Source organism: Candidatus Brachybacter algidus, assembly GCF_016707225.1.
Taxonomy (GTDB): Bacteria; Bacteroidota; Bacteroidia; order Chitinophagales; family Saprospiraceae; genus Parvibacillus; species Parvibacillus algidus.
In genome coordinates, this window is record NZ_JADJID010000005.1 from 57672 (window position 1) to 115342 (window position 57671).

Below are 57671 nucleotides of genomic sequence, written 5' to 3' on the forward strand. Positions count from 1 at the left end.
GCACTTACGGTAGGATCAGAAGTAAAAGGTGGTTAAATACCATTGTCATTCTTTCACGTTATTTAATTGCGTTTGCTTTTATTCCTTCAGGACTTAAAAAAATCATGGGTTTAAGATTTACACAAATCGGAATAGATAATCCAATAGGTTTCTTTTTTGAAGGTCTTTTTCAATCAGGCATTTATTGGAATTTTATTGGTTGGGCTCAAGTAGTTGCAGCTTTTTTATTAATGACACAGCGCTTTGCAACTCTTGGAACTCTATTCTTCTTCTTCATCATTTCTAATATATGGGTTATTACCATATCACTTCATTTTACAGGTACTTGGATAATTACTTCACTCCTGTTATTTGCTATTATAATGATGTTATTGTGGGATTTTAATAAACTTAAATTCATTTTTTATTTTGACAATTATTCTGTTGAAGTAAAAGATTTAAATTATCCAACATACAATCGCATTTGGATCATCTCAGGTTTTATATTATTTGTATTGAGTGTAATCGGATCATTATTATTGGAAAGGCAAGAGTATGGTACGCCAATATTCTTCTATATATGGTTTGCGAGTATTATTTTAACAGTTGTGTTGGCAATTTATCTTAATAGAAAGGGAATGAAAACAACTATATTTTAAATTTTCATAATTCAAGTTTGAGAAACTTAGAAATAGATACCGACTGTCATTTCGAACAGCGGGAGGAAACACAAACTTCTCAAAAGCCCCAAAATAAATAGAAGGATTGATTTTACAATTTTGCCCTGATGGAGTAGTCCAGTAAATTAGGTTGTCTTTTTTTCGAAATTTTGTACTTTTAATATTGACCCAATTTGAGTTTAAATTATGATATTCTTTGCTCAGAGGATTATTCTAGGGAATATGAATGTGCCCAATTTGGGCAATAATTGCGCATATACATCTATTTTCAGGGCAGAACGTTTACATTATAGTATGTTCATATTGAATCAATGTATGAGTTTATTAAATTGAAAAATCAAAAAAGTAATTTATGAATCAAAAAATTATTATTGTAGCAGGTGGTACCGGTAATCTAGGAGGTAGAATAGTAAAGGCTTTACTTAATAGAGGGGCTGAAGTCAGGGTCTTAGTTCGTCCAAGCAGCAACCAAAAAAAAATAAGTTATTTGGAGCAACTAGGTGCGAAAGTAATGGTTGTGGATATGTCTAATGAACAAGATATTTCTTCGGCATGTGTAGGTGCAAATTGTGTAATCTCTGCTTTGGCAGGCTTGCGAGATGTGGTTATTGATGCACAAAAAATTTTATTGAACGGAGCAGTTTTAGCAGGTGTTCCTAGATTTATTCCTTCAGATTATTCATTGGACTTTACAAAATTTAATGATGGAGAAAACCGTAACTTAGATTTAAGAAGAGAGTTTCATAAATATCTGGACTCCGTCGCCATCTCCTCAACAACAATTTTTTGTGGCGCATTCATGGATATGCTCACAAATGAAATCCCTATGATAATCTCCAAAAGGAAATTAGTACTTTATTGGGGCAATGCGGATCATAAAATGGGATTTACTACTTTAGACGATACAGCAATGTTTACTGCTAATGTGGCTCTTGACGAAAATACATCACGTTATTTAAATATTGCAGGTGATCAAATTAGCCCAAGAGAAATCACAGATGTGATGAGTAGTTTATCAGGCCAAAAATTTCGCATGATCAGGACTGGAGGTCTTGGATTGCTGAGTTTAATTATAAGAATTACTAAAATTATGTCACCCGGGAAAACTGATCTTTATCCTGCCTGGCAGGGAATGCAATACATGAGAAACATGATGGATAAAAGAGCTAATATAAAATCCATTGACAACAATATGTATCCAGACATGAATTGGACAAAAGTTAAGGATTTACTTTCCAATCATTATCTTAATTCAAATTAAAATTAGATTTGGATTTAGTAATTGAGTAATCTTTATTAAAGTGAAAGTTGGCGAAATATTTCTAAAATAATCAGAATTTAACAAATAAAGTCACTTGCCGAATATCATGGAATAGTTGAGATCGGGTATAATTAAAAGTATAGCAATTAATTCCGATTAGTTTATTACTGAACATTTTGATTAAAGCTTTCAAGCACTCAGATGTTACGGTATGTCGGTATTCGAAATCTCTCCTCACCAAATTGATATAAATCACTTTCTATTCTACTCTATTTGAGAGTGATGGCATTGTCACATTGGTCGCAATCAATATTTAGGAAAAAATATTTTTGCAAGAAGTAAAATTTATTTTCTCATTTTTGTCCCTTATTTTTAACAAGAGTACAAATGGCAAAGAAGGCGGCGATCAGCTTTATCTTTATAACATTGCTTATTGATGTGACAGGTCTGGGTATAATTATACCTGTCTTGCCAAAGTTAATTGAAGAATTGACCGGAGGAAGTATAAGTGATGCCAGTGCCATTGGAGGATGGCTAACTGCTACTTATGCTGCGTTGCAGTTTCTTTTTTCACCAATATTAGGCGGGTTAAGCGATAGGTATGGCCGGAGACCAGTGTTATTGATCTCATTATTTGGATTTGCATTGGATTATTTATTTCTTTCATATGCTCCGACTATTAGTTGGTTGTTTGTAGGGAGAGCTATTGCCGGTATATCAGGGGCAAGTTTTACTACTGCATCTGCCTATATCGCAGATATTAGCAATGACAAAAATCGTGCACAGAATTTTGGAATGATCGGAGCTGCCTTTGGACTAGGCTTTATCATTGGTCCTGTAATAGGGGGGCTTTTAGGTTCTATGGGGTCCAGAGTACCTTTTATGTTTGCTGCAGGTCTTAGCTTTTTGAATTGGATGTATGGTTATTTTGTACTTCCTGAATCCTTACCTGCTGATCAGCGGAGAAAATTTGACTGGAAGACTACTATTCCTGGACGCTCTTTATTGAAAATAAGAAATTATCCTGCTATAGGTGGTTTAGCTATTTCCTTTTTTCTGATAAGTCTTGCTTCACATGCAGTTCAAACAAACTGGAGTTTCTTTACAATTGAAAAATTTGGTTGGTCAGAAAAGATGATCGGCATTTCACTTGGTGTGGTTGGTCTTTTAGTTGCCTTGGTACAAGGCCTTCTGATCAGATATACAAGTCCTTTGCTTGGCAATAAAAAAAGTATATTTTTCGGTTTATTGTTTTATTCATTGGGGCTTTTTCTATTTGCTTTTGCCAATCAGGGCTGGATGATGTTTGTATTCCTGATACCTTATTGTTTGGGTGGGATCGCCGGTCCTGCGCTTCAATCTATTATCTCTTCAAGTGTTCACAACAATGAGCAAGGTGAATTGCAAGGATCCTTGACTAGTTTGATCAGTTTAACATCCATATTAGGTCCGCCTTTAATGACTGGTTTATTCGCTTATTTTACACGCCCGTCCGCTCCTGTGCATTTCTCCGGCGTGTCATTTTTACTGGGTGGTATTTTAATGTTGTTAAGTGCATTTTGTGCTTATTTAGCACTGAAAACTAAAGGCGTAAGTGTGATTTAAGTTCTACATTGTTAATAATTAATATATTACTGAGTAGGTGTTTTAATTATTACTTGTGGTTATAGTTTTCCAAATTTTCATTTAAATTAATTGACCTTTTCAGCGTCTTTTTCAATAGTTCTGAAGGTGAGATTGACCCTAGGTCCAAAATTTTTCTTAGTAGGAGGAAGTCGATGCAGCCAATTTTCTTGTGTATCACCTTTCATTATTAGCAGGCTGCCATGTTCAAGAACACGCGAGATTACTTCCTTTGTCCTTTTGTTCTTGAATGCAAATTTCCTTTCAGCTCCAAAACTTAGTGAAGCAATAGCCCCCTTTTTTTTCAAATCTTTTTCACCATCACTGTGCCATGCCATTCCTTCTTCTCCAGAGTGATAAAGGTTTAGTAGGCAAGAATTAAATGTTTCTCCGGTTAAATTTTCTGTTAACTCCTTTAATTCTATCAATTCGGATGTCCAGATTAATCCTGTTTTTTTAATATTGGAATAGGTATATTCGAATGGTTTATCTGCATACCAAGCTACTTTTCGCTTTGTGATGATGTGTTTGCCAAAGATCACAGCTTCATCGTTTTTCCATTTAATATTTTCTAATAGAATTTTGAAATAGTGATCGGACTTAGACAATGACATGATATGTCCAAAATAATGGACTTCTCCGCCATATGGTAAAAGGTTGATTGAAGGATCAGGGCTGAGATTGAACATGTCCATGGTATATGTATTATTTGAATTATAACTAAAGTTTTGAGAGAAAGTTGGTAGTGAGGAGGTGAGGAGGTGAGAGGGTGAGAAAGTGAAAAAGTGAGGAGGGGAGGAGGACCTTCCATATCGAAAACAGTTAACAAATGTCAGATTCTTCTAGTGTCTGGAATCTAGCATCTAAAACAAAAAGCCCCGCCCGGTTCGTTTACCGGAGCGGGGCTCATCCCAAAAACAGTATATTGCCTAATTCTTAAGTCTGATCATCTTTCTCATCTCAGTGCCATATTTAGTGCTTACTTCATAATAAAGTACACCGTTAGCATTGATCATGTTTGCGTTGATCAGGATCTCATTTGATCCTTTAGCGTATTGTTTAGTAGTTTGATAGATTGTTCTACCATTGATGTCGTAGATCTTAAGTGTTACGTCAAGATTTTCTGGAAGTGTAACTCCGATGCGTGTTTCATCAGAGAATGGATTTGGTCTGTTTTGGAAAACAGTAACTCCTTCATTTGAACTTCCGTTGAACTTCATGTCTACTTTGTATTCTGATTCATCTGAACCGTATGCAGTTGCTTTTAAGTCTTGTGCATCTACGCTTAGTGCTTCACTCACCTTGATATCTTTGTTAGATATGATAGTGAAAGTAAGAGCACCTTCTGTAGAAGAAACACCATCATTGTTCCATGATAATTTAGCTTTAGAATCTGAAACCAGATTGAAATTATCAGTACCAAAGTTTAGATCATTGCTTTCAATGTTTTTGATAGCAACACCTTGTGCAGCGTTTACAGCCATTTGGAAACCTTCAATAGAAGCGAAATCGCTTACTTTGAAAGTAACTTGTGTCGCTATGCCCGCAGGTATAATTTGATCATCTGCAGTGAATGAAAGGGTTTTAAGGTCTCTCACTTCGATATCATTATCACCGTTAAGGCTCAATGTAACGTTGTTGTTGACATCACCCAATTTCATACCGAAGAAGTCAAGATCATTCATAGTAGCATTTGGTACTACTGAGATTTGCTCAGGGAATGCAGATGCGAATGGATTAGCAGGATTAGCAAATTGGAATGCTTTGTCCACGAATCTCCAGCTTTGTCCACTAGGGAATTGCTCATCTTTTCCAAGGATCAATCTTCTCATCGCTACGATATCCGCAACAGTAAGTTTATTATCCATAGTTACATCAGCTGCAATGATTTTATAAGGTCCATCCAAAGCCTTTTTGTTAAGGAGGTGGTTTTGGATCTTGATAATATCACCTGTTTCTACTCCGTTAAGAGGATCTCTATCACTTTGTGGTTTGATCACATAGCTGCTACCTGCATTGATTGAATTGAATTTGTATGTTCCTTCATTCGTAGTGTTTGTGTTACCTGCGCCGCTTACTGCAACTTTAGGAATACCTTCAGATTTTTCTGTTACAATTTTACCTGCTACGAATGTCGTGATGTTGCCATCGCATACATTGTTATTATCTTGGATAATTACTGTAACTACTACATAATCCTGGTTGCCATAGATATCTGTTACCCAGAATTCTATTGAAGCCGGAGGATTGTTTCCGATATCATCACAATCGAATGTTACGATATTGTCATTGACATCTGAGCTGAATGAATATTGTAGAGGACCACCGCAGTTAGCGAAAGAACCTGCATCAAAGAAAATAGCTGGAAGTGTGATTGTACCAGTTGATGGCATGATCTCTGTTACTAAATGATGAGCAACCGGAGTTGGTTTCTTCCTGTTTATAACAGTTACAATTAAGCAAGATTCTCCCACATTACCGCAAAGATCAGTTGCATAGAAACATACTCTGTGAACACCTAGTGGATATAGACCGGAAGCATTATTGCCCTGACCTACTGCATCCCAGGTAGGAGTGCCGCTTGTAGAATAGTTATAATCTATTTTATAGTTATATTTCAATTGATTCGTCGGAGTGCAATCATCAGTAGCACTATTAGATACTGAAACCAATTCCTGGAAGCAATCTGTATCTTCAGATACAGCTAGTATATCAGCAATAGGTGCGAATACCGGAGCAACAGTATTTCTAACTTTAATTATTGATGTGAAGTGAACTGCTGTTTCAAGCGCAGCCTCTAATCCATAAGTAGAAGCATAACACCAATCGATGATAGTCCAGTATCTTATGATTTTGAAACAAGCATCAGGAAGGCCATAGTATACTTCGTCTCTGTGGTTATAAGCCAGGTTGAAGCAGGTTGTTACCTGGTCAAGTAGGAATATAGGACGTTGTGCATCAGGTAGATCATCAGGATCAAGATTATCCACTACGCATGGACCATCAATAATCATTGTATCATTTGGAGCATCAAAGTATTCCTTATACAAGTATAATGGATTTTTATAGATGTGTATCACTTGTGTTTTTGTCACTTTGTTACCAAAAGGATCGGTAGCTGTAAACGTACGAGTAATAGTACCTGATCCACAATCAGTAAAGTCAGTATCTACTTCTTCCGTGATTACTACATTACAATTGTCAGTAGCAACACCATCAAGGTATCCTACATAATAATTTCCTTGTACATCAGTGTAAATCGTATCAGTTCTTCTTGGAGTACCATCAGTATATACATAACCAAATGTAAATCCTAAATCTTCAGGGTTGTATGCGTATTCGCAAGGTACCCACATATCAGGTGGTATAGTTAAAATAGGATTTGTTTTATCCTGAATTTTAATAGATACCATACACTCACTAACATTTCCTGATTGATCATATACAAACAATCTTATCTGAATAGGATTATTCGCGATATCACAGCAATAGAAATCAATATAATCTTGTTGGTCTGTCTGTTTATCATCATCACCGTTACAATCTGCCACCATTCTAGCAACTTTGAAAGTCACCGGACCGCAATTATCCCATGATCCATTGTCAAATGAAGCAGCTGGTACTCTTACATAGTTGCTGCCATTAGGTATACTTGCTACAGTATTTTCAATACAAATAGCATTCGGTGCAACTGCATCAGCTACAGTGATTTGTAAAGTATCTATAGTGTTATTGATACAACCATCATTTACTGAGTAAATAATATTATGTACACCCACTGGTAATTTTACAGTGAATCCACCATTTTGAGTTTTAAATCCACCTGGATATGAAACATTCCATTTTAGAGTTGTCTGGCAATTATCAGTTGCTACAGCAGGAGGGATTAATACATTAGCAAAACAATCGAAATTGTTAGTATTTACAGTAAAGTCATTTGGTATAGTTAATACAGGAGGTACTGTATCCAATATAAAAATGATCTGAAGATGATTATCTTCATAATCAGTGCCACAATACCATTCCGTAACAGTCCAGCTACGTATTACTTTAACCATACATCCAAGATCAATGATTTGATCCGTATAACTTGTGAATAGTCCGCAAACATTCATTAAGTTGTTAGGGAATAAAGGAACTTCGGCATCACCTATAGTAGGTACACCAGTTACAGTGCTACTTGGATGGCCATTTGCATCTTTTGCATAAGCTTGATCACAATAAACAGTATCAGTAGCAGGATAGTCAATTGAATCAAGGTTTGGTCTTTCGATAACAATAGTATCTGTGCAAGTATCACTCGCATTTCCTACTGCGTCAGTAGCATAGTATGTTCTGAATATTCTTCTAAGATATCCTTCATTTTCTTCAGTACATGGAAGCTCCACAGTTGTCATAGACAAGATGTGAGGAGTCACTGGACCTGAACAGTCAAATGGATTGATATTAGCAAAATTCACATCTGCATAACATGGAATAGTATCTGATCCGCAGAAGATCTCCGGAGCAAGTTTATCCTCGAATGTATGCCAGTTCCAGCAAGAATTGCCGGTAGAGATACTTACATATTCTAATACATAAGTTTTACCAATCAATGAATAAGGTACGTTTGCAGGAGACAAACCATCAGCAATAATAAAGCTGTTAGTTGCTGTTTCCAAAATCGGACCTGTCATTGTAGCTTTAAGGTTAATAGTGTAAAGACCACCACAACCGATTAAGGAAGCTGCTTGAACAACCATTGGAAGCGTTATTAAGGCTTCGCAATCTGCATCAACTGAGATATTACTTGATGTACATGCTGGAGAGCACTGTGCATTCAAGTTGTTGTTAAATAAGAAAAGACACAAAACAAAGAATAATCCTACCGCAGGATTAAAATTCATTTTGCTCTTCAAACGATCTGTAAAATTCGTTTTTTTCATGAGACACTTAGTTTAAGTTTTTAGAATTAAGAATTAAAATATTGTGCATGCGCACGCCCAGCGTTCTGGAGCCGCAATACTGTAGTTTCTTATTACAAAAGTCTGTCCCTGAGGTATATCGCTATACACTCAGAATTATATGCTAGATGTTCATGAAAACATATGAGGGTTCAGGTCAATGCTTTGCAGAAAAACTGACATACAAAAATTTGCTCTGAAAATATTTAACTTTCAGGCAGGTCTATTCTAAAACTAAGGTTGGAAATTGTACAAAAAGAGCGTTTGAAAATTATCCGCTTGTAGGAGCAAAATAATATTCAATTTTATCGCAAGAACTAATTATAAAAGTGTGTAGGTTTGGTTCGGTTCGGTTCGAGTTAATTAGTTTTTTTTCTCGCAGATTATTTAACGTATTTCTTTTAATACATGGTACAAATATATCATGTGAATTTAGATCTCACACATACCTATGTGGTAGTATATTTTAAATTATATAAAAAACATAATTATATATCATTGATAATCAATAAAAAAGGGAGTAAAAATTAATTTACTCCCTTTAAAAAATGGTCTTAATTCAAAAAACTACAGTGTCAAAATCATTTTTTTCGTATCTGTGAACACATCTGATTCAAATTTATATATATAAATTCCAGAACCATTTATGTCTGTTGATTTAACTTCTATTGTATTTAATCCCTTTTCAAACATGCCTTTTTTGACAAAAACAGTTCTTCCGGTTGCATCGAATATTGTAAGTTTACCCTGTGTCGATTCTGTTAGTAACACATTGATATTCGTTTTATTGCTGAAAGGATTTGGAGAGTTCTGTAATAACTTACCAGAAGCGGATTTGTCACTTTCCCAACTTCCAACAGCCAGCATTACGATATTCTTAGTAATTCCTTTTACATCATATGCTTCAGCTTGTATTCTGCCCTCTGTTATGGATATATCATCCATCAAGTTGCCCTTATTCAATTTTTTAAATGTGATAACACCAATTTCTTTACCTGATCTACCTAGTTCATCGTCCCAGCTAAAAGCCATTGTTCCTGGATTATTTTGATCTACATTGTAATTTTCATCTGTGAATCCTTCTAAATTGCCGTTTTCGAAAGAGACAAACTCCAGAGCACTATTGTCAAAATTAAGTTCAAACTGGAATCCTCTCAAATCCTTTAGTTGATCAGATGATAATTTTACTTTAACATAATCATCTTTGCTTTCTGCTAAGGATGTATATATGATAACAGGTTGATTTCTTGTATCGAGCTCTCCGGATGCGATTTCATCCATTGCACTATTGTTCACATCTCCGAGCTTAAGAGCTACAAAATTTACAATGGGCTTCATACCTAAGACATTTTGAAGTGTTCTTTCGAATACCTTTGGCTGATTAAATGGATTCTTTTTATTAGGGAAATGGTACCCCTTATCAGCAAATCTCCATGATTCATCAGATGAGAATTTATCAGTCTTACCCAGGATCAATTTTCTAATCTCTATTAGGTCTCTTACACTTACTGCGTTGTCTGCATTTACATCAGCTGACAATAATTTATAGGGCGAATCAAGGGATTTCCTTCCTAGAATATGATCTCTGATTGCAATCGCATCTGCAGTATTGACCCCTTTCAATGCCGGCCCACTTTTCCTTGCATTTACTTGTAGATCTGCTCCAGGTATCACATCATAGATCTCATAGTCCCCTGAGGCGCCAGATTTGGTTAAATAATGTTTATCGCCATCTGCAATGATCTCAACATCAACTAACGGCCTTCCACCTTCATCTGCCAAGTTTCCAACTATGCCCATCAAGTTATTGCAATTCGTATTTTGGCCTACTGGCACCAAGACATTTAAATCTACAATACATGAAGTAGATAAACCTGACTTATCAAATACCCATACCTTAACATCAGGGATACTTAAATCCTGAGGACTTCCGGTGCATACCAGATAAATAATACTGTCACTTAAGTCCAAAGAATCAAAGGTGAAATAGATATCAAAATAGTTGCAATTGTCAAATGCTTCATAAGGAATGTATGAGAAATCTGATGCATATACTGTATCCAATCCCGATTCATTTATGAAGACATCAAGACTATCCGGACATGGCCATGTTGGTGGAAAAGAATCAACTACCTGAACATATAGTGAAAAATTATTACCATTTCCGCATATATCTTCTACGTAATAATTGATCTTAACAGTGCCCAGTGTAAAAAATCCCGATGCATCTAATGAGTTATTGTCTATTGCTCCCGGATAATCATTAGTAGCTATCGCCAAAGGAGAGCAATCAGATATAATCAAGTTGCTTAGATCTACCATTTTCTTACAATCATCCAACGTTAATGGAGAAAGTATCGTGTCACCATCATTGTAATTAGTGATCTGAGGCCCCATATTATCAATTATATCTATATGCTGAAGAAATGTAAATACTCCATTTTGTGTATTAGGTACATAGTTGCAACTATCTATTACAGTCCAAAGCCTATCAATGGCTGAACAGGCATCAATATCCAACGGATCTGATGGTGTATCAGTGTAACTCACTGAAGACATAGTACATCCATCTCCAACATTTATCACAGGGAAACTGCCTAAAGAGTCGGGGTCTATACTGCCACTGCATTCAATAGTGATCGGGCTGTCCGGCCATTCTATATTAGCTTCTGTCAATGGAGTAGTCCCCATGACATTTATATTAAAGCTGCATTGGTCAGTTCTGCCATCATTTGTTAAAATACTATATGTAACAGTCAAAATTGAATTGCCACATACACTTACATTTCCTGTGATCAAAGTGTCCAGATCGTAGGTACCACAAACATTCATTATGGTAGGTGCAGGTAAATTATTTGGATTAAATTCCATCATACATGACACATCAAAACCAGGAGGGCATATCAATAGATCATTGCTTTCATATTCCACTGTGACAGTAGTTACACCTATAGTTGTAAGACCACATGAATTGGTAGCAGTAAAAGTAACAAGTGTCACCCCAAATGGATAAATCCCGTCTGCATTTGCACCGCCATTATTAAAGCTATTAGTGATAACGATCGGCTGACCACAACCTGTGGCGGTGGCTAAGGCAAGATCGACCTGAGCTGTACAATTATTGATATTAGTTGGCTCTATCGTTACATTTGGTGGTACTATAAGATTCGGTGCTGTAGCCCCAGTGACTGTAATGTTCTGAAGATGAACGAACTTTCCATCAGTTCCTCCGGAAAGTAAGAAAATACAAGAATCAATCACTGTATATTGTTTGACATATACAGCGCATCCATCCCCATTGATCGTCGTGTCTACATTGGCTGAAAAAATATCAATTTCATTGCAGAATTCTCCTAAAAGTATTGGATATCCTGTGACGCTTGTATCATTTATATTAGGATTGCAACCAGCCATATCCAGATCAGCAGGCCATATAATGTCTCCTTCATCCAATGCGTTTGGATTGGTTACATTAAATGTTTTAGTGCAGGACGCTGAGTTGCCTCCAGCATCTGTAGCTGTGTAAACAATGTCAATTGTACCTTCATTATTACAGTCCAACACAGAGTTTACCAACCATGTGATCACAGGATCACCGCAATTGTCCGTGGCAGTTGGTAGATAATTCTCAGGATTGAGGGTATCGGTTTGGAAACATGTAAGTTCGATGTCTACATCAGCACCACAATTAATCTGAGGAAACTCTTTGTCTTGCACTGTTACAGTAAATGAGCAAGTAGTGCAGTTACCATATTGGTCGCACACTTTAAAATCAAGTGTATTAACTTGACCGACTTCATCACATGTATATGTTACACAATTTGTGTATGAATTATCGGTTGACTTTTTAATGGAAATAGTTAATGGACCTGCGCAATTGTCAGAATAATCAAAGCCCAGGCTATCGGCACATACGATGCCTGTCTCCGTATTTCCTAGCCCGACATTTATATTATGGCAAGTAAGGTATGGAGCTTGTTGATCTTCGACAGTCACATTATAAGTGCAGGTAGACGAATTGTTGCATCCATCATTTGCTCTGACTTCAATGATATGCTCACCGATGAGGAGCGAAGTAGAGGTGTTAAATACCAGTAATCCATCCACACGGAATGAAAATGTTACATTATTGCTGCAATTATCTGTAGCTATCACAGCCGGAAAAGAATAATTGGCTACACATAGATCCTGAGTGAGACCGATTGTAGTATCTGCAGGACAAAAAATAATAGGAGCTGTAGTATCAATGGACATGATGAATTGAGTATCACGTGCACTAGGAGTATTATTACATTCATCCATTACTGTCCAGATTCTTCTAATTTTGAATCTACCCGGACAGCCCATTGGAATTGTTTTATCCACTTTACCAAACCAAGTATAACAGACGCCTCTCAAAGGATATCCCATCCAGGTCGGTTCACCTGTGACGGAAGTATCCTGGCTAAATTCACTGCAACTCATCGTAGTATCGTTAGGAAATACGATCTCATCTAATACTGGTCGCAAGAACCTTACGGTATCCTGGCAGGTAGCTGAATTGCCTGAAGCGTCAGTGGCTTTGTAGGTTCTGACTATTTCAAAGGTATAAGGAGATGGACAAGTATAGTTTTTTTCTGTATGACTTAGAATAGTCACGGTGGGCGGATTGGTGCAATTGTCTGTAACAGTCACCAATTCGGTATATGGAGGCTGTATACTATATATTTCTATACCGCATGGCAATTCTTTAGTAGCACATTCAAACGTTGGTGGCATTTTATCTTCCACAAAGAATTGTGTAGAACAAGTCTGGTCAGCGATAGGATCATAAATAACTGCTGTGAGAAAATGCCCCACATCATCACAATCAATAATCGGCGCCGGCCTTCCAACAATGGATAATTGTAGGGATGCAAAGTTAATATATGTAGGAGTAACAAAATATCCAGGCGTGATCTGGGACGTGCCGCTTTGGCTAATTGAAATGTTCACCCCTGCCAGGCAATTCAAAGCAGCCGCCTGTTCTGTGGCTGAAATAGTAATAACAGGAAGTTCTTCCTGTTGCTTTTTAGACTGAGGTAATTCGCTGGAGGTGTTCTGTATAAACAGGACGCCCATTAAAGCCACCCAAACTAAATCAAAGACCATGAACCTGTCAATCGCTTTGCCTTTTCTTTGTAAAAACTTCATAATTCTAACTGTAGTTTACTTAAATGAATAATGACCTATTCTGCAAGTGAAAAAGGCCAAAGGATAATACTTTACTACCCTTTGGACAAGAAACCTTATTACAAAATATATCATACCGGTAAAGTCCGGGATTGAATACTGTTTTTGGGAAAACGCTTATTCTTACTTTTTAATAGTAGCCGGCCACGAATGACCGGCTTCACGGTTCTATTAAAAAATTATTCTTAGATATTAGAAAATATACTTAATTATATATCTCTAATTATTCATTCTTTAGATATGACAAAATTATGTAATATGTTTGAGCTCACAATACCACCGAATAATTAAATATTAAATAATTTTATAATATATAATGAAATAATGGATATGAAGTTGATTCGCCGGATGCCTTGGTGCAGCATGGTTTAATTCATAAAAATAAGCCCTAAAGGAGGATTCTCAAGAATGGAATTGCTACCTGGCAAAATAGTTGTATTAAATAAAAATGTAATATAATAAGGTAAATTCAATACTTGTTGGGTAGAAAAAATAGATATTGAATGATTTACCCGCTGCAAATTATGGTCTATCCGCCTCAGACTTTCCAAACTCCATATTTGGATCCTTATGCATCTGTATCACCATTTTTCCTCCTTTCATAATATCACTGTGCGTAATATAGGACTTCAGGTAAGGCTGATTATTAAACGTGATCCCTCTGATATATTTATCTTTCGGATCTTTTCTCAAGACATGTATTTCGAATATCTTACCATTTGGCAGATGTAGTTTAAGATCTTCCATTCTTGGGCTTCCGATGACATATACACCATTCCCGGGATGCACCTGGTAGAATCCCATAGCAGACATCACATACCAAGCGCTCATCTGACCCGCATCTTCATTACCACATAATCCATCAGGTTGGGAAGTATACATACTATCCATCAATGTTCTCGTCATGGACGCTGTCTTCCATTGCTCACCTGCGAAATTATACAAATAGGGTATATGATGATTTGGTTCATTGCCCTGCGCATATTGACCGATTAATCCCGAAATATCCGGACTGGCTTCTTCCCCCATCGATCCACTTGCATTAAATAAGGAGTCAAGTTTATTTGTAAAATATTTGTCACCTCCCATAAGTTTGATCAAACCATGCACATCCTGAGGCACGAGCCACGTGTATTGCCAGCCGTTGCCTTCACAATAATCATTCTCTCGATGTTTGGCTTCGAATGGACTAAATGGAGCACGGAATTGTCCATTCGCCAACTTTCCACGCATAAATTTTGTATTAGAATCAAAATATAATTTATACAATTTCGCTCTTTTATCATAGTATGCAGCATCCTCTGTCTTGCCCATAGATTTCGCCATCAAAGCAATACAAGCATCATCGATGGCATATTCCAATGCTTTGGCGACTGATTCATTGACAGAATCGGCTGGAATGAATGCTAATTTCTGAATGTATTGAATGCCGTTAATCTTTTGCATAGCAGACTGCTTCACTGCTTCATAAGCCAGATTCGCATCAAATCCTCTATGCCCTTTCATATAAGCATCCACGACCACAGGCACTGCACTATATCCGACCATCGTATTAGTTTCATTCCCGGACAAATGCCACACCGGCAGCTTACCTTGTTGCTTATATATATTAAGCATAGAATTAATAATGTCATCGATCCTTCCGGACTGAGTGATCGTCAATAAAGGATGCAAGGCGCGATAAGTATCCCAAAGTGAAAATAGAGTATAATTAGGTTTGCCATCGCCGGAATATACTTTCTGATCGCTGCCTCGATACTGGCCATTGACATCATCATACGTTGAAGGGAAAAATAAGCATGATATAATGCTGTATAAAATATAGTCTTCAGATCACGTGATGCATCGTATTCTACGGTGGACAATTCCTTGTTCCAGGCATCAGAAGCATTAGTTTTTACTTTGTCAAAATTCCAGCCGGGTACTTCTGTTTGCATATTTAGCAAAGCATTCTCTGAACTGACTGCCGAAATTCCAACTTTAACCATCACAACTTCTTCTTTTTGCAATGCAAATTTTATAATTGCTCTTGCACGAACAGTTGTTAGTTTACTTCCATCGATTGAAATTGAGTCATCATATAATTGAAAAGATTGCAGCCTTTGTGATAGTTTAATTGCAAAATAAACTTGTTGGTTTTTAGCCCAACCTTTCGACTGTCTATATCCAGTGATGATGGAATCATTTACCACTTCAATATGAGTTTCGACAGGACTATCACCCTGTACCGAAAGCGAGATCCAGGACGATATGTGAATTGTTATTTTCAACAAAAGTATATCGATGCATACCCACTCTTTTAGTAGTAGTCAAGTCAACTTTAACGTTATAATCTTTTAAGAAAACACTGTAAAATCCGGGCTTGCAGATCTCCTGATTATGAGAAAAGAAGATCCATATCCGTCCGATAATTCATCTTTATTTGCTGGTTTAACTTTAACTTTTCCGGTAGCAGGCAGCAGTAAAATATCATTCCAATCGCCGATGCCGGTGCCACTCAGATGCGTGTGTGAATCCAAGAATTTCCTTACTCGCATAATTATAACCACTACACCAGTCCCATCCTTTGTCTATGTTCACCGGCCCTAATTGAACACCTCCAAACGGAACATTGGCGCCCAGAAAGACGTGGCCATGGTTAGCAGTGCCGATGAATGGATTGACAAAATCTATAGCTGACTTGTTGGTTTTCTGGGAAATAACAGTGCTTGGAAATAGGGTTAATACCGCCAATGAGTTGAGAAGTATAATTTTTAAAATGCGATTCATGATTATGTTTCTAGTTTTTATTCTTACACAATAGTAGAGAATTCATTTCAAATAATTGAGTAGATAATTTAAGAGTCGTTTTTTTATATTGATCGAAGCTCATATATACTTCGAAAATATGCTGAATTCTTAAAGATCAGTCTGAAAAGATATGCAACTCAAGGGAGAATCTTAAATTTTCACACATTAACATATATAATTTTACGAAATATGATATTTTTAAAAATTAAATTAAATGCATAATTATTTTACATTTATTTACTATTATTTATTTTCTATTCGATTATTTTTGAAAACATAATAAACATTAAAATACATTTTGATGTCAGTGAGGCCAACTTAATTACATGTAAAGAAAATTTTACATTTGGTTCAGTTAATAATGTCTAATTTGTGTTCATTATCAAAAAGGGATATTAAGTACATCCAGATTTGGAATATAATAATGAATAACATTTTAACAATAACTCTTAACCCATAAAATAATTAACTTTTTACATTGATCTTAGCATGATTTTTAAATCACCTAATACACACACCACATATTTTACACTGAATTAGTTCAACTCTTTTGAACATTGATTTTTACGCGTCTATACTGATAGGTCGATGATGTATTGTTGGTGATCGGAACTGAATGGTTGTGCTTAACCTCCTTTGTGTATTTTTAAATTCAAAAAATTAAAATAAGAAAATGTTAAATCTTAATTTTGCAATTATTATTATCTATAATTCAAATACGGCTCACGCTATTTCTCCATACTTGGAATCTCAATGTGGAACTACCTGTGGACAGGCTCAATTAATCTATAATTATGGAGAATAAAGTTTATAGTTGGACTCCTGTTGAAGCACCTTCTGTTCCAAGTACAGTTGATTGGTCGGGAACCTTGTATTTTAAAGTGATAAATCATTCAACTGGGGCGGTAGTTCTAAATCATTACAAAACAATAAATTTATTAAATGTAGTAGTAACATCAGTAGCTGGAGGAGGCAAACAGAGCGTTTTAGACATTTCAAGCGCAATCTTTCCAGTTGCAACAAATGGGGTTTTTAACGCTGCTCCTGGGCAGTACGATTTAATTTATTATTTATATGTGAAGCTTGAGAATTTACCATATTCATCAGGTTACAAATATATAGGGAGTAATAGTGTACCCTTAACAATTGATGCAAATGGGACTTCATTTCCAAAAGAAGTGACACAATCTCAAGTACAAAATACCAATACGCCAACAAGTTTAAAGGTAGATGGTTTTACCCTTGATCCTTCATCTACGACCCCAGTATATTCATGTAAATCTTTTGGCCATTTAGAATTGATTTTTCAAATATTACAGAATGCAGAACCTACACGATTAAAGTCGATTATGCTGATGTTACTGCATTAGGATGTGGGGCTTCTCCAACTTATACTTCTGGACTAACTTATAATCTGAATGCAGTATATTCTGGAGGAATAATGCAAAATTATGTTGAACTTCCCAACTTCAACACTAACACTCCGATAATAAATTCTGGAAATAATGGTAAAACATTTAAACTAAAAATAACAATTAGTAATACAGGGTAGCATACTGCTCTGCAGCTATAATTTACCGGTGTATAAGTGTTTCTGGTGCTGCTGCATCCACAAATCTAGAAATTGTAAATGGCGGGTATACAGCTCCGACAACCATAATTGGGTCAGCTCCATTGTTGACTTATTCATCTGTAAATTTTAATGCGGCTAGGAATGCCACTTATGCAGTATCTCAATTTAACATTTCTTTGGAAGCATCTAAAACAACTTCTGGACCTTGGGTAACAGTATACCCGGAGCATACGCTACGCCACTTTCAGGAGGTATTCCAGATGTGCAAATAAATAGACTTCCTGCACCAGCTAATGCCACTTTGATTCATATCCTGGTCTTTCGATACCCACTTTTACCTCTTGGCCTCTTGTTTGGGGGGATTAATCACGGATACATTTATTACAGACTTACTGTTTCGGTGCAAAATAATTGTAATACTGCAGCTTCTCAATTTTCATATTTTAAGCTAAACCTATCAAATCCATTAACAAAAGAATTAGGTGACCTTTTGGATATTTCTAATGAAAAACCTGGAAACTTTTATGAATGAAAATATTGTAAGTAATATAAATGAAGCATTTAGTGAAGAATTGACCAATAAAATTGAAAATTATCCTAACCCTTTAAGAATGAATTAACCTTCACTCATTTAGGCGAAAAGTCGGTAATTTTAATTTACGATCTTAATCAAAAGATAGTTGGTAATTTTGAATCGAATTCAGATAACTATACGTTTAATACAAGTAATTGGATGAGTTCAGTATATTTCTACCAAATTAGAGAAATGATGGAACTGTTTCTGTAGGGAAAATAATTAAAATGGAATAATGATCAACCATTCATTATATAGAACTAACAAGTGCCATCATTTATGGCACTTGTTTATTATTATTATTTTTATTATTATAATATTTACTCAAAAATCATTTACTCAGGCGATCGGTCGTGTTGGTGGGGATTATTAATTCAGATGGAAAGGTAGATACTATTGGTACCGGAACTCAACCTCAATTTGCGTATGAGTTGTGTGAAGGTGCATGTTTTCAAGTAATTAGCCTAGATTTTACATTAGATCCAACTCAAGCAATATTGGAAGACACAATAATTTGGGAGTTTCAAACCGGGTTACCTAAAATCAGCATGGAAAATTCTCCATCCATCTGTTTTCCTATAATAACAACATTAGAAATTGTAACATTACACAGATTTGTAACAAATTTCCCATCAGGTCAGCCTTCCTTCAAATCATGGTATACAGAAACTTTCTATTTGATTGTAGAAAAATGTCCACCAGAAGCATTTTTCATCCAAGACAAGGAAATTGTTTGCCAAAATAATTTTGTTCAATTTTCAGATTCATCTTTTAGGCATCCTGATGAGTGGGAGTGGAAATTTGAAGGCGGCAAACCTTCTTTTTGGTCAGGCAGGAATCCTCCATGCATTGAGTATAATATTCCAGGTATATACCAGGTGTCATTATCGGTAAAAAACGATCAAGGAATTGATACTTTAATTAAATATAACACTATTGAAGTGTTCAAAGCTCCAATAAAACAGGATGGAATTGAAACTCATTTTGTAGGAATGTACGGTAGAGATACATTAATTAATTCATGTGTGAAAGGAGATATTTATAAATGGAAACCTTCAGAAGGCCTTTCATGTGATGATTGTGAACAACCTATTTTGAGATTTGGAGCAATTAAACAATATCTCTGTATAGTTTCTGTCGAAAATGGAGTGTGCTCTGACAGCTGCATTGTAAATATTAGAACAGAGATGGAACTACCTAAAATTTTCTTCCCTAATGTAATCAGCCCAAATTATGATGGCATTAATGACATCTTTGAAGGCAGTTGGTCAAACGCCGAAATCCAGGAGTTACACATTTATGATCGGTGGGGGGGCGTAAAATACAGTTCGAATTCAAATTTTACATGGGACGCCACATATAAAGGACAAGAAGTTGATAATGGAGTGTATGTTTATTATGTAGTTTATAAAAATAACTTTACTGGAAGTAAGGAAGTTAAATCTGGAAGTGTTACAGTAGCAAAATGAGTGAATTTTAATTAGTGCTTTTCCTTTCGTGAACTTCCAAAACGAAATATTATTGATGCTTACTATTATAAATCAAGACTTTACTGTGAGAACTAAATACAATGGATTATATACATCTAAATCCCATCCAAGCAGGGTTAACTTATAATATACATAATGAATCAATATAATCAATGGAAAAAATTTGATCATTTTCATTAATTTTTAGTATTATATTCGTTAAATGGACTATTTTTGAAGAATATGAACTAGGGGAAGCAGGGTCAGAATTTTTTTAAAACAGTGGAAAAATAAAAACTTAATTAATATAGGTACTTGTTTTGATTGGGACATTTTTACTAACCAATATGATATGAAAATTGGAAATATAATATTAAGATTATATTATGCTCTTGGAATTTCTAGTTTACTTTTTATAGTAAACAACTATGGTCAGCCAGTTATTATTACTTTCAATGTAGTCTTAGGAATAGCAATGTTTGCAGCTTTGCTGTTTGTTATTATGTTAATTGAAAATATTTTTCAGAAAGATGTTCAAAGTAAATAGTTATAGATAACATTGGAAATCATTTCTAAACGGTTTGTATTGGCCTGACCCCCTAAATACTGGATAGTTATTTTAGAAATTAAGTTTCTTCTTCAATATCAAAGTTGAAATTTTTATTTTCTATTATTATAGTTTCTCATAAATGAATAAGCAAAAAAAAATGCTCCCCAATATTTCATTGAAGAGACATGCTATTTTTTATTTCGCAGAATAATTAATCCACTACAACCATACCACTTGCCATAAACCTGATCTCTGTCTTAGGTTCTGTGATGGCATCGATCTCATCTTGAGATTTCTTCGCGTCTTCAGCATAATGCTTCAGTTCTTCCACAGAAGTAGTCGTTAGTTTGGCCTCTCCTTCCAATACGACATTTTTACCTATTGCAGCGACAGGAACGAAGAATGCATAATCCTTCATTTTACAAATGCAGTAGTATTATCATCCACAGCAAGTTCGATCCAGCATCCTTTTGCCGAACAAACATCCAGCACCTTTGCTTTTACTTTAGTTTGAATGACAGGTTCTTTTTCAAGTTTGGCGAGGAAGTTGAGCAATATCCATTGCACCCTTAGATTTAGGTTTTTTTACCATAATAATCACCCACCTTTGCATCTCCGGCAGGAGGCTGAGCAAAAGTAACGATGGCAAATAGCGTAAATAGTGAAAAACAATATTGATTTTAACATAATATATTTTTAATGGCGAAGATATAATTTTATTGGTTTTAAACAATATCTTGACAAATACAAAATAAGAGAATATAACTGCCGAAGAACGATTTTCCCCTCGTTTGAGGGGCCAAGGGGGAGAAAAATCCAGAGTTATTTAGATTATGTTTTGCTAGTTGTTAAAATCATTAGATTATGGCGTCTATCAACACCACGGCTGTCGCCACCCCCCGCCTATTCAAGCGGGCAAGCATCTGCCAGAGGGGAAGTTGCGACTTTATTTCTTCTTTCTAGAACATTTAGATATACAGATCTAAACATATATCAATTAAATTGAAGTGAATGAATATGACCTCAAAAGGGGAAAATGTTCCAACTGCACTTCTACCAATGCTGAAACAAAAAAAACCCGGCAATATACCGGGGCTTTAAAAGCTTGTCTGCTTAAAAAATCTTGTAATAGAAAAGGTTCTTGTCCAAAACACAGTGACAAAATCCACTGCTGTCGATATGAAAAATTAAATTATCTTCCTTGTAGATGATTCTATACCGGAAAACTAACTATAAAAATAAAATAATCAACGCTATAGTCACTACCATCCAGAGCCTGACATCTTTTTACATACTGTTTTACTTCTTTTGTAACTGACATGTTTCTTGTTTATAAAAACGATTAATAATAATCGGCTCGTAAAAATATAAGGGACTTTCTACTACCTTATACTAGCAAATATGATACCACAACAATTAATCGTAATATCTTCCTGAAGCCACTGCCTGACTATTTTATGTTAAAAGTTTCTATATGGGATTTCTATCATATTATAGTTAAATTATATGTTTGTGTATTTATAACTAAATCGCTGTTTTTTCGTTATACTTTCTTTCGCTTTCAAAAGCCCTATTTCAACACAGTTTTAAGCTATATGCATATGGTCATCAGATACACATTTAAGTTATTTTTAGTTCTGTCTTTCATTGGTTTTCAACAAATCGTCTCTTCAGCACAATCCAAACAACTTTCTTCGGAACTATCACTGATGGGAAACCGGAGAAACACTTATAGGTGCCAAGGTTGAAATCATAGATGCCAACAAAGCTACTGTGACTAATGAATATGGATTTTATTCTATAACAATTCCTGCTACTGATACAATCATCCTATCGGCTTCCTACATCGGCATGGAGACTTTCTACCAGCGACTTCCAGGCATGAATGATACCAAATGGAACATCGAACTCATGCCAGGCACTACTACGCTTGATGAAGTCATCATCGTGGCTGACCAACTCCGCGATAAAATGAGTTCTACCCAAATGAGTATGGAGCAGATCTCTGCTAAAACAAGTAAAAGTCCTGCCTGCTTTGTTTGGTGAAGTGGACATCATCAAGACGCTTCAATTAAAAGCAGGAGTTTCATCCGGCTCTGAAGGTAGCACAGGTCTTTATGTCCGAGGTGGTGCAGGTGACCAGAACCTTATCATGCTTGGTGAAGCCAACGTGTATAACGCCAATCACCTTTTGGTTTCTTCAGTACCTTCAATTCTGATGCTATTAAGGATGTGCGTCTCTTTAAAGGTGGATTTCCTGCCCAATACGGTGGTAGATTGTCTTCTGTGATAGATGTCCGCATGAAAGACGGCAATAATAAAAAGTTAAGCCGGATCAGGCGGCATAGGGCTTATCACCTCAAGATTAACACTGGAAGGCCCAACAGGTGAAAATACCAGTTTTGTAGTTTCCGGAAGAAGGACATACGTAGACCTTATTACCAATGCAATAAATAAAAGTCAGGAAGATAAGCCTGACTTCAATAAGATACCGGGTTACAATTTTTATGATCTCAATGCTAAAATAAATACCAAGTTGGGTGAGAAAGACCGTATTTATTTAAGTGGATATTTTGGTAAAGACCAGTTCGCCCTAAAGGATAGCACGCTTGATCTTGGTTTTAGCTGGGGAAATGCCACTTTAACAGCACGTTGGAATCACATCTTCAACAATAAACTATTCGCCAATACGTCCTTCATATTTTCAGATTATAACTACGATATTTCTAATGAGATCAGTGGTTTTAGTTTTTCCTCGGTTCTAAGATCAGAAACTATGCCGGAAAATGGACTTTTCTTATAACCCAAATTAAAACATTCCATTAAGATGGGTATATCTACGACCTATTATGATTTTACTGTAGGAAGGTTGAAGGCAGGCTCGGATGATGGATCCATTTCATTTAGTTCGGGCATAGACAGAACCGGCATGGAGTATGGGTTGTATGTATCTGATGAATTTGAGATTATAAAAACCTTAAAGCTAATGCAGGCCTTCGTTTATCAGGATGGACGAGCAACAACTATTTCGATGGAGGCATTGAACCAAGACTGGCACTTTTATATGAAGTCAATCCTAGATGGTCTATAAAAGGAGGTTATGCCAGAATGAAACAATACGTCCACTTAATATCCAATTCCGGCATATCACTACCTACTGATGTGTGGTATCCCTCTACAGATGCTGTTCATCCACAACGATCTGATCAGGTTTCAGCAGGATTTAGTTACCTGATAGCTAAGGGGCTCTTACTGACCAATGAATATTATTATAAATGGTTGAAAAATCAGGTTGATTTCAGAGATGGTGCCAATTTATTCCTGAATGATGAGATCGAAAGGGAATTTGAATTCGGAAAAGGATACGCATACGGGACTGAAGTGAGTCTCGAGAAAGACTTTGGCAAACTATCAGGATGGATCGCCTATACTTTGGCATTTGTCAAGCGAGGAGGCTTCCTGGCATTATGGACGGTAGATATTTCTCACCAAGATATGACCGAAGGAATGATATTAAAGTGGTCGCTACCTATAAATTCAACAGAAGATGGACCGCCTCAGCTACATGGGTATATGGATCAGGCGATCTGGCGTGGCTCCCTGGGGGAAGAGCTTTATTTCAGGATATAAAAGGCGGATCGATTGATCCTGTCACGCCTATTTATGGAGACCGAAACACGTTCAAGACTTCCTGCTTATCATCGCGGAGATATTAGTGTAATTTATTATATGTTTCGAAATGGGGAGAAAGTAATTTATCCTTGAGTATCTACAATGTCTATGATAGAAGAAACTCCTTACTTCCTAACTCTTGAAACAGAATTTAAAACAGTAAAACAGGGTGAAGTCGAAGTAAAGATCCCTGAAAAGATCAATGCGAGACAAGTTTCTTTGTTTCCAATACTTCCTTCTATCACCTGGAATTTTAATTTCTAAAAGAAATAGTAATGAAAAATCTAATTATATTTTGCCTGTCTCTAATGACACTAGTTTCTTGCAATCTTAGTAAAGAAGTAGACATAAATCTAACAGTCTATGGTTCGCAGCCTGTGGTAGGAATGTTACCTTATCCCGGTGAACGATATCAACTCTTACTAACTAAGAGCAATAGCTTCTTTGATCCTCTGACGATAGATAAATCCGGCGGCCTATCTTGAATCATTACTATTGAAAGGAGCTGATGTCAAAATCATTTACAATAATGATACAATTCAACTCCAGGAGACCCTAACATTTAATCCTGACAATGGTCAGATCTCCAATTATAGTGCGCAGAAATCGTTCCTGATGATAGCAATTCGAGATTTGAATTGCTCGTTACTCTTGCTGATGGAAGTACAATCACAGCTTCGACAATCATTCCTACACTAGTCAGAATCGATAGCACCAAGGTGGAATATGCCAATCAGAATAAAACCAGAGCAACCATATTCATCTACCATCAAGATGACAGGAATACGTTAGACTTTTATCGAAGAATGATCCATGTATCATCCTTGGGATAGCGCTGCACAGCAGGACTATACTACTGATGATAAGATCAATGACACAGAATCGGTAGCATACGGTACCTTTTATGAAAGGGAGGATAAAAAAGTCTGTGGTTGGAGATACTTTAATATTCACATTAATCCATGTCACTAAAGAATACAACGACTTTTCATCAAGCAAAAGCAATGCCAACTCCGCCAATGGCAATCCTTTTGGCCAACCAGGTCAGATCAAATCAAATGTATCAGAATCAGTAAGCCAATTGGTATTTTTACAGGATTTAAGATTAGGAGGGATACGCTGTATATGCCGTGAGGGGGCTGGTGGCTGATGGCGGATGGCTTGCTAATGGCTGATGGCTAATGGCTTCGATGTGGATAATTTAGTCCTATTTTTCCAAAAGGTGGGTTTAATTGAAAATGGAAAATTGAAAATGAGGCGGAGAATGGGCGGTACTGTATAATCTAATTTTGGGCTTATGGCTGATGGCTGATGGCTGATGGCTTTGATCTGGAAAATTGATTAATTTGTTTCCAAAAGAGGGTTAATTGAAAATGGAAGGGGGGGAGGGGGGGGGGGGGGGGGGGGGGGAGGGGAAATAATCTTTTCAAAAGGGGGGAATTGAAAATTGAAAATGAGCGAAGAATGGGGCGGTGCTTTTGATCTAATTTGTGCTTAAAGATTAAGGAATAAAGTTAATGGCTATTGGCTTTGGCGGATGGCTGATGGCTTCGATGTGGAAAAATTGATAAATCTGATTACTCATTTTCCATTACCCATTAATCATTACTCATTACCGATTACCGATTACTGATCACTGACCACTAATTACTGACCACTAACCTCTGATCACCCATCACTTATCAAAATTGCTGATTATTAAGTCCGGAATTTGCATATTTGCAAGACACAAGAAAAGGACATGGACATCAAAGATAAATGGGTTTGGATCACGGGAGCTTCTTCAGGCATAGGAAGAGCACTAGCTATAGAATTTTCATATCATGGCTGCAATCTGGTGCTACTGAGCAGAAATATAGCGGAACTGGAGGTCACCGCCGGAAAATGCAACCCAAATATAAAGGCCATAATTCAATCTATAGACTTATCGGATCCTACCTCCATCACAGGCGCGGTGGCTCATCTCAGAGTTAAAAATACACCCCTGGATATTCTTGTCAATAATGGGGCATCAGCCAACGTTCAGCAGCAAAAAGGGGGAGGGCAAATAGCCGTCATCACAAGTCTGGTTGGCATCATTGGAAGCCCTAAAAGGACCTCTTATGCGGCAAGTAAACATGCATTACATGGATATTTTGACAGTCTTAGAGCGGAATTATTTAATGAAAAATTAAAGTAACCATCATCTGCCCTGGATTCATCAGGACAAATATTTCTCTTTCTGCTGTCACCGGTGATGGACAAGCGCAGAATAAAATGGATGAAAAAAACAGACAGTGGTATGGAGCCATCCAAACTTGCTAAAATAGCTGTCAAAGGTATTGCAAACCAAAAGAGGAAATATATATCGGCGGCAAGGAGATCCTTGCTATTTATTTAAAGCGATTTGTACCGGTATTTTTCAAGGATATTAAGAAATGCCAAGGTAACTTAAAAGTTATATTTTCGAAATTTTTGACTTGACATGTGAAGGAAAATCGGTATAAATCAATATTATATAGCAATAAATGTTGCTCAAAATTACCGATAGTCAGACGAGATTGACACTTAGTCCGAAACTCCGGCTTTTTATTTAAAACAAATCATATTTGTGTAGAACATTGATTTACAAATCAGTTGTTTGTTTTTAATTGGGCTCAATTGAAAATTGATTTCTACGGTAATAACTCAAAAAATTGACACACTTACTAATTAGTTTACCTTTTAATCTCTGGTCATCATTTGAAAAAATTGAACACACTTAAGCATCACTAAAACGGAATCACTTTGCTCAATTGCAATCACACTATGCAATTGAGCAGTTTTTTTATTCACCTTCCACTTTCATTCTTTTTAATGAATATTGAAATTACTGTTCAACATTTTAATATTTTGCTAACCATCCAATGGTTTTAAAGTATATTAGCATCAAGTAAATATCTTTCATTGAAAATATTAATTCAATTAATCATCGTCGTCATATTTTGTGCTGTAGCATTGGATTCCACAGGACAAACGCTGGTTTCAAAGGTTTTACTTGGAAAGAACAGGGATTGAATGACAGAGAAGCCAATCTGGTGGTCCGTGATTCTTTTGGATTCTTTTATGTGTCTACAGATGTCGGTATAATGCGATATGATGGCAGAGAATTTGTGTCCGTAAATACCAGCAATCTATTTAAATATAACATAGATCCTCCAGTTTAAAATCTCTATCTATAAGCCCCAACGGCAAAATTTTAGTCAGGTGTGAAGAAAATAAAGCATTGCTCTATATTGATCCGGGAAGCATTGTCTTATCAGCTATCGAGAGTAAGGTTCCAATGGAATACATCGTATCGGGAAATGAAATCTTTGGTGTTAGTAGAGAGAAAGATAGTTATGTAATTTATGTGGTGGATTGGAAGCAAAAGGTCGCATATAAAAAATTATATTCAATCAAGGAGAAACCTGAGAATGTATGCCGGGTTAACGGAGAATTTGTAATTCAAACAAAAAACGGCATATTACTAAAAGGGAAGAAAGGGATGACAATTATTCCCTGATAGTAAAGGGAGTATCATCAACAATCAAGGATCAATATTTTTAGCAACAGAGAAATCAATTGCTGTTTATAAAAATGGTGCTTTCAAAGATATATTTAAAATAAAGAAAGATGATTCAGATTGCCGTATCCTTAAAACTGATAAAAAGGGAAACTTGATAGCAGGATATGGCACATTCCCGCGATTTGTAGATAGTTTCTACATCGTTGATAAAGCTCTAAAATGTGTAACTTTCAAAACATTGTCAGAGGATGTCAAAATATCGAAAGATGTCTACACAGATGACGTGAACTTTATGTGGATGATGGCAGGACATCATGGATTGCTAGTCAAAGGTCTACTGCGGGATGGAGCAAGTTTTACAATCTTAGGCCTTATCTTAAGGATGAAACTTTTGGTTCTGTTATTTCGGGAATTGCAAGTGACGGTAAGGGTGGCGTACTTTTCACTCCAGAGAACCAAGATCTGATATACTTAGATACAAAATCAGGAAGAAAAAGTTTTGTTTTCAAAAGAAAACGGAGGACAGGGCTTTATTAATAATGGTAAAATATATTATGATGCTAAAAGTGGGTACTTTTTTGAATTTGCATATTCTGAAGGTCCTGAATGTTATTTGTTCAAAATTGATCCTAAAAAGAAGTTTTCGAAAACATACCATACCCTTTCTGATCAATGATTTTATTATTGATAAGAGAGGTGAAATACTGATTTGTGGTGAACAACCGGAGAATCAAAATGGAATTTTGGCAGCGTATGATTTAATAACAAAAAAAAGTAAAATACTACTAACAACAGCTACACGAATAAATACCGTTTATTATGATAATCACACCAATACCTATTTTTGTAGGAGCAATGGATGGCCTTATATATTGGATAATAATTTTAAACAAATATCAAAAGTTGATGCTCTCCAAACGGATGAAAAAAAATTCATTCAATATCCTAGAATCAATGTGATTAACAGATATAATGATAAAATCTTACTGGGTTCTTTAGGTGGCGGTCTGTATGTACTGGATGCTGAAACATACGAAGTGGAAGGACATTTGATGACAGGAGATGGATTATCTGACAATAAGGTAGTGGGAATAATAAAAGACCTAAAAGGTAATTGTTGGCTGCCTACTTTTAACGGTATCACGGTAATTAATGCTGATTATACAATAATTTCAGTCATTTATCAGCAGGATGGACTTCCTAATAAGGAAATGAATACCAAGGCATATACAATAGATGAAAATGGATTTTTATATTTTGGGACGGTAAATGGCATGGTAGTTATGAACCCGGAAAAAGTGCTACAATGGAAAAAATCACATGGTTTTTTTATTAATCAGGTTCAGGTTAAATATCCGAATAAAATAGAAGTATTAAAGGACTTTTCTTTTAAGAGTAATTTCATTAATATGGAAATTAATTATTTTAAACCGGATTATATTTATAATTTATTTGACAATTTTCCACCAAATATCATCAGCTCCGAAAAACTAACAATAACTACAAAACCAAATACAATCTTTGTATCTAAGGCAGAACCGGGAAGCTATTTAATGAATATTAATTTTCCAAATACGGATAGATTTGATAAATTCAATTTTGAAATTATTCGCGATTATACAAGAATTATTATAGCTGCTGCCTGTCTTTAATAATTTTTTTATTAGTTCAAATTATATCCTTACGTAAGAAAAACATAGGCGAAAAGAAAACGCAGTCAAGTCTAAAATCTCCATTCTTGAATTAGAAGCTTTGCAGTCGCAAATGAATCCACATTTTCTATTTAATGCGCTTGGCTCGATCCAGTATTATATTCAAACTGAAAACATTGATAAGGCAGATGATTACTTGTCAGATTTCGCACAACTGATGCCTGCATGATTCTTGAGTCATCGCATAATAAATTTATTCCTGCAAGTCATGAAATTAAATTATTAACTTTATATATCGGATTAGAGCAGATCAGATTTAATAATAAGTTTGATTTTGAAATTAATGTCGAAAGGGACGTAAATCCTGAATTCAACATTCCAACCTATGCTTACTCAGCCATTCATCGAAAACGCCATTAATCACGGATTGAATAATTTGGCAGAAAGAAAAGGGAAACTTGAATTAACAATTAAAATGTTGGAAAAGGATGTCCTTTCTCTTTATTATTAAAGACAATGGAATCGGCAGGATAAAGTCATCAACTCGGGTAAAAAGTCATAAATCACGTGGAACACAAATAGTGAAAGAAAGGGTAGATAACTGAATGAAACAAATTATTTTAATGTAAAAATTGAAACAAGTGACTTATCAGAGGGAGTACCAGATTCGGGTACACAAGTCGTCATTACATTTCATGATATGAATACTTTTCTAAATAGAAATAATGGAATTCAAAGCAGTAATAATTGATGATGAGGCCAATCTCAGAGAAGTAATTTCAATCAAGGTTGGTAAACTTGACAAGGATGTCAAGATAGTTGGGCAGGCATCCAATGCGGAAGATGGATTTAATCTGATCAAAGCAATTAACCCTGATATTGTATTTCTGGACATCACTATGCCCAATGAAAGTGGGCTCGAAATGATGAAAAGATTCGAAACGGTGGATTTTGAAGTGATATTCGTGACAGGTCATAGCGAGTATGGCATAGAAGCTTTAAAGATGGATGCAATTGATTATCTGTTAAAGCCAATCAAATCAAAAGACCTGTTGAATGCGATTCTTAAAGCAAAGTCGAAGATTGGAAATAAACACAAAATCCGTCAATATGAAGAAATGTTACAGCGAAGCGGAGGAAAGCATTGACCAGAATGTTAAAGTACCGATACCGGGGTTCTAATTACTATGATTATATCGAGATATATAACATCATTCGATGCGAAGGATGGCAGAAATATACAAGAATTCACTTAAAAAATAATACCTCTCTTTTAAGTTCTTATAACCTGGGTGTATTTAGAGAATTGTTATCTAAGTATGCATTTATAGATGTGCATAAATCGCATTTAATTAATAAAAAACATATATCTAAATATTTAAATGAAGAATTATTATCATGTCAGATAATTCGCAGGTACCATTATCTAGAAGGAGAAGAAATGAATTCATGAATGAGGTTAGTAAGATGTAGTTACCAACCCTAGTTTAAGTAGTTGATATAATAACCTAAAAGTATTGCTTTTGCTAAATTAGAAGTTAGAAATTAGAAATTAGAATGAAACTTCGATTGTTGTGTCCAGTAAATGCATCCAATTATTGTAATTGGAAAAAGTCTAAAATAATTAACATTATAAGCAATGACAAAACATTGTTGTTTCCCCTTTTGAGGGCCGCGACATTCATTTCTATTTAATAGTTATGTTTAATTTTGAATATCAATGATTCGAAAAGAAGAAACAAAAAGTCACAACTTCCCCTCTCGAGGCTTGCCCGCGACAAAAAGGCGGGGTGGCAAAAGGCCAGGTGGCAATAGATTAAATAATAACGTACTTTTAAAAACAATTTGCAAATTAAATTAGACTTATTCCAACTTCATCTCAAATTATTTCGTTTTAATTGTACAAACACAGAAATATGAGAAATTTACTATTTGTTATAATTACAATTTTATTGGTGTCATGCGACAGGAATGTCGATAACATCAAAACACCTTTGATCGTGAATAGCAAGTTGACAAGCGATTTGCAATCCGGCGCTATTGAATTATTTAAACAATCGGTTCTAACTGAGGATGCAGATAAAAATGTAATCATCTCCCCATTAAGCATACAATATGCGATAGGAATGGCTGCAAATGGCGCCTCTGGAGTGACTTTGGATGAACTCATGAAAGTACTTGGTGCGCCATCCGAACAACTCAAGGATGTAAATGCCAATCTAAAAGCGATCACTTCCAATATAATTGGAGAAAGTAAAATTATAAAATTGGAATATCTAATGGTGTATTCTTTGATGCATCAAAATTCCAAAATGAACGATAATTATAAGGGTGTTCTAACGGACGCTTACCAATCAAAATTGCAGCAACTTAATTTTAAAGAGGTGGACATAGCTTAAAGAAATAAATAGCTGGGTCTCAGAAAAGACCAATGGCAGAATACCTAAAGTCCTTGATAATATCCAGGATGATGAATTTATGTGTTTGATAAATGCGTTGTAATATGAAGGGCCACATGGGATCAACCATTCGATGATAGGGCAACATATGCTGCAGAATTTAAAGATTCGAAAAATGCAGTTCATCCAATGCAATTGATGAACCAAAGAGCGGATATTGCTTATTACAAATCTGATGCAGAGAAAACGATTGTCATGCCGATGGCTGGAGGCAAACTGGAAGCTGTTTTCATCTTACCTGAGCAGCTTGGAGTGATTGATTACATAAGTCAAAATGAGTACTGCAGGTGTTACTAAATGACAGAAAATGCAGTGAAAAGAGACTTGATGATCGGACTTCCCAAAATGGAATTATTGATGAAATATGACCTTAAAAAATATTCTTCAGGATATGAATATCAAAACAGCCTTCGGAGAACAAGCGACTTCACAAAGATGGGTACTGCCACCAACCAAATAATACTGACAAGAGCGTTTCATGATGTCTTTATGAAGATGGATGAATCCGGTATGGAGGGTGCTGCGGTCACCACTTATTGGAGTAGAGTAACCTCCCTTCCTGAATATGTTGGTTTTGACAGGCCATTCGTAATGTTAGTTTATGAAAAGCCACAGGAGCCTATTTATTCATGGGTAAAGTAGAAAAGCCGTAAATAATTTTGGAAAAGAACTCATATTATTTGGTCATGATGCACAGCATCATGGCCTTTTTTATATCTCCAGAAATTTAGGATTTGAATTTACTACTTCCTGATATACCATACAATTATGCGCATGGGCACCGGGTAAATATCCCTGCTCATCAAAAATTCATTGACAATCCACCTCCGGTAAATTTGAATGTTTTTTGAAAATCTTAACCCACTCTTCCTTTGTCAAAGGGTGATGTTGATCCAACCAGGCTTCGAATGAACCATGAGATTTTTGGATCTCCAGGATTGCTTTTGCGTTTTCAATTGCAGCATTTACCTTCAGGCGATTTCTAATGATGCCGGCATCACTCAAGAGTCGCGCTCTATCATCTTCGGTATAATTAGCTACCACGTTAATTGAAAAAATTGTCATATGCTGCTCTGAAAGTTGATTCTTTTTTTAGGATCGTCTCCCAACTTAGGCCCGCCTGATTAATTTCCAACACAAGCCGACAGAATAATTCATCATCATTGTGTATCGGAAATCCATATAATTTATCGTGATAGGCTTTGTGGAGTTTTTTTTTGTCTCCTGTCATGATGAGGATGGCGTTGCAATAGGACATATTTGGAATTGTAAATTATAAATGATAATTTTATAGTTAGGCGGGAAGTCAATTGAGTAACTTAATTAGATTGATTGTGAGAGATTATTGATAAAGTTTGTAAATATTTATAATAAAATTAAAGCAAGTAGGATTGACATGACTTATGCTATTTTTCACGTTTTCCATTGTGGAGTTTTCCTCTTTTCCCATAATTTTGAAAATTCAAACATATATTTTCGGGTCATTGTTTCAATTATTCTATCCGTTAGTACATCAAGTTTTGTTGAGGATTATTCGACAACTCCACAGATGATTGCCGTGGGTGAGCCTCCCAAAATACAAATAATATTCTGCCAGTTTCACGTCTAAATGGTAACCCTTTAAAATAAATGTAACCTCTAGCATTCACATCAAATTCTCCTTTCTTGTCAGGTTTTTCTTTGACAAATCCTTCTGCTTTAATAATGCCTAATTGGATCAATATCGTATTTATCGCCAAAATGTTTAAGTAGATCCAGAATATATTGAGGAGTAGGTTTTACTTTCATTCTTTTCACTATATTTATGAGTTGGATATAATTCTGTATATGCTATATAAAGAAAGTCTGAGATGCTATCCATCTTGCTTAGATCCGAATAATTGTTATCTGAAATATTTTTAATATTCTGATAATCATTTTCATTCAAAACAGCTTCAAAAGCCTTTTAAACCTAAGATTATAAGAAGTAGAATAGTTTTTTAATTCCCTTTCTTTTAATCCAACTGTTATATTCCTATTAAACTTATAAAAACGAGCATCAATATGACATAATGTAAATTGGTTTTCGCCTTGACAAAAAATAGATGTCTTTGCCAAAAATATAATTAAAAGCAAAAAAATAGTTTTTAATTTTCATAATAAATTCAGAAATTCAAAAGTGATAAAATTTGATATTGAGTGTCAAATCTACTGGAGTCGTTAATTTTGGTTTTATAATTTATTCTATATATCTAAATTTAATTTGCGTTTAATCATTAAGATTTGAGTTTCAATGTCTCTTAAAACAACAGAAGCATGCAAGAATTGGACCGTTTCCCCATCTCCTGGCCACCTCGAGAGGGAAGTTGCGACTTTTTCTTCTTCTTTTTAAAACATTGATATTTAGCATTATACACATAACGACAAAATAGAAGTGAATGATCTGCCCTACAAAGGAGGAATTCGCTCACCAAAATTATATGGCATAATTGATCATGAATATCTGCGTCATCTGCATTCCATATTTCTCGAGTTACCTCTTTGATATTGGAAGCCAAGCGCTATATATCAACTAACTTCTAATTTCTGACTTCTAATTTCTGATTTCTGACTTCTAACTTTCCTCCCTACGGAAATAACCTACCATATCTTCTCGGGAAGGGTATTGTCTCGCGCATGTGATCTAGACCACAAACCCATCTTACCACTCTTTCTAATCCTAAACCGAAACCGGCATGAGGAACAGAACCAAATCTGCGAAGATCGAGATACCACTCAAATGCTTCAAGGTAATTCGTGTTCAGCGATCTTTCTAAGTAAGACATTGATGTCTGTCTCTCTTTCTGAACCACCGATGATCTCCCCATATCCGTCCGGTGCGAGTAAGTCGACACCTTTTACCAAGATCAGGAATTGCCATCCACTTCTTTCATATAAAAGATTTGATCTTTGCGGGCCAGTTGTAGACCATCACAGGAGCATCAAATACTCTGGTCAATACCGTCTCATCACTGTTTCCAAAGTCCTCGTCATCACTGAAATTGCGGGCAGATTCGATCCAACCCGGATGTTTCTAGTTTTTCAGTAAGTATTTCTACTTCTTTGCGCAGCTGGATGATCTTTCCTTCGTTAAATTTACGTTCACCCTTGCTGGCTGTTTTTATCTTTTCTTCCCGCTCTGCGATTTCAGCCTGCACTACTGCAAGTTGCTCATGCGCATTCTTAAGGTCTTCTTCCTGAACTTTCAAGGCATTTTTGCCATTGACTTCCAGCTCACCACGAAGGATCTTAGCGGCATCATTATGAGTGACTCTTGGGAATGGTTGAAGTACATTTTTCAATCTGTCAACATCTCTTTCAAGAATGGCAAGTTCTTCCGGACATTTTTCGATGATCCTGCTTACGACACTTTTGATAAATGCTTCGATGACTTCCATGTTCATATCCAGATCAGCAAAAGCGATTTCCGGCTCTATCATCCAAAACTCAGAAAGGTGCCGTGGGTATCAGATTTTTCAGCACGGAAAGTCGGACCAAAAGTGTAGATTTTTCCCATAGCCATAGCCATAGCTTCACCATAAAGTTGGCCGGACTGAGACAAATATGCCGGTTGGCCAAAAAATCAGTTTCAAACAAAGTCGTCGTTCCTTCTACGGCACTACCGGTAAAGATTGGAGCGTCCATCTGGACATATCCATCTTTCTGAAAGAAATCATGTATTCCCATGATGATCTCGTTGCGAATGCGCATGATGGCCCATTGACGACGTGATCTCAGCCACAGGTGACGATTATTGGAAAGAAATGTAACTCCGTGTTCCTTGTTGGAAATAGGATATTCTAAGGCAATACTATACACGCCCATGTCAGTAACCTGGATCTCGTAACCACCTATTTGCTTTTCGTCTTTAATGACATTGCCTTCCACCCAGAAAGAGCTTTCCTGAGTTAGACTGGATGCCTCTTCAAATGCTTCTGCACTTACGCCATCCTGACTTACTACTGCCTGGCAATAGCCTGAACCATCGCGCATCAGAATAAAGAAAATACCTTTTCCTGAGCGGATATTTGATGCCCAACCTTTGAGTTGGACTTTCTTCCCTTCGTGTACACTGAGGTCTTTGATATATTGATGTGCCATGATAATAATGTTTGTTTGAGGGTGCAAAAGTAAAATATTTCTGTTACTAAGTGGAGGGCTTTGTCAAAATAATGAATTTAGCTAAAATAGAGTGTGTAGGAAGATGTTGAAGGTGAGGTGGGGTCGTTAAAATTAGAAAATTGAGAAATGAAATTAGAATGATTACCGTAAAACATTATTTAATTCAAATATCCATTGTTGATTAAACGGATTAAAGTAAATACGAAGGAAAAGTTTGTCTTTTCACCCTCGACCACTCTTTTGCCCAACCCCTAAAAAATTGATTTCACTGATTTAAAAATTAGAAGTTAGAAAATGAAATTAGAATGATTAGTAAACCATATTTAATTCAATCCTTGTTCTTTGCTTAATTGCTGTCGTAAAGCGCTCCGCGATTAAAGTAAGGGTCCTGTTAAATTAGAAGTTAGAAATAGAAATTAGAATGATTCTGAAATTTTCACATCGGGTAAGCTTGTCTTATGATCACTCATTTGTCTGAACACGGATTAAGGTTAGGTTTCTTAAAGTGTAGAATGATTCGGGTATGATAAAATGATGTTTTACGAAGAATAGTTTGGAGTTCGTGGTAATCATCAATCGGCGCTGCCATACTGACGACTGATCACTGACGACTCATTTCAATTTCGTTTCTCAATAATAGATGTCGAAGAATATCCCTCTTCAAAATTAATAATAATGACTCGTATCGGCCCCCTCGAAAAACCCCGGGCACTGTATCCGGAGTGTAATCGCCACCTTTGTAATGACATCCGGAATTAATGCATTTATCACATTAAAAGGAGTTTCTTCCTCAAAAGAAATGACAAGATCGACTGGTTCAAATCCGGCGATTAGTTCCATTCTATCAGCCAAAGTATTGATAGGGCGATTATCCCCTTTGAGTTTCTTCACAGATTCATCACTATTTAAAGCAATTATCAATTTATCACCTAGCGCTTTAGAAGCATTCAGGTATCGAAGATGACCCACGTGAAGTACATCAAAAACACCATTTGTAAAAACGACATTAAAACCTGATTGCTGCCATGTTTTCACCATAGATACAGCGTCTTCCAGGAATTGATCTTAGTCAATGACATTAGGATTGATTTGGACGTGACCGGGATGATAATTTTTATTGATAAGTGGAAGCAAAATTAGCGATAGGATACCAAATACAATGGTCGTGACGATCTGCACATTGAAAAACATAATATTGGCATAACTGAAGGCATCATCACCTTTGATGCCATAGATGGCAAGAGCGGCCATAGCCATAGCATGGTAAGTACCCACACCTCCAGGAGAAGGAATAATAATCCCAAAACTACCGAAGACAAATACGAGAAGTGCGGCCATAATGCCAAGATGTGCAGTGGGTCCAAAAGAGAAAAATGCGAAATAAGCCATCAGAAAGTAGAAGACCCATATCATCAGACTATAAAATATAAACAATATAGGATGCTTGATATCCTTGATAGTTTTTATTCCTGCGATAATACCTTTCAGAAAACTCTTGATTTTCAGATATAGTATTGATTGTGCTATTTTTGTTTGAACAGAATAAGTAGCAAAACAAATAGGCCAATTCCTACCAAAAAGGACTGAAAGATCCAACCTTTGGAAAATGCTACCATATCAAAGTCTCTCATATTGGCAGCGAGGTAATCGTGGATCTCCTGATATTGAAAGTAAAATGCCAGCATGATCACCAAAGACATGGTCGCAAGATCGAGTATTCTATCCAGTGCAATGGTTCCTAAAACATTATCCAGCTTTATTTTTTCATACTTCGCAAGGCTACCCCCTCTAACTACCTCTCCGGCACGGGATATTCCCAAATTGGCAAAATAACCAAGCATTATTGTCCAAAATGCATTGCTGAATTTGATCTTGTAACCAAGTGGAGCGCATATCATCTGCCATCTTAAGGACCTTACGACATTGCTTAGTTGGTAACTAATCAACACAGCTATCATCCACCATGGATTGGTAGAGCGGAAATCTGCAACCAGTTTTTTGAATAAGCTACAATCCTCAGGAGCTATACCATCTATGACACATTGGGCCTGAAAGGCTTTGCTTTGAGAACTAAACACCCAATAAAGGATTCCAGCTCCAATAGTCAGGAAAAGTAAAAACTTTAAAATATCACCAAGAAATTTGATTCGAGGACGGCTCACACTATTCTGTTATTTGCATCGGGAAATACCGTTGCCGGTTTAAATTGCTTAGCTTCTTCAGGAGTAAAAAAGTCCATAGGCGATAATAATAACTATATCTCCTACATGCACTTTACGGGCAGCAGCACCATTAAGGCATATAGTACCCGTTCCTCGCTCTCCTCTGATGACATAAGTCTCCAGCCTTTCGCCATTGTTATTATTCACTACCTGGACGCGTTCACCTTCGAATAAGTTGGCAGCCTCCATGAGATCTTCATCTATGGTAATACTACCTACATAGTTGAGGTTGGCTTCTGTGATTATAGCACGATGGATCTTTGACTTAAAAAGCTGAATGAGCATAGTGGCGCAAAGTTAAATTTATAATTTAAAAAACCGCATTAACGGAATGGATGTGATCCAAAGCTCGCAATGCGGTTATTTATTATGCGTTAATTACGGATAGGTCCGAATTGTATTTACATTTTCCTTTCAAGAAGTTTGAAGAATTGATCCAACTGAGGCATGATAATGATTCTGGTTCTTCTGTTAATAGATCTTCCTTCAGCAGTGTCATTGGTCGTCAATGGATTAAATTCACTCTTACCACCTGCAGTGATTCTCTTAGGATTGATCGCATACTTAGTTTGAAGTACTCTTGCTATAGATGTTGCTCTTAGTGCACTCAGATCCCAGTTGTCGCGGATACCTGCCTTAACGATCGGAACATTATCCGTATGTCCTTCGATAAGGATCTCAAGATCAGGTTGATTGTTTAATACCTGAGCTACTTTACCTAGAACATTACTTGCTGATTCTGAAATATCATAGCTTCCGCTTTTGAAGAGCATTTTATCAGAAAGAGAGATCATTACAATACCTTTTTCTACCTGGATCTGTACATCATCGTCCTGCATGTTTGCCATAGCACCTTTTAAATTCATGACCAATGTCATATTTAAAGAGTCCTTGCGCGCTGCTGCAGATTGGATAGTTTGGATATAATTATCTTTAGCACCGATATTATCAAGTGATTTTTTAATACTTTCAGCCTGGCTGCTAGTTACCACAGAAAGGTCTTTCAACTGACCAAGTACGGCAGTGTTATTTTCTCTCATGAAGGCGATCTGCTTGTTAAGTTCTTCGATCTCTTTATCAGAAACCCGACGTCTTTTATCAGCTTCATTATTAGCTGTTTCACAGTCAGTTAATTTAGATTCAAGGGCGACATACTGGTCACTCAATGACTTATACTGAGCCTCAGCGGCTTTAAGTTTTTTTCCGGTTTTACAGGAGGAGGTAGCTCCAATTACTGCGAATAATAAAATAAAATGAATAAATTTCATGCTTCTATGGTTTTATTTTAAAAAATGCAAATTAAAAATGAATTGTACATTAGTTAGTTAATTTTGGAGAACGAATATAGTCAATCAATTATATATAAATATCTGAAAAACCGTTCTTAATGGGGACAAAGGTATAAAAATTTAGATAAATTATAAAAAAGTATCTATTATACCATAAAGTTTAGGTAAAATTACTGAGTAAACGTGTAGATATGGATATTGTTTTAATAAACTTAATTTTTGCGTTTTAAATAAAGCTTAAGAGAATTGTTGTTACTTGAACTGAGGTAGAAGTGAGAAATCTGAAATCTGAAATTAGAAATTAGAAACCTGCCCGACAAAGCTCTAGGCGGCGGGTTAGAATGAAACTTCGATGATTAAGTCGAGCAAATAAAATCTATTAAATAAATATAAGAAATTAAATAATCATATATTTATAACGTTAATTATCAATATAATAAGCGCCATCAAACCCCAAACTCCAAACCCCAACCATCTAAAGTTTAATCATCAAATCAGGATCAACTGGTTCATTATTTTTCCACAATTCAAAATGAAGATGAGGACCGGTAGAGGCTTCTCCGGTATTTCCGATGGTGGCTATTTCCACAGCTTGTTCCACGAACTGACCTACATACACATTGAGTTTAGAATTGTGTTTGTAGGATGATAGAAAACCTTGAGGATGCATGATCCATACAGTATAACCATTTTCACGTGTATATCCGCTCGCCAATATATATCCTGAAGCTACTGAGAGAATTGGAGAGCCGGACTTGGCAGCAAGGTCTATACCGTAATGATATCTAGTTGGATCGAATTTTGAAGTAATTTCCCCTGATATGGGTTTGATGAAACTCATGGCAGGCAAAGGAACGTGATGTACCTTAATTTCTTTTTGCTTTTCAATTGGAATTTCCACTTTTTTAATAGTGGATTCTACTTGCTTTTCTTCTTTAATATCAGGAGTTGTGTTGACTCCCTTAGTAATTAAATTCTGTATTGCTTTAAACTTTTGTTCTCTTGCTTGGGACAAAGTCTCCAGACTGTCGATGCGAATGGCAAGATTTTTATAATCTTCTCCTACCAAAGACTTTGGTAAGGGCCCCAAGAACCTTATGAGGCTGGTTTGGGTAAATAAAATAACTGAAACAATGCATATAATAAGGGCGAATAAGGCAGTCATCCAAATGACTTTTAGAGGATTGTAATAAGCCGCAAACCTTTGTGTCATCGACTTTTCATCGATTATTACTACCTTATACTCCTTTGTAAGATTGTCTTTTAATTTCTGAAAATTAGTTTTTTGAGTCATGTGTTATTAATGCCTTGTTTCAAAAGCTAATTGAAGTACGATTTGCGATAAAGTCAGCGGTGAAATTACAAATTTAAATTGGAGTAGGTTTTTATTGTTGGGACACAAGAGCAGGGTATAGTTGTCATAGAGTTAGCATAATCTATTTTAAAATTAATATTGATGTAAGATGCTTTTTTGGGTGGAAGTCTTGAATTAATAAGATGTCCAGCATTATTTATATGGTAATTGATCTACTTTGAATATTCGTTAGAATCAAATGTTTTAAGCACTCTTAGTCCTACCTATATTGGTTAGCAGCCTTTGGATTTTGCCAATTTGTAAAAATATAATTGTACTTTTGTGCGAAATTTTGTTAAATACTCGTTCATACACTGTTGAATCGATTTTTACGTTATACATAAAGCATTTTTTACTTTGAAGGCAAATCAATCTAAATATTTTTATCTTCTTTTTTTAGCAGTCATCATGACCTCTTGCGCCTCTCCTAAAAAGAAAAAGGAAGATGTCGGTTTCATAGGTCGTGCCTACCAGAACATGACCGCATATTATAACGGCTATTTTAATGCTGACGAGATCATAGATGCTGCCATTCTTCAGATAGAAGCCAAGCATCCGGACAACTTCCAAAATCAGCTAGTCATTTATCCTTACCTCCTGGACGTGGACAGCAATACTGCCGCAGGTACGCTTAATGTGGCTATTGAAAAACTTAAAAAGGACATCTATCTGCATCAGGCAAGCCATTGGGTAGATGATAGTTATTTCCAAATGGGTAAGTCTCAGTTTCTCAAAAAGGACTTTGAAAAAGCGGAGAACTCATTCAAATACGTAGTTCAAAACTACAGTGCCGAAAAAATGGCCAAGGAGAAATTGAAGAAAATGTCCCCGAAGCAGAAGAAAAAAGCCGCTGCTAAGAAAAGGGAAGAAGACAAACAAAAAAGAATAGAGGAGAGAGCTGCTGAAAAAGCTGCCAGAAATGGGACTAATGCCAAGGCAACTCCAAAATCAACTTCACCGCAAGTCAGTGAGCCCAAATCAAATGATGAAAAATCAAGTGATGAGAAAATAGCACCTAAGAAATCCACTTCAAATAAAAAACTAACTCCCGCTCAAAAGAAAAAGGCTGCAAAGAAAAAAGCCGCTGATAAGAAAAAGGCAGCTGCTGCAAAGAAAAAAGCCAGTGCAAAGAAAAAAGTAGAAGATAAGAAAGCAAGTAAAGAGGACGACAGAAATGCTACTGCTATAGATAAAAGCTATGAAAAGGCTGTAGAAGACCAGAAAAAAAAGGACGAGGCAAAAGCAAAAGAGGCAAAGGAATCAGCATCCATCACGGGTGATGATGTAAGGATCAATTATGAACCTGAAGTAGTTAGTAAGCCTAAGAAATATATATTAAAACACAGACCGGTATTTCAGGAAGCACAGCTTTGGCTGGCTAAAACATATATCCAGCGCGGCAATCTGGAAGACGGAAGCAGAATACTCCGTAGCCTCAAATCTGATGCCGGTACATTCGATTTTGTAAGGCGAGAAGCCCTGCTTACTGAAGCAATGGTAGATATGGACCGTGGAAATGCTGTGGGAGCTATTCCAAAAATCACAGCCGCTCTTCCACTTGTAAAAGACAAAAAAAGAAAGGCTCGACTGACTTATATACTTGGACAGTTGTACACAAATGTTAAGAAATATGACATGGCATATGCTCAGTTTGAAGCTGTAGAAAAGCTGAAGCCAAGTTACGAAATGACCTTTAATGCAAGACTTAGTAAGTACAGTAACAGTCTTGCGATGGGTAATATCTCTAATGATGATCTTAATTCAAACCTTCGCAAGATGCTCAAGGATCTTAAGAATGAAGATTATAAGGATCAAATTTATTTCCTGATGGCGGATGTCAACCTTAAAAATAATGATATAGCTTCAGCTATAAAAAACCTTCAGGCCGGCATTCAAGCGAGTAAAAAAGGTGCTGTAGATAAGTCGGACAGTTATCTAAAGCTTGCAGATCTGTTCTACGGCAGAGATGAGTTTGATCTGGCGTATCATTATTATGACAGCACAGCAACAGCTTATCCCAATACAAAGCCAAGATACAATGAGGTGTTATTGAGAAGAGATAATTTGAAAGATATAGCTCTCAACATCGAAACAATCAATTATCAGGATAGCATCCTTCGCATCAGCTTAATGTCCCCTGAGCAACAGGAAGAACATGCCAGAAAGTTGATTAAGGCGGCAAAAGCTAAAGAAAAATTGAGTGGCCCCGGAACTGCTGCTTCTACATCCCAAGGATTTAATCCTAAATTTAACAATAACACTGCAGCGAGTAGTAGTTTTGGTGCACCGGCTAACATTAACAGGCAGATAGGTCCAAAGCCTACTACATTCTTTGCTTACAATGAAAAAACTGTGAAGGACGGTAAAAAGCTGTTCGAAAAATCTTGGGGTAAAAGGCCACTTGTGGATAATTGGCGTTACTCAGCATTGATTCAAAACTTTGTTGCAGATGAAGAAAAGGTAGAAGATGAAACGGTCAATACCTTTTTTATCTCGAAATCAGAGATCACAAAAGTATTGTCCGAAATTCCTAAAGATGTTGCATCGACCAGTAAAGTGGAAGCAGACATCATGGATGCCATGATAGCTTTGGGTGGTCTTTATCCTGATAAAATAGACAGAAGCGATAAGACGATAGAAATACTGGAAGAACTTTTAAGAAGATTTCCGAACAACAGACATGAGCCACAGGCGATGTATCAACTTTACTTTGCATATATGTCAAAAAATGATAAAACGAAAGCTGACTATTATGCAAATATTTTGAAAACCAAATATAGTGGGAATCCTTACTCCTTATATTTCTCTGACCCTGAATATATCAAGCGTCTGATGTCTAAAGACAATGAACTGCAGGACTATTACTCTGAAACCTTTAATACTATGGATTCAGGAAACTATGTCATCGCCTACGATATGGCTACGAAAAGTGACAGCATATTCGGTAAGAATAATCTGATGCGTCCTAAATTCGCTATGATCTCTGCTATGGCACTTGGTAATCTTCAGGGAAAAGAGGCTTATATCGCCGCATTAAAGGATCTTATCAACACATACCCGAATTCGGAGGAAGAGAAAAGAGCTAAAGAAATGATGAGACTACTTGGTACAGGTGCCAATGAAAGTGAAGCATTGTTAGTTGAAGCAGATAAAATATATAAGATCAACGATCAGGACCAGCATTTCGTCATGATCATCATGAAGCCAGAAGTCACCAGAGTGGAGGATGTCAAGATAGCTGTGTCAGACTACAATAACAAGTTTTTCAATAAGTCTGATCTCAAGATCGCGAATATCACCTTGAAGGATGGAAGTGCAGATCGACAGGTGCTGCTCGTTCGTTCTTTTGACAATAAGATCAAGGCGATGGAATATTATAATCAGGCCAGAAACAAGAAGAGTGATTTTATTTCTGCCAGATTCCCTTTTGACATTTATGCCATTTCTAATTCAAATTATCGAGAGTTGTTAAGGTTGAAGTCGCCGAGTCTTTATGATGTTTGGTTTACAAAGTACTATAGGAATATGTGATACAGAGGCTAGACACTAGACTCTAGCATCTGCCTCACAACCACCCTTCATCAGCAAAGCTCGTATATTTATTGCCAGCTACGATGATATGATCGAGTAGTCTGATATCTAGCAATTGAGCAGCTTCGCTGATTTTTTTGGTTAATAAACGGTCTTCTTCACTGGGACAAAGATTGCCGGAAGGATGATTGTGGGCTATGAGGATACCTGAAGCATTTTTGTTAAGTGCATATTTCATCAATACTTTAACATCTACCACCGTGCCATGCATGCCGCCTGCACTAAGTTTCCACTTGTCCATGACCTTATTGGCTCTATTGCAGATCACTACCCAGAATTCTTCTATGTTGAGATCCATGAGTTGAGCAGCTACAGTCCAGTAAGCATCCTTGGAGGACCGGATTGATTCTACTTCCTGATGGGTCTGAGAGATCTTACGTTTTCCGATTTCGATGGCAGCGATAATTTCAACAGCTTTGGCCGGACCTACCCCTTTGATAGCAGTCAAGTCATTGATGCTGCATCGTGCCAAATGGTTGAGACTGCCGCCGCAATGCTTCAGGATAGATTGAGCCAAACCAATAGCAGTCATTTCTCTGCTGCCTGTGCGCAGGATAATAGCAAGTAATTCAGCGTCGCTGAGGGAAGAAGGGCCGATGATCTGGAGTTTCTGGCGGGGTTGGTCTTCGCCATTCATTTCTTTAATGATGAGTGGTTTCATAATTTTTTAATTTGGGTTGAATGTAAAGATAAGTATTGTGAGGGAAATTTTGTAAAAAAATTTGACCGATGGCTATTGGCTAATGGCTTTTAGCGGATGGCTTTATAGTGGAAACGAGATGGATAACCTTCGTGAGAAAATTGAAAATCGTGTTTTTATACGAATTGGAAATATATAATTGACCAATAATTTGCCATATAATACCGAGCTTTACAATAACGGGCTGGGTTTCGTTTTTCGAATAAAGATTCCTCGCTTCGCTCGGAAGGACGCTAAGTCGATGGGATAGGGGTATAAAATGGGGCGGCGCAGCCGCCCCATTTTATACCCCCTCTAAACAAATGTTTTGTCATTCCGACTGAAGGGAGGAATCTGCCAAAATAATGGATAAGCCAACAAAGTTTGATCTTAATAAATTGCATAACTTATAGGAAATGGAATTATATAATTGGTCTTGTTTATATTTGCTTTTCGTATTTATAGAACTCTGGTGTTTACATGAATTTTAAAATGGCAACTGTAGGGACAGGTCGCGACCTGTCCCTACAGTTGCCATTTTAAAATTTCCGCACGGAATGCACTGTCAGTTTTGAAAGGTTCACTGAAATTTGCGTGCCGATTGAACCTAGGTTTCAATTAAATTTAATAGGAATACGGTAAGGACAGGTCGCGACCTGTCCCTACCGTATTCCTATTAAATTTCCACGCATATGGATACATAATGATGATCTATAACTATCTGATTACTTTCCAAAATTAGAAGTTGGAAATATGAAATTAGAATAATCACGTGTAAAATAAAATATTGTATTATGAAGAATAGTTTGAAGTTAAGGAGGATCATCCGTTGGTGCTATTTTTGCCCATAGCACATATTTGGTTTTGAGAAGTAAGCTGTTTACCTACTTTATTTGTTTCTTTGATTACTGATTACTGATTACTGATTACTGATTACTGATTACTGATTACTGATCATCTCACCAAATTCACACTTCCCTTCACCACGACCACCTTACCCGAAACGAGTTTGAGCTTGATCAAATAAACATAGGTATCTGGATTAGCTTCCTGACCACGAAATGTGCCATCCCACATTTTTTCCTCGTCATCAGCGCTGATATTCAAAGCTTCGAATACCAAGGCTCCCCATCGATTATAAATAGCAAGTCTCTCAATGTTCTGGATCGCTTCACTTCTAGTTGGGCCGAAATAATCATTGATACCATCGTAATTTGGGGAGAAAATATTTGGCACAAAATAATCATCACAATTTTTCAATGATACAGTTACCTCATCCTCTGATATACCGCATTGATTTACTACAGAAGCAGTGTAAGTGCCTTCATCTTCTACAATTATTGAGGGTCCGGTGTCGCCATTAGACCAGGTGATATCATCTACAGAGGCGACTGCGGTCAGGATGGCTTTGCTATTATTGCATATAATGGTATCCGCACTCACATTGATGACTGGCAATGGCAAGGATGATATTTCGATTTGATCATTTTTTTTGCAGTTGCCATCATCTACTATTACTGAATATATACCGGAAGTATTTACATTGATCGATTGGGTCTTTGCACCAGTACTCCAGGTATAATCTGCACCTGTTTGTTGCACTTTGAGTGTCAAATCCTGCCCTTCACACAAAGATGTATCGGCGCCAAGTTCGAGAGCTATGGTATTTGGTACAATAAATACCCTCATTGAATCAAATGTTGCATTGCCGCAGGCATCTAGTTTCTCAAGTAGGAAAGTTGTATTCTCTTTTACAAAAACAGTGGGTTTAGCTATAAATGGATTACTGAGTCCATTCGATGGAGTCCACTTGTAGGAGATAGCGCCAGCGCCACCATTCAAGGTGACGAGAGAACTATCACAGTAAGTTTCATCTTTCAACACATCAACCCAGGATGAGTTGTTTTTAAAACAAAAACTCTGTTTATTGCGTGCACTGCCGGTGGATGAAGTAAATCCCCAGAAAACTTCTTTTTTACCACCAAAAAATGGTCCTGAAATGGGTCCTACATAACCTAGTACTTTGGCACAATCGAAATAAACGGTAAACTCCTGAGTTGCTGCCTTCCAGGAAAACACAACATCATGATCATTCGTATCTTCTACATTGCCACCGGCACCTATGGAATTTGGTCCGGCAAGTGTGCTGGGACCATGAACAGGATTCCCACCTATTATAAGTGCCACATGATCTGCGGCCGGATCGTTATTTGGGTCATTCTGATAAGTATCGAATTCGACTACGAGTGATTCAGGTGTCCCTTCATAGCCTATTCCGCCTCCGTTTCCTGTGACTGGTATAAAAGTGTCTGTCATCATGATGAAAGCAATACCGTCCGCGCCACTGGTCGTAAAGTTTTGTCGACCAAAGTTCATAGTGACAGCGATTGTAAAATCCTTCTGAACATCCAATTTCTGCCGAGAAAGCACACTTCCCTGCTTAAATTGCTGATCTGGAGTTAGTTCAAAACATTGTGCTGAAGTCTGAGATGCATCACCAGATATTTTAAATTGAGCAGTGGCTGTAAAATGCAGCGTCAATAAAACAAGTATACTTAAAGACTTGAAAATATTAGGAACAAAACTATTGATAAGGCAAGACTTTATTTGTTACGAGAATTTCTTTTAAACGCTGGAAAGGTATTTTGAGTTTCAATATTTAAAGCTAGTTTACTATTATGAGTTTCATATATTTTAGAGAATCCTTAGAACTTAATCTAATAATATAAACACCATTAGCAATGTTTGATGGCACATCCACCATTATATTTGACTTGGTAGAATTAACGTTTACATCATTATCCAAAGAACTTATGAATTGACCATTGATATCCAATAGGTCAATATTTATTTGGACATCTGCTCTAGAAGAAAGTTGGATTGTGCATTGGCCTTTAGTAGGGTTTGGAAAAATAGAGGAGTTGACACTTAAAGATTTTACTTTATTATTAGTGGCCAGACCATCAAACCAATTGAGCACTGCTCTTACATTATCCTTCATCATGTCAAAATTCTTTGCAAGTGCAAGGTCAAATCCATAAGTCAGTACATGTCCTTTGGCAGGAGTAATATTAGAGCAGCCCGTAATCTCTGATTTCAGCGGATAATTATTCTCTCCATCCATCATGTAAACAGGCGTAGCGCTTGGTGTAAGCAAAAATCCATCTGCATACCAAAGATTGCCTACAGACCAGGTTAAATCATTGACACCTATTCCACTGGTTGGCATATAGGTTGCTTTAGGCATACCTAATTTTCCATCATCCGCGTATGACTGAGATTTATATTGACTGATTCCTAAGAAATCATATGGAAAGTCTCCTTCATTAAAGTCTACAACCGGAGTGCCATATTTGTCATACATAAAGTCATTACCTATGAGCCAGAATTTGGCTTTTGGATTATTTAAATAGTTCACCAATTCAGGGTTCAACGTCTTGTCTTTATTCCAAAGATGAAGGCCTACACCCCAACTGGAAGTGTGCCATATGACGACATCAAATGCCAACATTTCTTCCGCAAAAGGAGATTCGTTGAGCCCATTCGCATCATAATAATAATATTCTATGCCCAATGAATCTAACGTAGAAGCCAGATATTGACTGTTCATAAATTGATCGCCACTGTCATCTACAAAGAGAACACTTTTCTGTGCATCATTAAATAGTGGAAATGTTAATAATATGAACAGCGTATAAATATATTTCATGTAGTTCAAATTTATTATTTTATATGTAAAGTTACTTACAGTATAACACAAAGATAATTATACATAGCTATAAAATCATTAATTGAGAAAAGAGGTAAACTCAAAATATCATGGATAGGTATCAAAGTCTCAGAAACTTGCAAGTCTAAGTTAAAAGTCATCCCCGGAAACCACTATATTTTTTTTAAGGTAGTTAAATATTACAAATGCTATTGATATATACCTTGGAATCATTACTTTTGTGTATATTTTTATTTTATATATATTTTTCATCGGTCCTTTTAGTACCTAAGGTTCACAATAAGCAAAATTACTATATGTCGTTTTTTAACGTTTTCAAAGTCTTATTATTTCTTTTTTTTGCCGGTCAGCTTTCTGCTCAACCTTGGTTTAACTGGGATTATGTCGGTCCTGATACAATTGCAGTAGGAGCCAATTGTAAGGCACCTCTTAACTGGGGTGGACAAAGTAAAATTTTATGTACGCCTGTCAATCCGCCATCCCAAGTAGTCATCAGTAAGGTATTTAAGAGTATTAGTGGTGGCTATTTCGAAGGTAGTCTGGTGCCGGCAGGTACGACAGTGACTGTTACTTATGAAGCAATGGACAACCAGGGCCATACGGAAACATTTAGTTTTCCGATATATTTCGCAGATAAGACCCCACCAGTGTTTAATGTCAATTCATTACCACCAGATATTACTATTTCTTGTGCAACGAGTCTTACCCAACCTGCCATCACAGCGAGTGATAATTGCACTCCTGCATTTCAGATTCAGATCAGTTCTGAACTCAATTTCCCTCCTTCACCCTGCAGTGGCAATTACGAAAGGAAATTTATAGCCAAAGACGCAGCCGGAAATCAGGCATTCTATATACAACACATTACACTTATAGGTGAGACGATTCGTCCAGTCATCACCACGGAAGCTCAGAATTCTATTAATAACTGCAGTGTTGTAAATGCAAATACTGCATTCAACACATGGATACAAAGTCATGGTGGAGCTGTCGCTACAGACAATTGTGGATTAGGAGGATGGTCTACAATCCCTGCTAATCCTGTTTTCAATAATACATGCAACACTCCGACTACCATCACTTTCGTTGTTTCTGATTTTTGTGGAAATAAGGATAGTACTAATGCAACATTTTCAGTAATTGATACCATTAGTCCGGTTCTGGTACAAAATGCAACCGATAAAATAATAGATTGTGTTACTAATCCTGCCACTTCTCTTGAACAATGGCTCAATAATAAAGGCGGGGCTATAGTCACCGATAATTGTATCGCTTCAGCGGATCTATTAAAAAGCTTTTTATATAACGGAGAAGTAAAAACGATACCTCAACTAAAAGTTATTCTGGCGGCACAGTTAAATGGCCCAACACAGATAGTCAATATAGGTGGGCAGGATTTAACTGTTCGTGCAGCATTGAATATACAATTTAAGATAGCTGATTATTGCGTTCATGAAGTTACCACCTCGGCTATATTCGCAGTGTTAGATACGACTCCTCCGGTGATCACTATGGATGGGCTGGATACTACGACTACGACTTGTGCTCTGGGCAGTCTGGATGAAGATTTTATCCAATGGTATAGCAATGGTGCAGGAGGAGAAGGAATGGATCTTTGTGATTCTGTAGCCTGGTCAGGTAATCCAACAATGCAGGAAGCTCTTGATGAAATTCATTCCAACCCAATCTTATGTAACCAGTCTATCTCAGTGAACTTCCATCTTGTAGATGCCAGTGGCAATATATCAGTAGATAGTTTTACCTCAGTATTCAGGATTTTAGATTCATCCGGACCTGAATTTATAGACACTGTTCAAGATTATCAATTGGTTTGTTCTGGTGGAATAGGAGTGCAGGATAGCTTAGAGTCTTGGATCAATCGTAAAGGAAATGCCTCAATAGAAGACTGCAATAATGGTCAATGGGATCATTTCTCATGGGCAGATAGCCAAGGGAATACAGGAGAAGGTCAATATAATAGTGGGCCATATCCTCAGATATCTGTCAATGGATGTGATCAATTCATAATGGTCAACTTCTTTGCGAAAGATGATTGCAACAATATTTCTTTAGATTCTGCCAGGTTCAATCTGGGAGATAAAGAAGCACCTGTGGCATCAAACATTCCTCAAGATACGATCATCAGCTGTGGAGATAATTTGCCTGTAGGAGAACCAATATTTACAGATAATTGTGCACTTAGTGGTGAAATTGTATTTACCGAGACTTCTACCTATACACCGGGTTTGCTGACCTGTACTCATTTCGATTATACAATCACAAGGACCTGGATGGCTCAGGATGAATGTGGAAATGAAACTACAGTAATTCAAACGATTGAAGTGGTGGACACGCTGGCACCGACTTCAGATATGCCGTTCATAGATCTTGATCTTGACTGTACTGACAACATAGACGATTATTTGATCAATTTTTCAGATCAATGCTCCTCTATTACTGTGGCGCTCGATCAAAGCTCAAGCCAAGGTTCAGACCCAACGCAATGTGAATACTACAATTACCTTATTACACAAGAATTTACAGTAAAAGATGTTTGTGGAAATCAAAGTATTTTCAGTCGTGCCATCACCTTTATTGACTCCAGTGCACCAGAGATAGACAACAGTGAACCTTTAGTATTAAATTGTACTGACAGTGCTCAGATAAGCACTATCATCCAATCATTGGCAAGTGATAACTGTGCTAGTGAACTTTCTACAAGTGTAATAAGAATAGCATCCGGAGGTTCAGATGATTGTACGACCTGGCATGTTGCAAAAATGGGTCATAACAGCGTCAGATCCTTGTGGTAATAGTTCCGAAGATACGATCTCAGTCAATCTGATTGACAATAAAGCTCCTGTGATTATTTCTGCTGCTGATGACCTAACCTTCTATTGCGGAGATGGCTCTGATACGGAAACTTCTTTCAACAATTGGATAAACGATCTGGCAGGTGCGATTGGTGCTGATGACTGCGGCGAGACCTTCTCATTCATTGCAGTTCAAGGCAGCTATGACATTAATGATAAAAATACATTTCCAGGAAAGCTTCCTGCCATTTCTGATATTCAAAGTTGTACAAACGGAGCTGTAAGCCAACTTAACATCGATGTTGTGTTCTATGACCATTGTTATAACACTGCGGTTACATCAGCTTCTTATAAAGTTTTAGACACGATAGCGCCTGTCTTAATTTATTGCCCGGCTGATACCGTAATTATTTCTTCCGGAAATGACTGTAAGGCTGATTTTATTCTGAATCTCCCTGCTGTGCTTGACCTTTGTGCCAATGTGACTGCTGACTCCACTATGTCTTCAAGCGTCAATGTTACTTCCGACAATCCTGGAAATAGTCTGACTCCTGTCAATCCTGCCATCATCACTTTCAGTGGATTTAACAACAATGGTGCATTTGCAAGTTATGCTTCCGGGGGACTTACTATAGAAGTCCTAAATGGCGATATAGAAGGAAGCCTTGAGTTTTTTAATATTTATGATGAAGACAATAATCTCCTTGGACAGACTGCATTAAGTGATGCCCAATGTGGTAACTCCTCAATTAATATTCCATATTCTGAAAGTCAGTTTAATAACTGGTTAGCAGATGGTACGATCCACTTTATTGCAGTTCCTAATGATCCTTCTCCACAGGATGGAGGATTTACGATCAATGATATTTGCTCTGGAACGAGGATAGAAGCGGCAATACCAGTGATATGGAATGAAAATGCTTCATTGAAATATAGCTATAAACTAGACACAAATGAGGTGGTCGATCTCGATCCATTATCTCTGCCCATACTTTCATTAAAGGAAGGAATACACACTATCATTTATGAAATTAAAGATTGCAGTGAAAATATAATTACTTGCACTCAATCTATTCAAATAAAAGATACCATAGCGCCTGTCATAGTTTGCGGTAATGATATTAATTTAACATTGAACGAACAGACATGTGAGGCATCCATCAAAGTACCACTGCCTATTTCTATTTTTGACAATTGTGGTCTTGCTAACGATTTCGAATTTAATGTTCCCATAGATACTGCAGCAGCTTGGCTAACTTTTGCTGCCAATCCAAATCTTCAGAATTTCATTGCTCAAGAAAAAAATTATACATTTTATAATGTTGGCGGCAATGTGACGAATCCTGTCTTATTAAATATATTTTTAAAAGGTGATATTGAAAGCGGGGGAGAATATTATACAATATTTGGAGAAGACGGCATAGCCCTTGGTACCACTGAAGCAGGCCTTGGTAATGTCCTTACAGGTAATTGTAATAAAGTATCTACGACCTATTTCAATATTCCCCCTGCCAAATTTAACCAATGGGCTATTGATGGCTCAATCACATTGAAAGCAGTTGCAAACATTGATTTTACAATACCTCCGGGTAATAATCTGAGTGGTATAAATCCATGTAATCCCAATACCGTCGATGCTGATGGCGAGACAGACAGCACTTCATATATGTTTATGCAGCTTAAATATAGCAGCTATACTCCACCATCTTATTTCGCATCCGGAGCGACGACCGTACCTTTGACAGTTTTACCTCCTCCATTTGATCCTCCTGCCATCGACTTTAAAGCAGGTGAGACCTATTTTTCATATGTGATCTCAGATATTTCAGGGAATAGTGATACATGTACTATTCTGGTGACAGTAAGAGACACAATAGCTCCAAAGGCAATTTGCAAAAATGCTACGGTCCACGTTCATCCAAGCGGCATCATTCCTGCTATACTTTATCCTGATCAAATCGATGGGGGAAGCTTTGATAATTGTGTGATAGATACAATGTATGTAAGCCCATCCTCATTCACATGCGCTGATATCGGTAGCCAGGTTGAAGTTACTCTTTTTGTAGTAGATTTATCAGGCCTGATCGATTCCTGCAAAACTTTAATCCTGGTAGATGATGCTGTGATCAATCCAAGCTATAGCCTCGGCTTATGTGATAATGACAGTTTAAGATTATTTGCAAATATTCCGGATACAGATCTTTTCGATCAATATACTTATTCGTGGGTTGGTCCTAATAATTTTAATTCGAATGTAGCCAATCCAATTATTCCAAATGCTTCATCCATCAATTCAGGTTCTTATAAACTTACAGTGACAGGTTTCAATGGCTGTGGTGGTGATGGAGTTGTCCAGGTATATATTAATGATGAGATCAATACACCTATCATTGGAGCTATGGATTCCTCTGTATGCGCAGGTTCCGGTATCATGCTCTTCACTCAGCCTTATACCGGCAATATTCAATATAAGTGGTTCGAAGGGCAGGCTCCAAACGGCACCCTACTTGATTCTACTATTGTTCCACAATACTCAGTAACAAGAACTCAGGGTAACTATTTGTTTTATGTCATAATTTCGGAAAACGATTGTATTTCCAATCCATCCGCCAGTGTTTCTATAGAAGTCATGGATATTCCGGTAGCTATAGTTGACGCTGCGATCATTGAAGTATGTGAAGGTGGAAGCATCATACTCGGTACCCCTCTCACCAACTATAAATATAGCTGGACTGGTCCAAATGGTTTCACTTCATTTCTTCAGTATCCTACGGCGATAACTCCTGCTACACTTAATGACGCAGGTGACTATAGCCTGGTAGTGAATAGGGACAACTGTGCATCTGAAACTGTTATGGTTAAGGTTACAGTATCAAAGCGACCACCTGCTCCGACTCCTACTTCTAACGGGCCAGTGTGCAACAATAAAGAATTAAGACTGACATCCAACATTATTTCAAATGTAGACTCTTTTATATGGAAAAGGCCAAACGGTCAGCTTATCACTACAGCCTCCAACCCACTGATTATCTCAAATGCAGGTAGCGCAGATAATGGCCTATGGACATTGATCTTAAAATCTGGTGGATGCACTTCCCTGGAATCTTTACCACTGAATGTTGAGGTAACGCAAGAGAGCGAAGTTGTAATTAATTATGAAAGTCCTCTTTGTGAAGGAGATAGTGTGAGACTTACTACTGGTCTTTATCCGGGAGCCACTTACAAATGGTCAGGACCAGCCGGATTTACATCTACAGCTACCAACCCTAAGGTCAAGGCTGCTTTTGGGACATACTCCGTGACTATCACCACATCTGCAGGATGTATAGCTATTGGCAGTGTACAATTGGACCTGAACATAAAACCAAAAATTACGAATATTACTTCTGATGCAGAGAATTGTCAATTCCCGGATGATTTGATCAATTTTAATTATACGACAAGTATTACCGAAGGAGAACTTAGTTTCTTTTGGAAAGGCCCGGGCGGATTCCAAAGTACTGATGCGCACCCAACGATTACGCCAGCTTTAGGTATAAATGGTATATATAGCCTGGTAGTTACTTCAGCACTAGGTTGTAAATCAGATACTGCTAAAATTACAATTTCGATTTCTATAGCACCGGCTCAACCCATTATTCAGGGCGAAGCAAAAGTATGCAGTGGAAGTGGAGTCACACTTACTGCTGCAAATCTTCCTGTGATCGGCAAATACATTTGGTCGACACCTGCAGGGGATGTGACGACAACAGCCAATACCATTAACATTGCCAATGTCCAGCAGGCCAATAGTGGCGATTATACTGTAATCTTTGTACAAGACAATTGCCAGTCTAAACCTTCCAATCCATTTAATGTAAATGTCGTCAACACACCACCACAACCATTGATCATTGGAGATCCGACAGTCTGTCTAAACGATTCCATTATACTAGAAATTAGTAATCCACCTAATTATACATATCAGTGGACAGGCCCGGGAGGTATGACTTCAAGTCAGAAAAAATGGATCATATTTCCGGCACAAAGTAGTAATGCAGGCAGTTACTTCCTGACTCTTGTCAATGATGGTTGTACTTCTGTTACATCAGATGCTTTCCAACTGACCATAAATTTACCACCGGCAGCCCCTTTAATGGCTGAGCCTATTGGGTCTATCTGCGTAAATGAAGAAGGTGCAGTACTTACACTTTGCGTGACACCAGGATCTGCAACACCTGGTGCTAACTACACATTTTACAACAGCGCTTTGACTCAGCCTATTGGCGGACCTACTAACGGTCTTTGTATAAATGTGACCGATTTCAACAGTTTTATCAACGGTAATAATAGTTTCTATGCTATTGCCGCTCTTAATACATGCGCCTCAGCTCAATCTATTCCTGTAGCGGTAGTAATAAACCGTCCTCCAGAAGAGAATGCTGTAACAGGTAAAGTGAAGTATGCTTGCGATGGAAATACTACGACTCTTCAGGCAAATAGTGTATTTATAGCAAAGGGAACCTGGACTCCATTGACTGCAGGTGTGTTGATATCTTCTCCGAATGATCCCAATACAACAGTGACCAATTTGGCCTCCGGAAAAAATGTCTTCGTATGGAGCCTTGATTATAAAGATTGTTTAAACTATAGTCGAGACACAATGATCGTTTGGGTGCCTGGAGAGATTACTTCATTGGATGACATCTTCCGCATGAAAGAAAGTGGTGAAGGATTCATAAATGTATTGGTCAATGATAATTTCAATACGCCGATAAGTCTTGACATACTTAATGATGTTAAGAACGGATCTGTTGAAATCCAAGATGATAAAACAATATTGTACATACCTAATGGTAGCTCTGATTTCGATAAATTTACTTACCAAATATGCGTAGCCGGATGTCCTCAGATATGCGCTCATGCAGATGTTTTGATCGATATCGATAAGGTAAATGATTGTAGTATTCCAAATATCATTACTCCAAATAATGACAGAGTAAATGATGTATTGAGAATTTCATGCCTTGAAGATTTTGCGGTCAACAATAGTAAACTAGCCATTTTCAACGAATGGGGAAGTATGGTATATGAAGCAGCTCCATATAAAAACGATTGGGACGGTAAGTTCAAAGGTTCGGATCTTCCTTCAGGTACTTACTTTTATGTTTTCGATGCGGGCGACGGGAGCACAGTGCAGAAGGGATTTTTAATAATAAAAAGATAATCGATCAGAGATATGAGATCAATAATTATAGCTTTAATAGTATCGGTAGTTCTAAACATTGGATATGGTCAGCAAGAAAGACAGTATAGCCAGTTTATGTACAATAAACTTGCTATAAATCCGGCATTCGCAGGAGCACTTCCTTCCACATCCTTTGGATTATTGTACAGAAACCAATGGATGGGCTTCGAAGGGTCGCCTGTCACTCAATCTTTATCCGCTAATATTCCATTTCTGGATCAAAGAGTTGGCGTAGGAGCCAATCTTATTCACAGCACTATAGGCATATCAGATATGTGGACTTTGAGTGGTATGTATGCTTATCGTCTTCCCATGGGCAACGGCTTCATAAGTGGTGGTCTGGAAGGAAGTATCAGATATTATGGTGTTGATTACAGCAACAATAGTCTAAGAGCAGACCAGAATCTAGCCGCGGATAATGCAGTTTTGGTAGAAAATAATACTAAAGTAGTTCCAAATCTTGGGTTGGGAGCATATTACGCAGACAAGTCATTTTATATTGGTATTTCGGCACCAAGATTATTGCAATCGAATATAGATTTCAACGATGTATTACTTATATCGAGAGAAGTAATACATTTCTACCTGATGTCAGGCTATTCCATTGAAGCAAATGAAGAATTATTCTTTACACCACAGGTCAATTTAAAATTTGCCAAAAACA

41 protein-coding genes and 11 pseudogenes (2 of these 52 cut by a window edge) are annotated in these 57671 nt (G+C 36.9%); 32 read left to right on the forward strand and 20 right to left on the reverse strand.

All coding sequences use genetic code 11. From position 1 onward, the window contains the following. The 3 genes from IPI15_RS14825 to IPI15_RS14835 all read left to right on the forward strand — a co-directional run. Window positions 1-638 carry the 3' portion of a hypothetical protein gene (locus tag IPI15_RS14825; RefSeq protein WP_287405321.1) on the forward strand. 22 nt of this gene lie to the left of the window's left edge, so only the last 638 of its 660 coding nucleotides appear in the window; its start codon lies beyond the left edge, outside the window; its stop codon occupies window positions 636-638. Between the two features lie 373 nt (window positions 639-1011). Next, complete coding sequence (locus IPI15_RS14830) at window positions 1012-1920, forward strand: NmrA family NAD(P)-binding protein (RefSeq protein ID WP_287405322.1); 909 nt, start codon at window positions 1012-1014, stop codon at window positions 1918-1920. A 387-nt stretch (window positions 1921-2307) separates the two neighbouring features. Next, window positions 2308-3525, forward strand: coding sequence for a TCR/Tet family MFS transporter (locus tag IPI15_RS14835; protein ID WP_287405323.1), 1218 nt, complete (start codon window positions 2308-2310; stop codon window positions 3523-3525). Between the two features lie 86 nt (window positions 3526-3611). Here IPI15_RS14835 and IPI15_RS14840 read toward each other — a convergent pair whose 3' ends face one another. From IPI15_RS14840 to IPI15_RS14865, 5 genes and pseudogenes are all read right to left on the reverse strand, one after another. Next, a complete protein-coding gene (locus tag IPI15_RS14840) occupies window positions 3612-4238 on the reverse strand; it encodes an alpha-ketoglutarate-dependent dioxygenase AlkB family protein (protein WP_287405324.1) in 627 nt (208 codons plus the stop codon). A 234-nt stretch (window positions 4239-4472) separates the two neighbouring features. After that, window positions 4473-8468 (reverse strand): T9SS type A sorting domain-containing protein, encoded by a 3996-nt coding sequence (locus tag IPI15_RS14845; RefSeq protein WP_287420981.1) that lies wholly within the window; start codon window positions 8466-8468, stop codon window positions 4473-4475. Window positions 8469-9053: 585 nt separating this feature from the next. After that, window positions 9054-13658, reverse strand: coding sequence for a T9SS type A sorting domain-containing protein (locus tag IPI15_RS14850; protein WP_287420983.1), 4605 nt, complete (start codon window positions 13656-13658; stop codon window positions 9054-9056). Between the two features lie 561 nt (window positions 13659-14219). Continuing rightward, window positions 14220-15889, reverse strand: a pseudogene (locus tag IPI15_RS14855) (GH92 family glycosyl hydrolase). Between the two features lie 25 nt (window positions 15890-15914). Beyond that, window positions 15915-16466, reverse strand: a pseudogene (locus IPI15_RS14865) (hypothetical protein). Window positions 16467-17281: 815 nt separating this feature from the next. On the opposite strand from IPI15_RS14865, the gene IPI15_RS14870 reads away from it, so the two are divergent. The 5 genes and pseudogenes from IPI15_RS14870 (at window position 17282) to IPI15_RS14885 (ending at window position 20650) form a co-directional block, all read left to right on the forward strand. Beyond that, the gene (locus tag IPI15_RS14870; RefSeq protein ID WP_287420984.1) at window positions 17282-17857 is read left to right on the forward strand and encodes a hypothetical protein; all 576 of its coding nucleotides are present in this window, start codon (window positions 17282-17284) and stop codon (window positions 17855-17857) included. A 408-nt stretch (window positions 17858-18265) separates the two neighbouring features. Beyond that, window positions 18266-18592: a hypothetical protein gene (locus IPI15_RS14875; RefSeq protein WP_287420985.1), complete on the forward strand. Its 327-nt coding sequence runs from the start codon at window positions 18266-18268 to the stop codon at window positions 18590-18592. Window positions 18593-18673: 81 nt separating this feature from the next. Continuing rightward, window positions 18674-18847, forward strand: a pseudogene (locus IPI15_RS20165) (T9SS type A sorting domain-containing protein); the annotation flags it as partial. A gap of 146 nt (window positions 18848-18993) precedes the next feature. After that, window positions 18994-20103: a T9SS type B sorting domain-containing protein gene (locus tag IPI15_RS14880; protein WP_287420987.1), complete on the forward strand. Its 1110-nt coding sequence runs from the start codon at window positions 18994-18996 to the stop codon at window positions 20101-20103. A 352-nt stretch (window positions 20104-20455) separates the two neighbouring features. Next, the gene (locus IPI15_RS14885) at window positions 20456-20650 is read left to right on the forward strand and encodes a hypothetical protein (protein ID WP_287420989.1); all 195 of its coding nucleotides are present in this window, start codon (window positions 20456-20458) and stop codon (window positions 20648-20650) included. Window positions 20651-20864: 214 nt separating this feature from the next. Here the strand turns inward: IPI15_RS14885 and IPI15_RS19915 are convergent. Continuing rightward, a pseudogene (locus IPI15_RS19915) lies at window positions 20865-21220 on the reverse strand (DUF4920 domain-containing protein). Window positions 21221-22378: 1158 nt separating this feature from the next. Here IPI15_RS19915 and IPI15_RS14900 point away from each other — a divergent pair. From IPI15_RS14900 to IPI15_RS14980, 20 genes and pseudogenes are all read left to right on the forward strand, one after another. Next, a pseudogene (locus tag IPI15_RS14900) lies at window positions 22379-22699 on the forward strand (carboxypeptidase-like regulatory domain-containing protein); the annotation flags it as partial. Continuing rightward, window positions 22689-22943, forward strand: a complete 255-nt coding sequence (locus IPI15_RS14905) for a hypothetical protein (RefSeq protein WP_287420995.1) — start codon at window positions 22689-22691, stop codon at window positions 22941-22943. The pseudogene IPI15_RS14900 and the gene IPI15_RS14905, both read left to right, overlap by 11 nt. 246 nt (window positions 22944-23189) lie before the next feature. Then, window positions 23190-23456, forward strand: coding sequence for a hypothetical protein (locus IPI15_RS14910; RefSeq protein WP_287420997.1), 267 nt, complete (start codon window positions 23190-23192; stop codon window positions 23454-23456). Between the two features lie 24 nt (window positions 23457-23480). Further along, window positions 23481-23744 (forward strand): hypothetical protein, encoded by a 264-nt coding sequence (locus IPI15_RS14915; RefSeq protein WP_287420999.1) that lies wholly within the window; start codon window positions 23481-23483, stop codon window positions 23742-23744. Next, a pseudogene (locus IPI15_RS14920) lies at window positions 23684-24283 on the forward strand (TonB-dependent receptor domain-containing protein); the annotation flags it as partial. The gene IPI15_RS14915 and the pseudogene IPI15_RS14920, both read left to right, overlap by 61 nt. 150 nt (window positions 24284-24433) lie before the next feature. Continuing rightward, a complete protein-coding gene (locus IPI15_RS14925) occupies window positions 24434-24589 on the forward strand; it encodes a hypothetical protein (RefSeq protein ID WP_287421001.1) in 156 nt (51 codons plus the stop codon). Between the two features lie 11 nt (window positions 24590-24600). Next, window positions 24601-24810, forward strand: coding sequence for a hypothetical protein (locus tag IPI15_RS14930; protein WP_287421003.1), 210 nt, complete (start codon window positions 24601-24603; stop codon window positions 24808-24810). 153 nt (window positions 24811-24963) lie between these two features. Next, complete coding sequence (locus IPI15_RS14935; RefSeq protein ID WP_287421005.1) at window positions 24964-25158, forward strand: DUF4249 domain-containing protein; 195 nt, start codon at window positions 24964-24966, stop codon at window positions 25156-25158. A gap of 71 nt (window positions 25159-25229) precedes the next feature. Then, complete coding sequence (locus tag IPI15_RS14940; protein ID WP_287421007.1) at window positions 25230-25475, forward strand: hypothetical protein; 246 nt, start codon at window positions 25230-25232, stop codon at window positions 25473-25475. Window positions 25476-26066: 591 nt separating this feature from the next. After that, window positions 26067-26504 (forward strand): SDR family NAD(P)-dependent oxidoreductase, encoded by a 438-nt coding sequence (locus IPI15_RS14945; RefSeq protein WP_287421009.1) that lies wholly within the window; start codon window positions 26067-26069, stop codon window positions 26502-26504. Window positions 26505-27357: 853 nt separating this feature from the next. Beyond that, window positions 27358-27510 (forward strand): hypothetical protein, encoded by a 153-nt coding sequence (locus IPI15_RS14950; RefSeq protein WP_287421011.1) that lies wholly within the window; start codon window positions 27358-27360, stop codon window positions 27508-27510. A gap of 59 nt (window positions 27511-27569) precedes the next feature. Next, entirely contained in the window at window positions 27570-27848 is a 279-nt protein-coding gene (locus IPI15_RS14955) for a hypothetical protein (RefSeq protein WP_287421027.1), read from the forward strand. Window positions 27849-28002: 154 nt separating this feature from the next. Further along, complete coding sequence (locus tag IPI15_RS14960) at window positions 28003-28317, forward strand: hypothetical protein (protein ID WP_287421029.1); 315 nt, start codon at window positions 28003-28005, stop codon at window positions 28315-28317. Window positions 28318-28390: 73 nt separating this feature from the next. Further along, the gene (locus IPI15_RS14965) at window positions 28391-29503 is read left to right on the forward strand and encodes a hypothetical protein (protein WP_287421031.1); all 1113 of its coding nucleotides are present in this window, start codon (window positions 28391-28393) and stop codon (window positions 29501-29503) included. Window positions 29504-29603: 100 nt separating this feature from the next. Next, window positions 29604-29732, forward strand: coding sequence for a sensor histidine kinase (locus tag IPI15_RS19920; RefSeq protein ID WP_353845314.1), 129 nt, complete (start codon window positions 29604-29606; stop codon window positions 29730-29732). 496 nt (window positions 29733-30228) lie between these two features. Next, window positions 30229-30651, forward strand: coding sequence for a LytR/AlgR family response regulator transcription factor (locus tag IPI15_RS14970; protein ID WP_287421033.1), 423 nt, complete (start codon window positions 30229-30231; stop codon window positions 30649-30651). A 5-nt stretch (window positions 30652-30656) separates the two neighbouring features. Beyond that, window positions 30657-30956, forward strand: coding sequence for a LytTR family transcriptional regulator DNA-binding domain-containing protein (locus IPI15_RS19925; RefSeq protein WP_353845315.1), 300 nt, complete (start codon window positions 30657-30659; stop codon window positions 30954-30956). 463 nt (window positions 30957-31419) lie between these two features. Further along, window positions 31420-31902, forward strand: a complete 483-nt coding sequence (locus tag IPI15_RS14975) for a serpin family protein (RefSeq protein WP_287421035.1) — start codon at window positions 31420-31422, stop codon at window positions 31900-31902. Window positions 31903-31906: 4 nt separating this feature from the next. Then, entirely contained in the window at window positions 31907-32005 is a 99-nt protein-coding gene (locus IPI15_RS19930) for a serpin family protein (RefSeq protein WP_353845319.1), read from the forward strand. A 20-nt stretch (window positions 32006-32025) separates the two neighbouring features. After that, a pseudogene (locus IPI15_RS14980) lies at window positions 32026-32604 on the forward strand (serpin family protein); the annotation flags it as partial. Between the two features lie 69 nt (window positions 32605-32673). On the opposite strand, the pseudogene IPI15_RS19935 reads toward IPI15_RS14980, so the two are convergent. The 11 genes and pseudogenes from IPI15_RS19935 to IPI15_RS15040 all read right to left on the reverse strand — a co-directional run bounded on the left by IPI15_RS19935 (window position 32674) and on the right by IPI15_RS15040 (window position 40907). Further along, a pseudogene (locus tag IPI15_RS19935) lies at window positions 32674-33220 on the reverse strand (DNA-3-methyladenine glycosylase I). A 247-nt stretch (window positions 33221-33467) separates the two neighbouring features. Further along, complete coding sequence (locus IPI15_RS14995; protein WP_287421040.1) at window positions 33468-33701, reverse strand: hypothetical protein; 234 nt, start codon at window positions 33699-33701, stop codon at window positions 33468-33470. 867 nt (window positions 33702-34568) lie between these two features. Continuing rightward, window positions 34569-34766, reverse strand: coding sequence for an amino acid--tRNA ligase-related protein (locus tag IPI15_RS20170; RefSeq protein ID WP_287421042.1), 198 nt, complete (start codon window positions 34764-34766; stop codon window positions 34569-34571). Window positions 34767-34973: 207 nt separating this feature from the next. Further along, a pseudogene (locus tag IPI15_RS15005) lies at window positions 34974-35509 on the reverse strand (amino acid--tRNA ligase-related protein). A 113-nt stretch (window positions 35510-35622) separates the two neighbouring features. Then, window positions 35623-36081: pseudogene (locus IPI15_RS15010) on the reverse strand (OB-fold nucleic acid binding domain-containing protein); the annotation flags it as partial. Window positions 36082-36768: 687 nt separating this feature from the next. Next, complete coding sequence (locus IPI15_RS15015; RefSeq protein WP_287421044.1) at window positions 36769-37140, reverse strand: adenylyltransferase/cytidyltransferase family protein; 372 nt, start codon at window positions 37138-37140, stop codon at window positions 36769-36771. Window positions 37141-37167: 27 nt separating this feature from the next. Further along, window positions 37168-37698, reverse strand: coding sequence for a lysylphosphatidylglycerol synthase transmembrane domain-containing protein (locus IPI15_RS15020; protein WP_287421046.1), 531 nt, complete (start codon window positions 37696-37698; stop codon window positions 37168-37170). Further along, window positions 37626-38264 (reverse strand): lysylphosphatidylglycerol synthase transmembrane domain-containing protein, encoded by a 639-nt coding sequence (locus IPI15_RS15025; protein WP_287421048.1) that lies wholly within the window; start codon window positions 38262-38264, stop codon window positions 37626-37628. Before IPI15_RS15025 ends, IPI15_RS15020 begins: the two co-directional genes overlap by 73 nt. Beyond that, window positions 38261-38609: pseudogene (gene panD, locus IPI15_RS15030) on the reverse strand (aspartate 1-decarboxylase). Before panD ends, IPI15_RS15025 begins: the two are co-directional and overlap by 4 nt. Window positions 38610-38725: 116 nt before the next feature. After that, on the reverse strand, window positions 38726-39592 hold the full coding sequence (locus IPI15_RS15035; protein WP_287405346.1) for an OmpA/MotB family protein: 867 nt from the start codon (window positions 39590-39592) through the stop codon (window positions 38726-38728). Between the two features lie 496 nt (window positions 39593-40088). Further along, window positions 40089-40907, reverse strand: a complete 819-nt coding sequence (locus tag IPI15_RS15040) for a M23 family metallopeptidase (RefSeq protein ID WP_287405347.1) — start codon at window positions 40905-40907, stop codon at window positions 40089-40091. Window positions 40908-41324: 417 nt separating this feature from the next. Here IPI15_RS15040 and porW point away from each other — a divergent pair, with 417 nt between their 5' ends. Beyond that, a complete protein-coding gene (gene porW, locus IPI15_RS15045; RefSeq protein WP_287421051.1) occupies window positions 41325-44498 on the forward strand; it encodes a type IX secretion system periplasmic lipoprotein PorW/SprE in 3174 nt (1057 codons plus the stop codon). A gap of 34 nt (window positions 44499-44532) precedes the next feature. Here the strand turns inward: porW and radC are convergent, their stop codons facing one another. From radC to IPI15_RS15060, 3 genes are all read right to left on the reverse strand, one after another. Next, window positions 44533-45219, reverse strand: coding sequence for a RadC family protein (gene radC / locus IPI15_RS15050; protein ID WP_287421053.1), 687 nt, complete (start codon window positions 45217-45219; stop codon window positions 44533-44535). Between the two features lie 972 nt (window positions 45220-46191). Beyond that, entirely contained in the window at window positions 46192-47778 is a 1587-nt protein-coding gene (locus tag IPI15_RS15055) for a lectin-like domain-containing protein (protein ID WP_287421055.1), read from the reverse strand. 124 nt (window positions 47779-47902) lie between these two features. Continuing rightward, the gene (locus tag IPI15_RS15060; RefSeq protein ID WP_287421057.1) at window positions 47903-48946 is read right to left on the reverse strand and encodes a T9SS type A sorting domain-containing protein; all 1044 of its coding nucleotides are present in this window, start codon (window positions 48944-48946) and stop codon (window positions 47903-47905) included. 317 nt (window positions 48947-49263) lie between these two features. On the opposite strand from IPI15_RS15060, the gene IPI15_RS15065 reads away from it, so the two are divergent. The 3 genes in view from IPI15_RS15065 to IPI15_RS15075 are tightly spaced (at most 12 nt apart) and all read left to right on the forward strand, a layout consistent with a single transcriptional unit that may run on beyond the window. Next, window positions 49264-51780 (forward strand): hypothetical protein, encoded by a 2517-nt coding sequence (locus IPI15_RS15065; RefSeq protein ID WP_287421059.1) that lies wholly within the window; start codon window positions 49264-49266, stop codon window positions 51778-51780. Beyond that, window positions 51737-56986: a T9SS type B sorting domain-containing protein gene (locus IPI15_RS15070; protein ID WP_287421061.1), complete on the forward strand. Its 5250-nt coding sequence runs from the start codon at window positions 51737-51739 to the stop codon at window positions 56984-56986. Before IPI15_RS15065 ends, IPI15_RS15070 begins: the two co-directional genes overlap by 44 nt. A gap of 12 nt (window positions 56987-56998) precedes the next feature. Next, on the forward strand, window positions 56999-57671 hold the 5' portion of the coding sequence (locus IPI15_RS15075; RefSeq protein WP_287421063.1) for a PorP/SprF family type IX secretion system membrane protein. Its footprint extends 275 nt past the window's final position; 673 of the gene's 948 nt are visible here — the first part of the coding sequence; it begins with the start codon at window positions 56999-57001; the stop codon falls past the right edge of the window.

Excerpts from the sequence above, each read along its gene's own strand:
- IPI15_RS15060 (WP_287421057.1), bottom strand. The coding sequence starts at position 48,946 with ATGAAATATATTTATACGCTGTTCATATTATTAACATTTCCACTATTT.
- IPI15_RS14925 (WP_287421001.1), top strand. The coding sequence starts at position 24,434 with ATGATAGAAGAAACTCCTTACTTCCTAACTCTTGAAACAGAATTTAAA.
- IPI15_RS15040 (WP_287405347.1), bottom strand. The coding sequence starts at position 40,907 with ATGACTCAAAAAACTAATTTTCAGAAATTAAAAGACAATCTTACAAAG.
- IPI15_RS15035 (WP_287405346.1), bottom strand. The coding sequence starts at position 39,592 with ATGAAATTTATTCATTTTATTTTATTATTCGCAGTAATTGGAGCTACC.
- IPI15_RS14915 (WP_287420999.1), top strand. The coding sequence starts at position 23,481 with ATGGGTATATCTACGACCTATTATGATTTTACTGTAGGAAGGTTGAAG.
- IPI15_RS20170 (WP_287421042.1), bottom strand. The coding sequence starts at position 34,766 with ATGTCTTACTTAGAAAGATCGCTGAACACGAATTACCTTGAAGCATTT.
- IPI15_RS14830 (WP_287405322.1), top strand. The coding sequence starts at position 1,012 with ATGAATCAAAAAATTATTATTGTAGCAGGTGGTACCGGTAATCTAGGA.
- IPI15_RS14885 (WP_287420989.1), top strand. The coding sequence starts at position 20,456 with ATGAAAATTGGAAATATAATATTAAGATTATATTATGCTCTTGGAATT.
- IPI15_RS14975 (WP_287421035.1), top strand. The coding sequence starts at position 31,420 with ATGAGAAATTTACTATTTGTTATAATTACAATTTTATTGGTGTCATGC.
- IPI15_RS14840 (WP_287405324.1), bottom strand. The coding sequence starts at position 4,238 with ATGGACATGTTCAATCTCAGCCCTGATCCTTCAATCAACCTTTTACCA.
- IPI15_RS14930 (WP_287421003.1), top strand. The coding sequence starts at position 24,601 with ATGAAAAATCTAATTATATTTTGCCTGTCTCTAATGACACTAGTTTCT.
- IPI15_RS14940 (WP_287421007.1), top strand. The coding sequence starts at position 25,230 with ATGAAAGGGAGGATAAAAAAGTCTGTGGTTGGAGATACTTTAATATTC.
- IPI15_RS19925 (WP_353845315.1), top strand. The coding sequence starts at position 30,657 with ATGTTAAAGTACCGATACCGGGGTTCTAATTACTATGATTATATCGAG.
- IPI15_RS15015 (WP_287421044.1), bottom strand. The coding sequence starts at position 37,140 with ATGGTGAAAACATGGCAGCAATCAGGTTTTAATGTCGTTTTTACAAAT.
- IPI15_RS14870 (WP_287420984.1), top strand. The coding sequence starts at position 17,282 with ATGGAGAATAAAGTTTATAGTTGGACTCCTGTTGAAGCACCTTCTGTT.
- IPI15_RS15065 (WP_287421059.1), top strand. The coding sequence starts at position 49,264 with ATGTCGTTTTTTAACGTTTTCAAAGTCTTATTATTTCTTTTTTTTGCC.
- IPI15_RS15070 (WP_287421061.1), top strand. The coding sequence starts at position 51,737 with ATGTTGCAAAAATGGGTCATAACAGCGTCAGATCCTTGTGGTAATAGT.
- IPI15_RS14965 (WP_287421031.1), top strand. The coding sequence starts at position 28,391 with ATGGTAAAATATATTATGATGCTAAAAGTGGGTACTTTTTTGAATTTG.
- radC (WP_287421053.1), bottom strand. The coding sequence starts at position 45,219 with ATGAAACCACTCATCATTAAAGAAATGAATGGCGAAGACCAACCCCGC.
- IPI15_RS14945 (WP_287421009.1), top strand. The coding sequence starts at position 26,067 with ATGGACATCAAAGATAAATGGGTTTGGATCACGGGAGCTTCTTCAGGC.
- IPI15_RS14850 (WP_287420983.1), bottom strand. The coding sequence starts at position 13,658 with ATGAAGTTTTTACAAAGAAAAGGCAAAGCGATTGACAGGTTCATGGTC.
- IPI15_RS14970 (WP_287421033.1), top strand. The coding sequence starts at position 30,229 with ATGGAATTCAAAGCAGTAATAATTGATGATGAGGCCAATCTCAGAGAA.
- IPI15_RS14835 (WP_287405323.1), top strand. The coding sequence starts at position 2,308 with ATGGCAAAGAAGGCGGCGATCAGCTTTATCTTTATAACATTGCTTATT.
- IPI15_RS14845 (WP_287420981.1), bottom strand. The coding sequence starts at position 8,468 with ATGAAAAAAACGAATTTTACAGATCGTTTGAAGAGCAAAATGAATTTT.